The organism is Rhabdothermincola sediminis (assembly GCF_014805525.1).
GTDB classification, from domain to species: domain Bacteria; phylum Actinomycetota; class Acidimicrobiia; order Acidimicrobiales; family Acidimicrobilacustridaceae; genus Rhabdothermincola; species Rhabdothermincola sediminis.
The window spans coordinates 1-56,275 of record NZ_JACFSZ010000009.1 but is presented as its reverse complement, the minus strand read 5'-3'; the positions used below and the strand labels follow the sequence as shown (position 1 = coordinate 56,275).

54 protein-coding genes and 2 tRNA genes (1 of these 56 cut by a window edge) are annotated in these 56,275 nt (G+C 70.8%); 31 read left to right on the top strand and 25 right to left on the bottom strand.

Annotation, left to right across the window (positions count from 1 at the left end):
* Positions 1-291: the beginning of an HNH endonuclease gene (locus HZF19_RS08915; protein WP_208028418.1), read on the bottom strand. Its footprint begins 792 nt before the window's first position; the window shows 291 of its 1,083 coding nt (coding positions 1-291); its start codon is at positions 289-291; its stop codon lies off the left edge, out of view.
* Between the two features lie 269 nt (positions 292-560).
* Here HZF19_RS08915 and HZF19_RS08910 point away from each other — a divergent pair, with 269 nt between their 5' ends.
* Positions 561-977 (top strand): hypothetical protein, encoded by a 417-nt coding sequence (locus HZF19_RS08910; protein WP_208028417.1) that lies wholly within the window; start codon positions 561-563, stop codon positions 975-977.
* A gap of 56 nt (positions 978-1,033) precedes the next feature.
* Here the strand turns inward: HZF19_RS08910 and HZF19_RS08905 are convergent, their stop codons facing one another.
* Both HZF19_RS08905 and imuA' read right to left on the bottom strand, forming a co-directional pair.
* Positions 1,034-2,605: a DNA polymerase Y family protein gene (locus tag HZF19_RS08905; RefSeq protein WP_443706298.1), complete on the bottom strand. Its 1,572-nt coding sequence runs from the start codon at positions 2,603-2,605 to the stop codon at positions 1,034-1,036.
* Positions 2,602-3,324: a DnaE2-dependent mutagenesis accessory factor ImuA' gene (gene imuA' / locus HZF19_RS08900; RefSeq protein ID WP_208028415.1), complete on the bottom strand. Its 723-nt coding sequence runs from the start codon at positions 3,322-3,324 to the stop codon at positions 2,602-2,604. The genes HZF19_RS08905 and imuA' overlap by 4 nt, the downstream gene beginning before the upstream one ends.
* 188 nt (positions 3,325-3,512) lie before the next feature.
* Between imuA' and HZF19_RS08895 the strand changes: the two genes are divergently transcribed.
* The 5 genes from HZF19_RS08895 to HZF19_RS08875 all read left to right on the top strand — a co-directional run bounded on the left by HZF19_RS08895 (position 3,513) and on the right by HZF19_RS08875 (position 7,633).
* A complete protein-coding gene (locus tag HZF19_RS08895; protein ID WP_208028414.1) occupies positions 3,513-3,920 on the top strand; it encodes a hypothetical protein in 408 nt (135 codons plus the stop codon).
* A 13-nt stretch (positions 3,921-3,933) separates the two neighbouring features.
* Entirely contained in the window at positions 3,934-4,257 is a 324-nt protein-coding gene (locus HZF19_RS08890) for a NifU N-terminal domain-containing protein (protein WP_208028413.1), read from the top strand.
* A gap of 80 nt (positions 4,258-4,337) precedes the next feature.
* Positions 4,338-5,111, top strand: a complete 774-nt coding sequence (locus tag HZF19_RS08885) for an LLM class F420-dependent oxidoreductase (RefSeq protein WP_208028412.1) — start codon at positions 4,338-4,340, stop codon at positions 5,109-5,111.
* A gap of 84 nt (positions 5,112-5,195) precedes the next feature.
* Positions 5,196-6,302, top strand: coding sequence for a fatty acid desaturase (locus HZF19_RS08880; RefSeq protein WP_208028411.1), 1,107 nt, complete (start codon positions 5,196-5,198; stop codon positions 6,300-6,302).
* 59 nt (positions 6,303-6,361) lie between these two features.
* Complete coding sequence (locus tag HZF19_RS08875) at positions 6,362-7,633, top strand: acyl-CoA dehydrogenase family protein (protein WP_208028410.1); 1,272 nt, start codon at positions 6,362-6,364, stop codon at positions 7,631-7,633.
* A 10-nt stretch (positions 7,634-7,643) separates the two neighbouring features.
* Here the strand turns inward: HZF19_RS08875 and rnhB are convergent, their stop codons facing one another.
* Both rnhB and HZF19_RS08865 read right to left on the bottom strand, forming a co-directional pair.
* Positions 7,644-8,363 (bottom strand): ribonuclease HII, encoded by a 720-nt coding sequence (rnhB, locus tag HZF19_RS08870; protein WP_208028409.1) that lies wholly within the window; start codon positions 8,361-8,363, stop codon positions 7,644-7,646.
* Positions 8,364-8,440: 77 nt separating this feature from the next.
* On the bottom strand, positions 8,441-10,141 hold the full coding sequence (locus HZF19_RS08865) for an ABC transporter substrate-binding protein (RefSeq protein WP_208028408.1): 1,701 nt from the start codon (positions 10,139-10,141) through the stop codon (positions 8,441-8,443).
* A 150-nt stretch (positions 10,142-10,291) separates the two neighbouring features.
* Here HZF19_RS08865 and HZF19_RS08860 point away from each other — a divergent pair, with 150 nt between their 5' ends.
* Entirely contained in the window at positions 10,292-10,534 is a 243-nt protein-coding gene (locus HZF19_RS08860) for a hypothetical protein (protein WP_208028407.1), read from the top strand.
* A gap of 22 nt (positions 10,535-10,556) precedes the next feature.
* Here HZF19_RS08860 and HZF19_RS08855 read toward each other — a convergent pair whose 3' ends face one another.
* Together HZF19_RS08855 and HZF19_RS08850 are read right to left on the bottom strand one after the other, a co-directional pair.
* On the bottom strand, positions 10,557-10,868 hold the full coding sequence (locus HZF19_RS08855; protein ID WP_208028406.1) for a GYD domain-containing protein: 312 nt from the start codon (positions 10,866-10,868) through the stop codon (positions 10,557-10,559).
* Positions 10,869-10,872: 4 nt separating this feature from the next.
* Entirely contained in the window at positions 10,873-11,301 is a 429-nt protein-coding gene (locus tag HZF19_RS08850; RefSeq protein WP_208028405.1) for an RpiB/LacA/LacB family sugar-phosphate isomerase, read from the bottom strand.
* 24 nt (positions 11,302-11,325) lie between these two features.
* Here HZF19_RS08850 and HZF19_RS08845 point away from each other — a divergent pair, with 24 nt between their 5' ends.
* Complete coding sequence (locus HZF19_RS08845; RefSeq protein ID WP_208028404.1) at positions 11,326-13,968, top strand: glycoside hydrolase family 38 N-terminal domain-containing protein; 2,643 nt, start codon at positions 11,326-11,328, stop codon at positions 13,966-13,968.
* A gap of 49 nt (positions 13,969-14,017) precedes the next feature.
* Here HZF19_RS08845 and HZF19_RS08840 read toward each other — a convergent pair whose 3' ends face one another.
* The 3 genes from HZF19_RS08840 to HZF19_RS08830 all read right to left on the bottom strand — a co-directional run bounded on the left by HZF19_RS08840 (position 14,018) and on the right by HZF19_RS08830 (position 18,908).
* Positions 14,018-15,721, bottom strand: a complete 1,704-nt coding sequence (locus tag HZF19_RS08840) for an adenylate/guanylate cyclase domain-containing protein (protein ID WP_208028403.1) — start codon at positions 15,719-15,721, stop codon at positions 14,018-14,020.
* A gap of 25 nt (positions 15,722-15,746) precedes the next feature.
* On the bottom strand, positions 15,747-17,810 hold the full coding sequence (locus HZF19_RS08835; protein WP_208028402.1) for a hypothetical protein: 2,064 nt from the start codon (positions 17,808-17,810) through the stop codon (positions 15,747-15,749).
* 93 nt (positions 17,811-17,903) lie between these two features.
* The gene (locus HZF19_RS08830; RefSeq protein ID WP_208028401.1) at positions 17,904-18,908 is read right to left on the bottom strand and encodes an NAD(P)H-dependent glycerol-3-phosphate dehydrogenase; all 1,005 of its coding nucleotides are present in this window, start codon (positions 18,906-18,908) and stop codon (positions 17,904-17,906) included.
* Between the two features lie 25 nt (positions 18,909-18,933).
* Between HZF19_RS08830 and cofC the strand changes: the two genes are divergently transcribed.
* Both cofC and HZF19_RS08820 read left to right on the top strand, forming a co-directional pair.
* Positions 18,934-19,572 (top strand): 2-phospho-L-lactate guanylyltransferase, encoded by a 639-nt coding sequence (gene cofC, locus HZF19_RS08825; RefSeq protein WP_208028400.1) that lies wholly within the window; start codon positions 18,934-18,936, stop codon positions 19,570-19,572.
* Complete coding sequence (locus HZF19_RS08820) at positions 19,533-20,294, top strand: PIG-L deacetylase family protein (RefSeq protein WP_307781180.1); 762 nt, start codon at positions 19,533-19,535, stop codon at positions 20,292-20,294. Before cofC ends, HZF19_RS08820 begins: the two co-directional genes overlap by 40 nt.
* 40 nt (positions 20,295-20,334) lie before the next feature.
* Here HZF19_RS08820 and HZF19_RS08815 read toward each other — a convergent pair whose 3' ends face one another.
* Positions 20,335-20,646, bottom strand: coding sequence for a hypothetical protein (locus HZF19_RS08815; protein WP_208028399.1), 312 nt, complete (start codon positions 20,644-20,646; stop codon positions 20,335-20,337).
* A gap of 4 nt (positions 20,647-20,650) precedes the next feature.
* Between HZF19_RS08815 and HZF19_RS08810 the strand changes: the two genes are divergently transcribed.
* On the top strand, positions 20,651-20,884 hold the full coding sequence (locus HZF19_RS08810) for a hypothetical protein (protein ID WP_208028398.1): 234 nt from the start codon (positions 20,651-20,653) through the stop codon (positions 20,882-20,884).
* Between the two features lie 200 nt (positions 20,885-21,084).
* Positions 21,085-22,491, top strand: a complete 1,407-nt coding sequence (locus tag HZF19_RS08805; protein WP_208028397.1) for a WS/DGAT/MGAT family O-acyltransferase — start codon at positions 21,085-21,087, stop codon at positions 22,489-22,491.
* Positions 22,492-22,519: 28 nt separating this feature from the next.
* On the opposite strand, the gene HZF19_RS08800 is transcribed toward HZF19_RS08805, so the two are convergent.
* Entirely contained in the window at positions 22,520-22,969 is a 450-nt protein-coding gene (locus HZF19_RS08800) for an HIT family protein (protein WP_208028502.1), read from the bottom strand.
* A gap of 175 nt (positions 22,970-23,144) precedes the next feature.
* Here HZF19_RS08800 and phoH2 point away from each other — a divergent pair, with 175 nt between their 5' ends.
* The 4 genes from phoH2 to HZF19_RS08780 all read left to right on the top strand — a co-directional run bounded on the left by phoH2 (position 23,145) and on the right by HZF19_RS08780 (position 27,739).
* On the top strand, positions 23,145-24,476 hold the full coding sequence (gene phoH2 / locus HZF19_RS08795) for an RNA 5'-3' helicase PhoH2 (RefSeq protein WP_307781179.1): 1,332 nt from the start codon (positions 23,145-23,147) through the stop codon (positions 24,474-24,476).
* Positions 24,477-24,542: 66 nt separating this feature from the next.
* Entirely contained in the window at positions 24,543-25,217 is a 675-nt protein-coding gene (locus HZF19_RS08790; RefSeq protein ID WP_208028395.1) for a 3'-5' exonuclease, read from the top strand.
* Positions 25,218-25,222: 5 nt separating this feature from the next.
* Positions 25,223-26,698: a DNA-methyltransferase gene (locus HZF19_RS08785; RefSeq protein ID WP_307781178.1), complete on the top strand. Its 1,476-nt coding sequence runs from the start codon at positions 25,223-25,225 to the stop codon at positions 26,696-26,698.
* Between the two features lie 6 nt (positions 26,699-26,704).
* Positions 26,705-27,739, top strand: coding sequence for a hypothetical protein (locus HZF19_RS08780; RefSeq protein WP_208028394.1), 1,035 nt, complete (start codon positions 26,705-26,707; stop codon positions 27,737-27,739).
* Positions 27,740-28,077: 338 nt separating this feature from the next.
* Here HZF19_RS08780 and HZF19_RS08775 read toward each other — a convergent pair whose 3' ends face one another.
* On the bottom strand, positions 28,078-28,830 hold the full coding sequence (locus HZF19_RS08775) for a hypothetical protein (protein WP_208028393.1): 753 nt from the start codon (positions 28,828-28,830) through the stop codon (positions 28,078-28,080).
* Positions 28,831-28,928: 98 nt separating this feature from the next.
* On the opposite strand from HZF19_RS08775, the gene HZF19_RS08770 reads away from it, so the two are divergent.
* From HZF19_RS08770 to HZF19_RS08730, 9 genes are all read left to right on the top strand, one after another.
* Positions 28,929-30,569, top strand: a complete 1,641-nt coding sequence (locus HZF19_RS08770) for an ABC transporter substrate-binding protein (protein WP_208028392.1) — start codon at positions 28,929-28,931, stop codon at positions 30,567-30,569.
* Between the two features lie 160 nt (positions 30,570-30,729).
* Positions 30,730-31,704 carry a hypothetical protein gene (locus HZF19_RS08765; RefSeq protein WP_208028391.1) on the top strand — a complete coding sequence of 325 codons (975 nt, stop codon included), beginning with the start codon at positions 30,730-30,732 and terminating at the stop codon, positions 31,702-31,704.
* Between the two features lie 7 nt (positions 31,705-31,711).
* Positions 31,712-32,824: an ABC transporter ATP-binding protein gene (locus HZF19_RS08760; RefSeq protein ID WP_208028390.1), complete on the top strand. Its 1,113-nt coding sequence runs from the start codon at positions 31,712-31,714 to the stop codon at positions 32,822-32,824.
* The gene (locus HZF19_RS08755; protein ID WP_208028389.1) at positions 32,821-33,756 is read left to right on the top strand and encodes a carbohydrate ABC transporter permease; all 936 of its coding nucleotides are present in this window, start codon (positions 32,821-32,823) and stop codon (positions 33,754-33,756) included. Before HZF19_RS08760 ends, HZF19_RS08755 begins: the two co-directional genes overlap by 4 nt.
* Complete coding sequence (locus tag HZF19_RS08750) at positions 33,746-34,582, top strand: carbohydrate ABC transporter permease (protein WP_208028388.1); 837 nt, start codon at positions 33,746-33,748, stop codon at positions 34,580-34,582. Before HZF19_RS08755 ends, HZF19_RS08750 begins: the two co-directional genes overlap by 11 nt.
* A gap of 23 nt (positions 34,583-34,605) precedes the next feature.
* Positions 34,606-36,081 (top strand): extracellular solute-binding protein, encoded by a 1,476-nt coding sequence (locus tag HZF19_RS08745; RefSeq protein WP_208028387.1) that lies wholly within the window; start codon positions 34,606-34,608, stop codon positions 36,079-36,081.
* Positions 36,082-36,088: 7 nt separating this feature from the next.
* Positions 36,089-37,561 (top strand): extracellular solute-binding protein, encoded by a 1,473-nt coding sequence (locus HZF19_RS08740; protein WP_208028386.1) that lies wholly within the window; start codon positions 36,089-36,091, stop codon positions 37,559-37,561.
* Position 37,562: 1 nt separating this feature from the next.
* Entirely contained in the window at positions 37,563-39,023 is a 1,461-nt protein-coding gene (locus HZF19_RS08735) for an extracellular solute-binding protein (protein ID WP_208028385.1), read from the top strand.
* Between the two features lie 51 nt (positions 39,024-39,074).
* Positions 39,075-40,655: an amidohydrolase family protein gene (locus HZF19_RS08730; RefSeq protein ID WP_208028384.1), complete on the top strand. Its 1,581-nt coding sequence runs from the start codon at positions 39,075-39,077 to the stop codon at positions 40,653-40,655.
* A 13-nt stretch (positions 40,656-40,668) separates the two neighbouring features.
* Here the strand turns inward: HZF19_RS08730 and HZF19_RS08725 are convergent, their stop codons facing one another.
* The 5 genes from HZF19_RS08725 to gltX form a co-directional block, all read right to left on the bottom strand.
* A complete protein-coding gene (locus HZF19_RS08725; protein WP_208028383.1) occupies positions 40,669-41,040 on the bottom strand; it encodes a hypothetical protein in 372 nt (123 codons plus the stop codon).
* A gap of 106 nt (positions 41,041-41,146) precedes the next feature.
* A tRNA-Glu gene (locus HZF19_RS08720) sits at positions 41,147-41,219 on the bottom strand.
* Positions 41,220-41,405: 186 nt separating this feature from the next.
* Positions 41,406-41,477: transfer RNA gene (locus HZF19_RS08715), tRNA-Gln, on the bottom strand.
* A 75-nt stretch (positions 41,478-41,552) separates the two neighbouring features.
* Positions 41,553-42,146 carry a YdcF family protein gene (locus tag HZF19_RS08710; RefSeq protein WP_208028382.1) on the bottom strand — a complete coding sequence of 198 codons (594 nt, stop codon included), beginning with the start codon at positions 42,144-42,146 and terminating at the stop codon, positions 41,553-41,555.
* A gap of 14 nt (positions 42,147-42,160) precedes the next feature.
* On the bottom strand, positions 42,161-43,573 hold the full coding sequence (gene gltX, locus HZF19_RS08705; protein ID WP_208028381.1) for a glutamate--tRNA ligase: 1,413 nt from the start codon (positions 43,571-43,573) through the stop codon (positions 42,161-42,163).
* 43 nt (positions 43,574-43,616) lie between these two features.
* Between gltX and HZF19_RS17120 the strand changes: the two genes are divergently transcribed.
* On the top strand, positions 43,617-44,465 hold the full coding sequence (locus HZF19_RS17120; protein WP_208028380.1) for a L,D-transpeptidase: 849 nt from the start codon (positions 43,617-43,619) through the stop codon (positions 44,463-44,465).
* A gap of 16 nt (positions 44,466-44,481) precedes the next feature.
* Here HZF19_RS17120 and HZF19_RS08695 read toward each other — a convergent pair whose 3' ends face one another.
* Genes HZF19_RS08695 through HZF19_RS08675 form a run of 5 tightly spaced genes read right to left on the bottom strand, consistent with a single transcriptional unit; the run spans position 44,482 to position 49,278 of the window.
* A complete protein-coding gene (locus HZF19_RS08695) occupies positions 44,482-45,033 on the bottom strand; it encodes a hypothetical protein (RefSeq protein ID WP_208028379.1) in 552 nt (183 codons plus the stop codon).
* A gap of 9 nt (positions 45,034-45,042) precedes the next feature.
* Entirely contained in the window at positions 45,043-45,711 is a 669-nt protein-coding gene (locus tag HZF19_RS08690) for a hypothetical protein (protein ID WP_208028378.1), read from the bottom strand.
* Positions 45,712-45,731: 20 nt separating this feature from the next.
* Positions 45,732-47,375: a citramalate synthase gene (gene cimA / locus HZF19_RS08685; protein WP_208028377.1), complete on the bottom strand. Its 1,644-nt coding sequence runs from the start codon at positions 47,373-47,375 to the stop codon at positions 45,732-45,734.
* Positions 47,368-48,282, bottom strand: a complete 915-nt coding sequence (locus HZF19_RS08680) for a branched-chain amino acid transaminase (RefSeq protein WP_208028376.1) — start codon at positions 48,280-48,282, stop codon at positions 47,368-47,370. The genes cimA and HZF19_RS08680 overlap by 8 nt, the downstream gene beginning before the upstream one ends.
* Before the next feature lie 15 nt (positions 48,283-48,297).
* Positions 48,298-49,278 (bottom strand): 3-isopropylmalate dehydrogenase, encoded by a 981-nt coding sequence (locus HZF19_RS08675; protein ID WP_208028375.1) that lies wholly within the window; start codon positions 49,276-49,278, stop codon positions 48,298-48,300.
* Between the two features lie 263 nt (positions 49,279-49,541).
* On the opposite strand from HZF19_RS08675, the gene HZF19_RS08670 reads away from it, so the two are divergent.
* The 3 genes from HZF19_RS08670 (at position 49,542) to HZF19_RS08660 (ending at position 51,800) form a co-directional block, all read left to right on the top strand.
* A complete protein-coding gene (locus tag HZF19_RS08670) occupies positions 49,542-50,270 on the top strand; it encodes a hypothetical protein (protein ID WP_208028374.1) in 729 nt (242 codons plus the stop codon).
* 90 nt (positions 50,271-50,360) lie between these two features.
* On the top strand, positions 50,361-50,831 hold the full coding sequence (locus HZF19_RS08665) for a GreA/GreB family elongation factor (RefSeq protein WP_208028373.1): 471 nt from the start codon (positions 50,361-50,363) through the stop codon (positions 50,829-50,831).
* A 27-nt stretch (positions 50,832-50,858) separates the two neighbouring features.
* Positions 50,859-51,800, top strand: a complete 942-nt coding sequence (locus HZF19_RS08660; protein WP_208028372.1) for an alpha/beta fold hydrolase — start codon at positions 50,859-50,861, stop codon at positions 51,798-51,800.
* On the opposite strand, the gene HZF19_RS08655 is transcribed toward HZF19_RS08660, so the two are convergent.
* Positions 51,700-53,271 (bottom strand): Ppx/GppA phosphatase family protein, encoded by a 1,572-nt coding sequence (locus HZF19_RS08655; protein ID WP_208028371.1) that lies wholly within the window; start codon positions 53,269-53,271, stop codon positions 51,700-51,702. The two genes, HZF19_RS08660 and HZF19_RS08655, sit on opposite strands and share 101 nt — an antisense overlap.
* A gap of 15 nt (positions 53,272-53,286) precedes the next feature.
* The gene (locus HZF19_RS08650; RefSeq protein ID WP_307781177.1) at positions 53,287-53,922 is read right to left on the bottom strand and encodes an IclR family transcriptional regulator; all 636 of its coding nucleotides are present in this window, start codon (positions 53,920-53,922) and stop codon (positions 53,287-53,289) included.
* A gap of 106 nt (positions 53,923-54,028) precedes the next feature.
* Here HZF19_RS08650 and leuC point away from each other — a divergent pair, with 106 nt between their 5' ends.
* Both leuC and leuD read left to right on the top strand, forming a co-directional pair.
* Entirely contained in the window at positions 54,029-55,435 is a 1,407-nt protein-coding gene (gene leuC, locus HZF19_RS08645; protein ID WP_208028369.1) for a 3-isopropylmalate dehydratase large subunit, read from the top strand.
* A gap of 30 nt (positions 55,436-55,465) precedes the next feature.
* Positions 55,466-56,065, top strand: a complete 600-nt coding sequence (gene leuD, locus HZF19_RS08640) for a 3-isopropylmalate dehydratase small subunit (protein ID WP_208028368.1) — start codon at positions 55,466-55,468, stop codon at positions 56,063-56,065.
* Positions 56,066-56,275: the final 210 nt, after the last annotated feature.

Sequence of the window (56,275 nt, the reverse complement as noted above, 5' to 3'; positions counted from 1 at the left end):
GCGCACCTTGGCGTACGACAGCTCGTTGGCGTCGAACTGCTGCTTGGTCACGGGCAGCTCGCGCAACGCTCGCGCCACCCGCACGTGTTCACGGGCGGTGGACAGCTCGATGTCGAGCAGCTCCGCGAGCCAGTGCGCGCACGAGCGTGCTCCGTTGGCGACCCAACCACCAGCAGCATCGAACTCGCCCACCAGCGCCAGCAGCTGAGCCCGTGAGGCCGCCAGTGACGCGGCGATGGCACAGATCTCGGCTTCGAGCGCCACCAGCGTGGGTACATCGGTCCCGGCCATGGCATCCCGCCTCCTCCTCTCGACCACACTATCGAACTGGTGTTCGATACCGTACCCGCGAGGTCGGACAACAACACCTCCCGCACCCACCACCCCGCACCGATCAAGCAGCACGCCAGACAGCTAGCTGTGCGCCCGAAGCAACCGAACGAGCCGTCCGCGGTCGACCAGCCGCGATGCACCCGAGTATCACCACGCACGCATCGTGGCTGCACGCTCGCGTACCATGGGCTTCTCGATTTCAGCTGCCGACGGGGAGGTGCGCTGCCATGTCGCTGCGAACACGGACTGCCGCCGTTCTCGGTGCTGGCGCGCTGATCCTCGCGTCAGGTGCCGGCATCGCTCTGGCCCAGGCCAACGATGGCACCGCGCCGCCGGACACCACCTTCGTCGAACCTGAAGCCACCACGACGACCACCGGCCTGCCCGAGCAGGAGTCGGCCACGACCACGACGACGACCACCACTCAGCTCGAGACAGACGCACCTGTCGAGGCCGGTGATGATGATCCGGGCGAGCGCTCCGGTGAGCCGGGCAATCGGTGGTTCCGAGATTGCCTGGCCGAGCACGGGGTCGCCTGGCCGCCGGGCGTGGGCCACCACAAGCCCGAACGCAAAGGCCCACCGAGCGAGGAACTGCGCCAGCAGATCCGAGCCGCGAAGGAGGCCTGCACCCGAGGCCGGTAGGTGATCGCCGCGACGCAGAGCGGCCGACCGACCACGGCCGACCCGGTCAGCAGCCATCAGTCGTAGAGCGCTTCCACCCACCATCGGCCACCTTCCACAGCGAACAAGCCGGCTCGCCCCGCGGCGATGATCTGCCACCGGGCCCGCCGGCGGTGGGTCTCGGGATCCCACCAGCGTTCGTCAGCAGGCCACGGCCCGGCCCAGGCCTCCACCGGCTGCCATGGTCCCGCACCGATCCGCACCTCATGGGGTTCGGCGGTGGCCAGGCCACGTGCGCTGACCCCCACTGGGTGGCCCGCCGCATCCCGGACCTCTGCGGGGATGGGATCGGCAGGCACTGTGGCTGGTGACGGGGCGGGGATGCGGCCCGGCCACGGCGCACTCACGGCCCTCGGCGGCACCACCGATCGGGGCGCCGCCAGGTCGATACCCGCGGCAGGCGCCAACCCGTAACGTTCCCCCGGCCCTCGACCTCCCCGCCACTCGGGCACGCTGGCCGCTCCGGAACCGAGCAGCCCTTGCACCCGGGCCACTGCCCGAGCCACGCGGTCGGCCGCCGCGGTCTCGCCGCCCCAGAACCCGAGTTGGCGGCCCGTCGCGGCCACCACGCCGTCGGGCACCAGCACCAATCGAGTGATCCCAGCGGTGGGGCGGGTGGCGGCTGACCCGTTGAGCCAACCGTCGAGCTGCCAGCGGACCCGGTCGGCCACCCCTCCGGCACTGAGCGCGCCCTCGTGTCGCCAGCACCGCTCGAGCCGTTCACCGTGGCCGGTCTCGGCGATGATGCGCACCCGGGTGCAGGCCAACCCGAGCGCGCCCAGCCGTGCGTGCAGCTCGTCGGCGAGCGTCTTGGCCACGAAGGCCGCGGTATCGACCCGGTCAGCCGGTGGGTCGAGTTCGTGCACCACCTCCAGATCAGGGGGCGGGGGGGTACTGGCCGGTGGGAGCTCGTCGAGCCCGCGTGCCAGCCGATGGGCGCCGAGCCCCTCTGCCCCGAAGCGCGCCACCACGTCTGCCGCATCCAGAGCCGCGAACTGCCCGAGGGTGTGCAGACCGAGACGCTCGAGGACATCGACCAGCTCGGGTCGTTCGAGGGCGGCGATGGGCAACGGCGCGAGGAAGGCCGCGCTCTCCCCTGGCGGCACGACCGTGACCGGCTCTGCGGTCCGGGCCGCCCATCTGGCGGCGAAGGGATTGTCTGCCACCCCGACCCGCACGTACGCGTCCCAGCCCGGTTCGAGCTGTCGCCGTACGGCGGCGTGCACCTGGTGGACGAGCGATTCGTCGCCACCGAAGTAGCGAGACGGGCCACGAACGGCGAACGCGCAGGTGCCGGGACGGCTCACCTCGAGGCGCGGGGTGAACCGCTCGAGGGCCTGCACGACCGGCTCGAAGCGGCGAGCATCGCGAGCGTCGTCGCGCTCGACCACCTGGACGGCCGGCGATCGGCCTTGCGCCTCCCGGCGACGCTGCCCCCGGCGCACCCCGTCACGGCGCGCCGCCGGCGAGCAGGCCAAGACCCGGTTGGCGTGCAGGACGATGGCCGGGGCAGTGGGAGCCAGGCCGGCAGCGATCACCGGCCAGTCAGGGCACCAGACGACCAGCGTCCGTACCGGCACGGCGGTCAGCCGGCCTCGCTCCGGGCAAGGGACCGCGGAGCGGCCGCAGGAGCCGCGATCGGATGGTCCATGACGGCGATCGCCCCATCCGGCCCGGGGAGCCACAACGTCAGCCGCCGGGGACGGGCCGCACGGCGCCGCCCGCTCGCCTCCACGGTGACCCGGCGAGCACGGAGGTGACCGTGACCCCTCCCGAGCCCCTCCCAGCGCACCGACCCGGAACGGAGACGCAGGTCCGTCTCGAGCGCACCTTCCGGGCCGGTCCCGAGGATCACGAGCACGGAGCCCCGCTCACGCGACCGGGCGATCAACCGGCGGGCCTCGGCGGCACGCACCCGACGCGCAGTCCCCAGCAGGATTACATCGAACCCGTCGACGAGAGCGGCCATCACCGAACCCCACGAGGCTCGTGGCGGCTCCGCCACCAGCACCAACCGCTCCAGCGCCATGCCGGTCTCGGCCGCGGCGGCGAGCCCCAGGGCAGGCAGTCCCACACCGGCCACCCAGGAACCGGCCGCCGAGGGGCCGGCGGCCAGTGACAGGGCGAGCGTCGTGGCCGCCTCACCGCCCACCGAGACGACGGTGCCACGCGGCAACGCACCATCGGGCAGGAGCCCGGCCAACGCCGGCAGCACCGGCAGGGTCTGTTCGCGGGCCAGGACCACCGGACGGACCCGGTCGGCCAGGCTCGCCAACCTCGCGAAGTCGGATCGAGCTGGCCTCGTCATCCTGACATCCGGCGCTGCCACCCCTCGGTGACCCATCTTGCCAGTGTCGAACATGTGTTCGACACTGGCAAGTGTCCCCGCCAGTTCGGGTATGACAGGCCATGCCGGGCCATGACAGGCCCCTCGAGCGCAGACGATGCACGGGGCCGGCCCGAGGGGGCGGCCCGGTGGCCACTAGCGTGGATCCCATGCCTTCCTCCACCCGCCGATGGCTGGTCGTCCTCGCAGCCTGGACGGCGTTCGTGTGGATCAACCGGATCGTCAACGCCTGGGGGAGCACCACCGAGACGGCGGTGGCCAAGGGTGTCTCCATCGTGCTGGCGACCGTGTTCCTGGCCTTCGCCGCTGCGACCGCTCGGATCGCGTGGCGGGCGCGCCGCGAGCCGCTGGACCGGGTGAGCGCTCTCGTTCTGCGGGCCTTCGCCGGGTGGGCGGTGTCGGTCTGGCTGGTCCGGGCACTCGCCATCGTCCTCGCCGACCACTCCGCCGGGTTCAAGGCCGTGCACGTCGCCTTGGCGGTGATCTCGATCGGGCTGTCTCTCCCCGCCTGGGCTGCGGGGAGCCGGAGATGGTCCCTGCAGGTGACCCCGGGGTAGCCTCGCAGCCGCCATGGGACAGCCAGTCACCGTCATCGAGAAGCAGTCGACCCGCCCCGGTGTGGTGCGTTACGAGATCAACCGGGCCATCACCGGCACCGGCCACGAGTACTACCGCTCCATCGACGACGCCCAGGGTGACAAGCCCGCCGACCGGCTGGCCCGGATGCTCTTCGAGCGGGGTGGGGTCACGGCCGTGCACGTCAACGCCAACGTCATCACCGTGCACCTGGCCGACGGCTCACCCCCCAGCGGGATCAAGCCGATGATCGAGGACCTGTTCCTCTACTACCGCGACGGGGTCGTCCCCGAGGTTCCCAGCGGGACCGTGGGCTGACCGGCCGTCGCGGCGTCCGGCTCGCGGTCGGGGCGGTCGAGACGGTCGAGGAGTTCGAACCGGTCGAGGAGGTGTCGGGGATGGCACGGTTCAGGGTCGGTCTGCAACTCCACCCGCAACACACCTCGGTCGACGCTCTGCGGGCCGCATGGCGGGCGGCCGACCAGATGGGGGTGGACTCCTTGTGGGTCTGGGACCACTTCTTCCCCATCTACGGCCCACCCGACGGTGCGCACTTCGAGGGGTGGACCCTCCTGTCGGCGATGGCGGTGGAGACCTCCAACGCCATGGTCGGGGTGATGGTCACCTGCAACAGCTACCGCAACCCCGAACTGCTGGCCGACATGGCCCGCACGGTCGATCACCTGAGTGGTGGGCGGGCCTACCTGGGCATCGGTGCCGGCTGGTTCGAGCGTGACTACCGCGAGTACGGCTACGAGTTCGGCACCGCATCCCGCCGGTTGCACGACCTGCAGACCGGACTGGAGCGGATCAAGGCCCGGATGGCCAAGCTCGACCCGCAGCCGATCGGCCGGCTGCCGATCTTCATCGGCGGCGGGGGCGAGCAGGTCACCCTCCGGCTGGTGGCGGAGTACGCCGACGCCTGGAACGGCTTCGGCCCTCCCGACGTCTACGGGCGCAAGAATCGGGTGCTCGACGACTGGTGCAGCCGTGTGGGTCGCGACCCCGCGGAGATCGAGCGCACGGTAGGGCTCATGGATCCCGGCGAGATCGACCGGGTCGAGGAGTACCTGGAGGCTGGTGCCACCCATCTCATCCTCGGGGTGGGCACTGTCACCGACCGCTTCGATCTCTCGAACCTCGAGCGGCTGCTCGCCCGCTCGCGGGCCTGATCACCGTCGGCCCGCGGGCCGACGGTGATCAGCTCTGAGATCGGAACCTCGACTGTCTACCGACCGGTCGGTAGGCTGTCTGCCATGACGCTCCTGGACGCTCCCCCCACCTCCGCCGGTGAGGCCGGCGACGGCAAGCCCGGTTCCCTCATGCCGGTCATCCGGCAGATCCCCGCCAAGGCCTACGACAACCCCACGTGGAAGGGACTCCACTACTTCGTCCGCGACCTGGTCCTGTACGGGCTGGTGGTGTGGGGCCTGATCGCCCTCGACCACCCGTTGGCCGTCGCCGCCATGTGGGTGCTCTCTGGGGTGGTCATCTCAGGTCTGTTCGTCGTGGCACATGATGCCGCCCACGGCTCGCTGTTCAGGAGCGCCCGGCTGAACTCCTGGATCGGGCACCTGGCCATGCTGCCGAGCTGGCACGTCTACGAGGGTTGGGTGCTGGGGCACAACCGCATCCATCACGCCTACACCGTGCGCGAGGGCTTCGATTTCGTGTGGCACCCGTACACACCGGCGCAGTACGCCGCCATGTCGCGCCTGCAGCGGCTCCGCCACCGGTTCGAGTGGTCGTGGCTCGGTGCGGGCGCGTACTACCTACGCGAGGTGTGGTGGAACAAGATGATCGTCGGCACGCCACCGGCCCGTTGGCGGCGGGTCATCCGCCGTGACCGCCTCATCGTGGCGGCGTTCGTGGTCTCCGCGTCGGTGGCCCTGGGCTGGCTGGGCTGGACGCAGAGCGGCACGGCGCTCGGTGCAGCCTGGATGGTGCTGAAGGTCCTGGTCGTGCCGTTCCTGGTCTTCAGCTACGTCATCGGCTCGTTCGTACACGTCCACCATGTCCAGCCCGGCATCCGCTGGTGGCCCCGGAGGGAGTGGACGAAGTTCAAGGGGCAGGTGGAGGGCACCACCATCCTCCGGGTGCCGAAGGGGGCGAACTTCTTCCTCCACTGGATCATGGTGCACGTGCCCCATCACGTCGACATGCGCATTCCGATGTACCACCTCGAGCTGGCCGCCGACGCCATCAAGGCCGCCTATCCCGACGTCGTGCACGACGAGAAGTTGCGCTTCCGCGACTTCATGGCCAACACCCGCCGATGCAAGCTCTACGACTTCGAGCAGGGGCGGTGGCTGACCTATGCCGAGGCCGCTACGTGGGAGACCGGCGGGGCTCGGGTCCGCTGACGGTGCTATCTTGACCGTACAGTCAAGTTTCTGATCGTCGTACCGGAAGGACCCCACCGATGGCCGACATCCCGACCCTCGACGAGTTCCGTGAGGAGTGCCTTGCGTTCCTCGACGCCAACGCCGAGCTGAAGGAAGAGCAGAAGCAGTTCGTCTGGGGTGAGGGCAGCGACGACGTCGCCCTCTTCGAGGAGGTCGACCGGGAGAAGGAGCGGGCTGCGCTGGCCAAGGCCAAGGAGTGGCGTGCCAAGCGGTACGACGCGGGCCTGGGGTGGATCAGCGGCCCGGCCGAGTACGGCGGTCGGGAGCTGCCACGCTCCTACGAGCAGCTCTACCAATCACTCGAGGCTCGCTACCGGGTGCCCGAACAGGGGTTCTTCGGCATCGGTCTCGGCATGGTGGCCCCCACCATCCTCGCTCACGCCATTCCCGAGGTGAGAGCCGAGTACCTGCCCAAGCTCTACCGGGGTGACATCGTCGGCTGCCAGCTCTTCAGCGAGCCCGGTGCCGGTTCGGATCTCGCCAGCCTGCAGACCAAGGCGGTACGCGACGGCGATGAGTGGGTGATCACCGGCCAGAAGGTGTGGACCTCCGGTGCGCACTACAGCGACATCGGCGAGATCATCTGCCGCACCGACCCGGACCTCCCCAAGCACAAGGGGCTCACCGGGTTCGTGGTCGACATGAAGGCCCCGGGCGTGGAAATCCGCCCGCTGCGGCAGATGACCGGTGGCGCCAACTTCAACGAGGTGTTCTTCACCGAGGTGCGGGTGCCCGACAGCCACCGCCTCGGTGACGTCAACCAAGGCTGGACGGTGGCGCTGACCACGCTGATGAACGAGCGGGCGTCGATCGGTGCCGGTGGCGCCGGTGGCATGGGGATGGCCAGCCTCACCCGGCTGGCCGAGCTCGTCCGCCATTTCGAGGTGGCCGACGATCCGCTGGTCCGCCAGCAGCTCATGGACGTCTACATCCACTTCCAGGTGGCCAAGTACACCAACCAGCGGGCGATGGCGAAGATCAAGGCCGGACAGATGCCCGGTCCCGAGATGTCGATCGCCAAGCTGTCACTCACCAACAACCTGTGGCGGACCGCCAACTTCGTGGCGCACGTGCTCGGCCCGCGGATCCAGGCGAACACCGGTGAGTGGGGAACCTACGCCTGGTCCCAGCTGCTGCTCGGGATCCCCGGCATGAAGGTGGCCGGGGGCACCGACGAGGTGATGAAGAACATCGTCGGTGAGCGGGTGCTCGGCCTGCCGAAGGACCCCGGCATCGACGCCAAGACGCCCTTCAAGGACCTCCTCGTCGGCACCCAGACCGCCGGCTGAGCCTGCCGCGTCAGCGCGATCCGCCGAACAGCGAGAGCTGCGGGTGGTGCACGGTTGGTCTGACCCGCGCCACGCCGGTCCAGGGCAGGGAATCCATGAAGGCCCAGCTCCGACGGTGGATGGAGGTGGGCCCCATCCCGGCGAGCGCCATCCGGTGCCGCGGGCAGGGGTAGCCCTTGTTGGAATCGAAGTCGTACCCCGGGAAGCTGGCCGCCAACGAGCGCATCAGCCGGTCCCGCCACACCTTGGCGACGATGGACGCGGCGGCGATCGAGAGGCAGGTGGCGTCCCCTTTCACGATCCGGTGGGTGTTCGGCCCGCCGACGAAATCCCACTTGCCGTCCAGCAGGATCTGGTCGGGCACCACCCCGAGACGATCGAGCGCCCGGCGCGCCGCTAACCGCTGCGCCGCCGACATGCCCAGCTGGTCGCACTCCTGCTGTGAGGCCACCCCGACCGCCCAGGCCACTGCCCAGCTCGTGATGCGATCGAAGAGCGCTTCGCGCTCGCGCTCGGTCAGCAGCTTGGAGTCGCGGATCTTGTAGACCCGCCGCTCCCGGGGCACCACGACCGCGCCGATCACCAACGGGCCAGCCCAGGCGCCACGACCCACCTCGTCCAGACCGGCCACAAGGTCATGCCCGGCGGCCCACAGCTCCCGCTCCACGGCGAGGCTGGGCGCGTGTCGCTTGAGCGCCTTGCGGAGCGGCGGCGCGGAGCTGGGGGCCACGGCGGGGGACCCTACCCCGGCCCTTGCAGGCAAGGCAGGGCCCGCGGACTCCTGAGTGGGCCTGGTCGGCCGGAGCCCTAGCGATCGAGCCAGGTCATGGTGAGGCGGCTGGAGCCCGACTGGAAGGCCATGGAGGGGATGTCGGCCACCCCTTGCTCGTTCGGCAGGGCGACGTTGCCCAGGTTCCGCACGTCGTTCTCCGCCGCGATCAGCCAGGTCGTTGTGTTCAGCCAGACGTAGGGCACTTGATCGGCCCAGATCCGCTGGACGATGGCGTACTGCTCCTTGCGGACCTCGGGGTCGTTGGACGCCCGAGCCTTGTCCAGCGCCTCGCTCAGCTCACGGTTCTTGAACCGGGCGATGTTGAGCGAGATCGGATCGGTGACGTTGGACTCGTGCCACCACAGGTAGTCCCCGTCGGGATCCGGCGATCCGAACTGGCGCCAGAGGTTCGCCTGGTAGTTCCCGGTGACCGCGTCGCTGATGTACTTGCCCTGCTCGACGGCTTGCACCGAGACCTGCATGCCGACCGCCTCGCAGAACCCGGCGAGCAGAGTGGCCGCCTGCTGGTTCACCGGCACCGGGGTCGTGCCGATTGTGAAGCTCAGCTTCTGGCCTGTCTGTGCTTCATACTCCGCCACGAACTGGCGTGCCCGCTCCGGGTCGTAGGTCGGGAAGCCGGAGTCGACGTGATACGGCGAGTTCTTCCCGAACGCGCTGTCGGCGGCCAGGCTGGGCGGGATCTGGAAGGTGCTCAGGTACGTGTCGTAGTTGACCGCGTACGCCACGGCGCGCCTCGCCAGCACGTTGTCGAACGGGGGCTTGCTGGTGTTGAACATGATGAACGTCTCTTCGTTCTCACCCCGGTCCTCCACCGCTTGGATCTGACCGGCCTCCGCTTGGAGCTTCAGGTCCGCGATGGTCAACGGATCGGTGGTGTGGATCATGCTCACGTCCCCGGTCTGGAGGGCGCTCACCCTGGTCTGCACGTCGGGGATCGGCCGGAACTCCACCTCGCTCAGATAGGGCAATTGCCGGCCCTCGCTGTCGCGCATCCAGTAGTTCTCGTTGCGGGAGGCCACGAACCGGTTGTCGGGGATCCACTGCTTGAACACGAACGGGCCGGTGCCGATCGGCTGCCGGGACTTGGCCTCGCCGGTCGCGTTGAGCTGCTCCGGCGCCGGCACCACCCCGGCCTGCCCCACCAGCACCGCCGGGAACGACGCCCACGGGTTTCGCATGGTGACCACCACGGACATGGGGTCACCGGAGGGGACCTCGACGTTCGTCACGTTGCGCAGCGCTCCACCGGCGAGAACGGACTCTCGGATCGCGTTGAGCGCCCCCGCGACCGCGGCTCCGTTGAGCGGCGTGCCGTTGTGGAACGTGATGTTCGGGCGAACCTTGATGGTCCAGCGCGTGAAGTCGTCGTTCGGGGTGAACGACTCGGCCAGGTAGGGCCGCAGGTTGCCGTCCGCGTCGTAGGCCGCCAGTGGATCGAAGATGGCGAAGGCGATCAGGTTGCCCGAGATCGCCCACCGGTCGGTGGTGGGATCGAACCCGGACGTCTCGGCCTCGATGCCGTACACCAGCTTGCCGCCGGTCCGCACGTCGCCGGCCGGCGCCACGGTCACGTCCGGTGCCAACGTGTTCGAGGTCGCACCAGTCTGATCGTTGCCGCCGCCACCTCCACACGCCGCCGCGAGGACCGCCATCGCGAGCAGCACCGCCACGGCGAAGCTCCGTGCCCGGCCGTGCAGATCATGCGCCGTGGTCATCCCTCCACCCCCTGGTTGGCTTGCCCCGTGGTGCGTAGTGTACGCGACGACCGCCCGCGACCTGGCGCAACCGGCGTCCGAGCCTGCCGCCGCAGGTTCCGGACGAGATGGTGGACGTGATCGGACCCGAGCGGGAGAATGAGGCCGGCCGTGGAACCCGTCGATCACGTTCGCAGCGAGCAGCTGGAGGGCACGGCAGAGCCGTTGATGCCCGGGGCGCGGGTCGAGGTGCGCAACCGTCTCGATGGTCGCTGGGCTCGGGGGTTCGAGGTGATCGGGCACAGTCCGGGCGGGTATCGGTTGCGGCGGCTCTCCGACGGGATGGAACTGCCCCTGCCGTTCGCGGAGGCCGACGTGCGCCGCGAGCGGCGGCGAGGCATGTGGTGGTACTGAGCAGCTGGTAGGCCGTGGCGCCCTAGTGCGGCGGGGCTTCGCCCACCCCTTCGCCCAGCAGGGCGATGAACTCGTCGACCGGGATGGCGGTCAGGGTGCGGGTCTTGAGGGTGCCCCGAGCGGCGAGCGTGGTGGCGATGCGAGCCATGACGCCCTCGTTGGGCGCCTCGATGATCGTGATGAAGTCCCACTGGCCCAACAACGCGTACTGGTCCTTGACCTTCGCCCCCATCGCCTCGACCTCGGCATTGACCTCCTTGATGCGGCGCGGGTTGGTGCGCAAGGTGGCGGAGCCGTCGGGACCGAGGACGGAGAGCATCACGAACGTCGGCATCGTCTCACAACCTACCCGGTCCGGGCTGTTCGAGCCGGGCGATGGCGGCGCGCTCGTCGTCGTCCACGTCGGTGGTGAGGAAGGCGTCGAGCATCTCGCCTGCCACCTCCTCCGAGGTCAGCCGCAACCCGAGGGCGAGCACGTTGGCGTCGTTCCACCGGCGTGCCCCCCGAGCCGTCTCGGCGTCGGTGCACAGCGCCGCCCGCACTCCGGGCACCTTGTTCGCGGCGATCGACACCCCGGTGCCCGTCCAGCAGCAGACGACCCCCCGCTCGGCACGGCCGCCCGCGACCGCCTCGCCGACCCGCCGGCCGACCTCGGGCCAGGGGTCGCCCTCGCCGACCACCACCACCTCGTGGCCCGCCTCCCGCAGCCGGCGCTGCACGGCGTCGGTGAGCGGGGTGCTCTCGTCGGTACCGAAAGCGATCCGCATCGTTGCCGAGCGTAGGCTCCCCACATGACTCGCGAGGTGGCCGTCGTGCCCCACACCCACTGGGACCGGGAATGGTACGAGGCGTACCAGTCCTTCCGGTTGCAGCTCGTCGACCTGGTCGACGAGCTGCTCCCGCTCCTCGAGCGCGACCCGGGGTTCGCGCACTTCATGCTCGACGGGCAGATGGCCGTCGTCGACGACTACCTGGAGGTCCGCCCCGAGCACACCGAGCGGCTCCGGGGCCTGGCGGCCAGCGGGCGGCTGGGGGTGGGCCCGTGGTACGTCCTCATGGACGAGTTCCTCGTGTCCGGTGAGACGGTGGTCCGCGACCTCCAGCTGGGCTGGGAGCGGGCGGCCGCCTTCGGCGGGGCGATGGAGGTCGGGTACCTGCCTGACATGTTCGGGCACGTGGCCCAGATGCCACAGATCCTCCGCCAGTTCGGGCTGTCCCATGCGGTCGTGTGGCGCGGGGTTCCCTCGGCCGTCGATCGCAGCGCGTTCTGGTGGTCGGCACCCGACGGCTCCACCGTGCGGGCCGAGTACCTGCTCGAGGGCTACGGCAACGGCGCCGCACTGCCCGACGATGCCAAGGAGCTGGTCGGCATGGTGGAGCGCTTCGAGCGCGACCATGCGAGCTTCCTCCTCGAGGGGCCGATCCTGTGGATGAACGGCACCGACCACCTGCGACCGAAGCCATACCTGAGCCGGGTGCTGGCGGAGGCCAACCAGCTCCAGGACGGCTACCGGTTCCAGGTCACCACTCTCGCGGACTACCTGGACCGGGCGGCGACCGAGGGACTCCCCACCTGGCTCGGGGAGCTGCGCTCGGGGGCGCGGGCCAACCTGCTGATGGGGGTCGCCTCGAACCGGGTCGACGTCAAGCAGGCCGCCGCGGTGGCCGAGCGGGTGCTGGAGCGGGTGGCCGAGCCGCTGAGCGCGCTGTACCTGCCGGCCGATCGCTGGCCCGAGCGAGCGCTCGAGCTGGCCTGGCTGGAGATGATCCGCAACGCGGCACACGACTCGAGCTGTGCGTGCTCCATCGACGAGGTGAACGCCGCGGTCCGGCACCGCTACACGGAAGCGCGCCAGATCGGCGAGGGGTTGGCGGAGCGGGCCGTGGCCGCACTGGCCAGCTCCATCGGTGTGCCCGGGCCACTGGCCGTCAACTCCTCGGCCCGCACCCGTAGCGGGGTGGTCGAGCTGGTGTTGGCCGGCACCGAGCCGATCGACGGGACGCAGGTGCTCTCGGTCAACGACGGCGTGGCCGGCACCGGCGGGCTGACCCGGACCGACGTGGTCACCCTGGTGCACGCGGCGGTCGACGGCATGCACGAGCTGCGCGACGTCGAGATCGAGGTCGAGGAGACCGGGGTGCTCGACGTGCGACTGGTCTGCTCCAGCGACGGGAGCGGCGAGCGCTACGCCGGTCCGGCGAAGAGCCTCGTGAGCGAGGCCGCGGCCGATCTGCCCGAGGGCCCGGCCCGGATCGCGCTGGTCACCCCACCTTCGCAGCGGGTGCTCACCTGGGCGGCCGATGTCCCGGCCCTCGGCTGGAAGGTCCTCGAGCCCGGCGCAGATCGCGTGGCCCCGGTGACCGTCGAGGGCGCTGGCGCGCCGGTGATCGCCAACGGCTTGGTGACCGTGGAGGTCGACCCCGCCACCGGCACGTTCTCCCTCGACGGGGTGGCGGGCATGGCCCGGCTCGTCGACGACGGCGACGCGGGTGACACCTACAACTACTCCCCGCCCGCGACCGACACCGTGGTGGACACCCCGGCGTCGGTGTCGGTTCGGGTGGTCGAGCGTGGCCCGCTAAGGGCCCGGTTGGCGATCGAGCGCACCTACTCCTGGCCCGAGCGAGTGACCTTCGGAGCCCGTGCGGGTTCCGTCGAGGTGACGACCACGACGACGATCGAGGTGCACGCGGGCAGCCCGCTGGTGCGGGTGGCCGTCGAGTTCCACAACCCGTGCCGTGACCACCGGCTCCGGGCCTGGTTCCCGCTGCCCGATCCGGCCCGCGAGTCCCACGCGGAGTGCGCGTTCGCGGTGGTGTCCCGGGGCCTGGAGGCCGAGGGTGGACCGCACGAGCTGCCCCTGCCGACCTATCCCTCGCGCCGGTTCGTCTGCGCGGGTGGGCTGACGGTGGTACACGAGGGGCTGCTCGAGTACGAGCTGGTCGACGTGCGCGATGGCGCGGCCCACGCCCTGGCCCTCACCCTCTTGCGCTGCACCGGACTGCTGTCCAACGCGCCGATGGCGTATCGCCCGCTGCCGGCGGGGCCGTTCATCCACACCGAGGGCTCCCAGATGATCGGGCCCCACACGTTGCGGTTCGCGCTGGCGGCGGGTGGCGATCCCACCGCGGCGTTCGGGCTGGTCGACGACGCGTTCCTCCCGATGCGGGTGACGTCATCGAGCGGTGAGGGTGACGGCCCGGCGACCGGCACCGGGCTGGACGTCGGCGGAGCCGAGGTGTCGGCCGTGCGGCGGGAGCGCGGTCAGCTGGTGGTGCGGGTGTTCAACCCTTCACCGGAGCCGACCGTCGTGCACATCCCCGGGCGGCGGGGGTGGCTGGTCGACCTGCGCGGCCGGCCGCTCGAGCCTTTCGAAGGCTCCTTCGAGCTGGCGCCGTGGCGCATCGCCACCGCGCAGCTCGCGAACGGCTGAGCCGCACCCCGACACCGCCCCCGGGAGCCGCGCACCCCCCTCCCCCGGCTTACGTGTCGTTCTCGTCCTTCTTGTGGTTGCGCGTGCCCTTCTTGCCGTTCCGGGCGTCCCGGTCGCGCGAGCGGCGCTTGGCCTTGCGCTGCGCCTCGACCTTGGCCTCCTTCGCTGCCCGCTCCGCCTTGCGCTCGGCTTCGATGGCGACCCGTTCGACCTTGCGGCTGGCTTCCTCGTTGGCCCGCCGGGACTTCTCCTCCGCCTCGGCGAGGGCCCGCTCGATCTTGAGTCGGGCCTCACGCTCGATGTGCTCGATCCGCTGGCGCGCCTCCCGCTCGATCTCCTCCAGGCGACGCTCGGCCTCCTCGTCGGCTTCGGCTGCCTTCGCCTGCGCCTCCTCTTCCAGGCGCCGTAGCCGCTGGGCCACCTCGAGGTCGGCCAGCAGCTCCACCTGGATCTGCGGTTGCAGGTCCGCTTCGAGGACCGCGTCGGTGAGGGCCTCGAACTGTCCGGTGGTCGGCTCCGTCTGGTTCGGGCCACCGCGCGCGATCTCGCGGCGCAAGAGCTCCGGCAGGTCGGACAGCTCGGCGCTGCGAGCCCGGACCTCCTCGCGCAACATCGCCCACTGCTCTCGCAGGAACTCCCGCGCCGCCCGGCGCTCCCGGGCATCCCGGTAGGGCGCCTCGGGGGACTCCGCGCTGCGCCGCAGCACCCACAGCGGGACCTTTCCGATGTCCTTGAGGTAGTGGGAGCGCAGCGATCGGAAGTAGAGGTCGTCGTGGTCGGCCAGCGCGTCGTGCACCTCCTCGGACACCACCACCGACCCCGGGTAGGCGATGGACACGATGCGGTTGGCCAGGTTGACCACCTGCCCGTAGACGTCACCGTCGCGCTCGAGCACCGGTCCACAGGCCAGCCCGACCCGCACGTCGGAGAGCGCGGGGTCGTCGCCGAAGCGCTCCGCCAGCGCCAGCGCCAGCTCAGCTCCGGCGCGCACCTCGTCGTGGAGGAACATGACCTCGTCGCCGATCATCTTGACCACCCGTCCACCGTGGCTGTTCACCACGTCGTACGCGACGGTCTCGAAGCGGTCCACCACCTCGGCCAGCTCGTGGTCCTCGAGCTGCTGGGTCTTGGCGGTGAATCCCACCATGTCGGCGAATCCCACCACCACGGTGTCGGCTCCTCCGTCGCTGGCGGCGCGCATCATGCGCCGGCGGGCCGCGTGGGCGACCTGGCGGCGCCACACCAGCTCCATCACCCGGGGCATGAGCGAGAGCAGCTCCGCGGTGTTCCGGGCGGCCCCCGCGGTCACGGTGCCGCCCGCGGCCTCCTGGCTCTCCCGGGCGTCACGTCTGAGCTGCAACGAATCGACCTGGGCGGTGGCGATGCGGTCCATGGCCGAGCCCACCACCCGGGCCATCTGGAGCGCCAGGTCCGGCTCGAGCGTGCCCTCGGCGATGAACGACACCACGGCGCTCAACATCTCGACGTCGCGCTCGGTGAAGAGCTTCTCGCCGGGTCGGGGGTCGGGGAAGCCGAGCGCCCGCCAGTAGGACCGGATCTCCTCCGGGGAGACACCCGAGAGCGCCGCCACCTCGGCGAGGTCGAACGTGGGCGGCTCGAGCCAGACGACCCGCTCGAGGGCCAGCAGCTCGAGGGTGCCGTCGGCTTCGGCCCGCTCGACCTCGTCGAGCGGAACGCCGAGATCCATCAGCACCGAGCGCAGATCGACCTGCTCCGCGTCCTGCTCGCTCATCTCCGACCTCGCTGCCTCGCCTGCCTCAGCTGAACGATGATGACCCAGTCTCGCCATCGGGCTCCGGCGCAGGGGGCCCGGCAGGCTCGGCGATGACCGTGGCAGATGTCACCGGAGCGAGCAGCGCCTCCCCCCGGGGCTCACTGCTCGACCACGACGGATCGAGCCCCGGCGCCACCAGGGTGATCTCGCCGACCCCGGGGTGGGGGTCCAGCTCCCACAGCAGCGCGGGGCGCTCGCCGTGCCAGCGGACGGCGAAGCCCAACCGGCCGAAAGCCGTCGGGGCGTCGTGCACCTCGACTCCCTGGCCGAGCCACCCCGGTGGGTACATCGCGCACAGCCGGAGCCCGGAACGGTCCTCGTCGACCAGCAGACGGCGGAAGAACGAGCAGGCCTGCGCCGTGACCACCCCGTCGTGGCCGTCGCCGGCGGAGCCGCCCCGGGTCCGGGGGTGGACAGCGCTGGGCCAGGTCACCGTGGCCGATGCATGGTCGAGCAGCCAGCCCAGACGATCGAGTGCCCGCTCGTCACCCAGGCGGAGCTCGATGGTGGCCAGCGCGAGGGTGAGGGACGGGTCGAGGCCGCGGTCGGCGGGGTCGACCAGCGCCGGTCCCACCTCCCAGCGTTCGCGAGCCAGCGCAGCCACCGCCGCCATCCGCTCCCCGGGTTCGGGCAGCGCACCGAGCGAGGCAACACGGAGGTGCGCGGCCTCGGGCTCGCCCCCGGCGAGGACGGCCACGATCTGCTCGGCGAAGCGGTCCAGGTCTTCGGCGAGCTCCGGTTGGCCGACGCCGGCCATCGCGCCGGCCACATCCCGCAGGCCCCGCGCGCACCAGCCGAGGTCCTCGAGCCCGGGCCCGGGAAACGAGCCCCGCCGGGCCCGTCCCCGTACCTGCCCGGCTGCCCATCGCTTGCCGATCCAGTGACCGGCCTTGGCCACCGGACCGACCAGCTCCTCGGTGGTGAGCTCGTCGCGAGTCAGGCGCCAGTGCTCCCCCACCGCGTGCAGCGCCGCCCCGTTGGCTGCCCACCCCTCCTCGCTCGCGCCGACGAAGCCGTCGAGCCCCTGGCGGTCCGGAAGCGTGGCCACGAGCTGGCTCGCCTCTTCGTGGAACCCGTACTGGTCGAGGGCCACCACCACCGCGGCCGTCTCCCGCCAACCTGCGGCCCGCAACGGCCAGGTGGACACGTCCTCGCCGGCGTGGAGGCCGAGCAGGTGCCGGCGGGCGGCCTCGATCACCCCGGCCAGCCGGTCGTCGGGGAGCTGCACCCGCAGCGCTCTCGCCACCTGCCGGTCCCAGCCCTTGCGCACCTGCTCGGCGGTGGTGGCCGAGCTCACCACTCGGATCGTTCCGGCGTGGCGTCGCCGGCGGGGCGAGGGCAGCGGGGGCCGCAGCGGCAGCGCCGCCCTGAGGGTGGCGGTGTGGGGCAGCGGGTATACGAAGGCCGCATTCGCCCGGCCCCGCTCGCAGCGCACGGGCCCCGGCCAGGACGCCGTCGCCGCGCCGGTGATCACGTCGTGGACCGCGTCGCCGTCGGAGGCGGTGCCCACCGCGATCCGCGCCGGCGGCCTCGGGAGCACGAGGGCCAGCTCGCCGTCAGCGAGCACCGCCGTGCCGTCGAGCTCGACAGTGGTGATCACGCCTGGGCCGGCGGGGGTATCGGGTCGCAGCGCGAGCGCGACCGCGAAGGGGACAGGAGTGCCGTTCTCGATCTCGATGACCACCTCCGGTCCGTCCCGGCCGGCCAACGCGAACGCCCGGTGCCGCGCGTCACCGCCGGGAATCCGCATGGCGGTCTCGACCACGGGGGCGTGACCCACCAGGCGCTGGCGGACGGCCACCTCCCGGCTGGGGAGGTGCCAGCGGTCCTCGGCGCCGATCCACCAGTCGATCGACCAGCGGGCGGAGGGACCGCCCACCAGCCCCCGGGGGTCGATGGCGGCCCGCTCCGGGCCCGTGAGGGTGCCCAGCCGGGTCCAGGTCCGGTGGGTGAGGTTCTCCCGCCCACCGCCGGGGATGAACTCGGCGCTCTCGGGGTCGGTCTGGCGCTCGAACCACCACGGCCCGAGCCACTGGCCGGGGCGCATCACGGTGCCGGGGGCGCCAGCCGCGGGCGGCCGGCGCGCCGGTCACCGCCGGTGGGGGTGCTCCGGACGGCACGCCCGACGGTCGCTCGGGGCTCAGTCGAGGCCATGCATCTCCCTCACCCGCCGGCGGCGGAGCAGCCCACGGTAGGCCTCCTCGGCCGGGCGGCCGCGGTGCACCACGTTGAACACCTGCTCGGCGATGGGCATCTCCACTCCGTAGCGTTCGGCAAGCTCCATCACCACCGGCGCGGTCTTCACCCCTTCGGCGACCATGTGCATCTCTTCGATGATCTCCTCGATGCGCCGACCTCGGCCGAGCTGCTCGCCGACGTGGCGGTTGCGGCTCTGGGGGCTGATGCAGGTCGCGAGCAGGTCCCCCATGCCGGCCAGACCCGCGAAGGTCATGGGCTTGCCGCCCATCGCCATGCCAAGCCGGGTCAGCTCGGCGAGTCCCCGGGTGATCACCGCGGCCCGGGTGTTGTCGCCGGTACCCAGCCCGTCGGCCATCCCGGACGCGATGGCCATGACGTTCTTCAATGCCCCGCCGAGCTCGCAGCCGATGACGTCGTCGTTGGTGTAGACGCGGAACGGCTCGGTAGCGAACACGTCCTGGAGGCGGGTGGCGATGGTGGCGTCGCTCATGGCCAGCACGGAGGCCGCGGCGTGGCCGGCGAGGATCTCCTTCGCCAGGTTGGGGCCGGTGAGCACCCCGTAGGGATGGCCAGGCAGCACCTCCTGGATGATCTCCGTCATGCGCTTGTTCGTGCCCTGCTCGAGACCTTTGGCCAGGCTCACCACGGGGACCCAGGCGCGGATGCAGGGGCTGACGGCCTCGAGGGTGTCGCGGAACCCGTGGGAGGGCACGCCCATCACCAGGAGGTCTGCGCTGCAGACCGCCTCTTCCAGGTCCGCGGTGGCCGCCAGCCTGGCGTCGAGGGAGAAGCCGGGCAGATACCGCTCGTTGCGATGGGTGGTGCTGATCTGCTCGGCGAGCCCGGCTTCGCGGGCCCACAGGATCGTGGGCACGTTCTGGACCAGGAGGTTGGCGACGGTCGTCCCCCACGACCCGGCACCGATGACGGCCGCCTTGATCCGCATGACCTCACCCTAGACTCGGGGCTCGATGAGCGCCCCGGCCGCCGGCCATGAGTTCGCTGACCGACCGGGCGTCTCCGGTGTCGCGGTGCTCGTGCCGGTGAAGGCCTTCCACGCGGCGAAGCGGCGGCTCTCCCCCGCACTCGACGACCGTGCCCGACAGGAGCTGTCGCGCCGGATGGCCACCGCGGTGGTGCGCGCCGCTGGTGAGCTGCCGGTGTCGGTGGTCTGCGATGACCATGAGGTCGCCGCGTGGGCGGCGGAGATGGGCGCAGAGGTGATCTGGCGCCCGGGGCGGGGGCTCGACGGCGCGGTGGCCGACGGGGTGGCCCAGCTCGCGGCCCGGGGAGTCGAGCGGGTGATCGTGGCCCACGCGGACTTACCGCACGCGCGGGACCTGGCCTGGGTGGCAGCCGGCGACGGGGTGACCCTGGTGCCGGATCGGCGCGATGACGGCACCAACGTGGCGTGCGTACCGGCCCGGGCGGGCTTCCGGTTCTCCTACGGGCCGGGGTCGTTCCACCGGCACCAGACCGAGGCGCACCGGTTGGGGCTGCCGCTGCGTGTGGTGCGCGAAGCCCGGCTGGGTTGGGACGTGGATCTCCCGGGCGATCTGGAGCCACCGGCGTGGCTGGCGCTGACCCGGCCGGCGAGCGAGCAGGGATGAACCTCGACCTGCCGGTCCCTGGCCGGGCGCTGGCCGTCGGCGCCCACCCCGATGACATCGAGTTCGGGTGCGGAGCTACCCTGGCCAAGTGGGCGGCCGCCGGCTGTGTGGTGCACCACCTGGTGCTGACCGACGGCTCGAAGGGCTCGTGGGATCCGACGACCGATCTGGCCGAGCTGGTGCACCAGCGCGAGCAGGAGCAGCGAGCGGCGGCCCGGCGGCTGGGGGCCACCGGCGAAGTGGTGATGCTCGGCCAGATCGACGGGGAGCTCGAGTCGTCGCTGGCACTGCGGGCCCAGGTGGCCTACTGGATCCGCCGGCTACAGCCCGACGTGGTGCTCGGTCACGACCCGTGGAAGCGGTACCGCCTCCACCCGGATCACCGCCACGCCGGCTGGCTGACGGTGGACGGGGTGGTCGCGGCCCGGGACCCACACTTCCATCGCGACCACGACGTGGCGCACCACCGACCCTCGGCGCTGCTGCTGTTCGAAGCCGACGAGCCGAACCATGCCGAAGACGTCACCGGACACGGCGAGACGAAGGTGGCGGCGCTGCTCGAGCACCGCAGCCAGTGGCGTTCGACGATGCACATCGATCCCGGCGACGACGGCACCCAGCTCGAGGCGTTCCGGGCCCGGGTGCTGGGCCGCTTGCGTGACCACGGCGCCGAGGTGGGTGTCCCCGAAGCCGAGCTGTTCCTCGCCATCGTCGATCTGTGACCCCAGCGGCCGGCGTGGGGGTGCACGCCCAGGAGCGCGCTCACGCCCCGTCGGGGCAAGGGGTGGCGGCGAGATGCGGCGGCACCATGGCGTCGTAGGCCCATCTCGCCCGGTAGCAGTCGCCAGGGTTGAAGCCGATCGATTCGGGGATCTCCGGGGAGTAGGCCCAGCAGTCACGCTGGCCCGAGCCGAGCTCGACGGCGCAGACCCCGTGCTCGCCCACCGAGTCGATCCGCACCGTGGCCGTGCGCGCCGGGTGAGCTGAGACCGCCGTGGCGATCACCACGGCCACGAGCACCACCCCGATCACCGCAGCCGTTCTGCGCATTGCCAGGAATCGTGCCACGCTCACGGCCATGATCCCCGACGGGACCTACGACGTGTTCGTGGTCGATGCCACGCCCGAGCCGGGCGAGCAGGGTGGCCCGCCGGTGTGGCACCTGGAGTTGACCATCCTTGCCGGTGAGCACCGCAGCGAGGTGGTGGCGGTGCGAGCGGCCGGATTGCGGGGCAGCGAGTTCGACCTCATCGGCATGCCCGGCACCCTCACGGTCGAGGGCGGCGAGCCCCGCTTCCGCCTCGACGGCTGAGGTCGCCCACCGCCATTGCCCGAACCCGGTGACGCGGGCGCCGTTCCGTGGGAGCATGCCCCCAGACGCCGAACTGTTCACCGTGGCGCGGTCGGAGGCCGCGTCCCGATGAACAGCTCGGGTGGGAGCGGGGGGTCCGCGCACCTCCGAGCAACGGCGAGCACGGGCGAGCACAGGCGACCAGGGGAAGGAGACGGGCGATGCAGCGACTGACCGGGCTCGATGCGGGGTTCCTCTACATGGAGACCTCCACGTCGTTCATGCACGTGGCCAGCCTCATGGTGCTCGACCCGTCTACCGCGCCTCACGGCTTCTCGTTCCAGAGCCTGCGGGAGCTGTACGCCGAGCGGCTGGATCAGGCCCCACCGTTCCGGCGGCGCCTGGTCGAGGTGCCGCTCGGGTTGCACCACCCGATCTGGATCGAGGATCCCGACTTCGACCTGGACTGGCACCTGCGCCACATCGCGGTGCCGGCGCCCGGGGGGATGAAGGAGCTCACGGAGCTGGCCGGGCACCTCGCGGCGATCCCGCTGGACCGCTCCCACCCGCTGTGGGAGGCGTGGCTCATCGACGGCCTCGAGGGGGGCAACGTGGCGTTGCTCACCAAGGTGCACCACGCCGCCATCGACGGGGCGTCCGGCGAGGAGCTGATGGTGGCCATCTTGGACCTGAGCCCGGAGATCGAGCGGAAGCCGCCGCCGGCGAAGCCCTGGGAGCCGGAGCGGGTGCCGAGCGACACGGAGCTGGTGGCCCACGCCTTGGCCTCGCTGGCCCAGCAGCCGGTGCGGGCGATCAAGACCGTGCGCCGCACGGTGGAGGCCGCGCTGCAGATCCGGGAGACCAACCGGCGCCAGCCCGACCAGAAGCCACCGCCGTCGCCGTTCAGCGCGCCGCGCACCTCGTTCAACGCCACCCTCACGCCGCACCGGGCCTTCGCCACCGCGTCGTTGCCGCTGCCCGAGGTCAAGATGATCAAGAACGCTCGGGGCACCACGGTCAACGACGTGGTGCTCACGATCTGTGCGGGGGCGCTGCGCCGATACCTCGACTCGCGCGACGAGCACCCCGACGGGGCGCTGGTGGCGATGGTGCCGGTGTCGGTGCGCACCGAGGACCAGAAGGGCACCCACGGAAACCGGGTCTCCTCGATGCTGTGCACCCTCGCCACCGACCTGGATGATCCGCTCGAACGGCTGGACGCCATCCACGCCTGCATGGCCGCGGCCAAAGAACAACAAAACGCCATCGGGGCCGACACGTTGCAGAACTGGGTGGAGTTCGCGGCCCCCGCGGTGGCGGCACAGGCGGCCCGGCTGTACTCCCGGATGAAGATCGCCGACCGCCACCGCCCGTTGTTCAACGTGACCATCTCCAACGTGCCCGGCCCGCCCTTCCCGCTCTACATCGCCGGGGCCCGCATGCTGGCCACCTACCCGATGGGGCCGATCTTCGACGGAGGTGGCATCAACATCACGGTGATGAGCTACCTCGACAGCCTGGATTTCGGGGTACTGGTGTGCCCCGAGCTGATCCCCGACCCGTGGGCGATCGCCGATGGCCTCCACGATGCACTGGAGGAGCTGGCCAAGGCGGTCGACGCGGGCTGACGCTCGGGCCGGCTCACCCCACCGTGGCTCACCCAACCTGGGGCTCGCGCGGCGCGGGCGGCATCGCCGATCGCAAGCGCTGCGCGTACGCGACCATCTCGTCCTCGCCGGTGTAGGAGGTGCGGGGCCAGAAGAAGCCTCGCAACCCGTCCTTGCGATTGCGGGGCACGACGTGCACGTGCAGGTGGGACACGCTCTGGCTGACCCGGTTGTTCAGGGCCACGAACGAGCCGGCGGCGCCGAGCGCGGATTCCATGGCCGCCGAGAGCAGCTGTGCGACATGGAAGAACGGCCCGACGTCGTCGAGGGGCAGGTCGGCCAGCACCGCCACATGCCGGCGAGGCACCAGCAAGGTGTGGCCCTTGAACAGCGGGCGGCGGTCGAGGAACGCCACCGACCTGCGGTCCTCGTACACCCGGTACGCTTCCGTGCGGCCGGCCACGATCGAGCAGAACACGCATCCCGAAGCAGCCGACATGTGGGCCATCCTCGCTCATCCTCAGCTCGCGGCGCGCCCGGCGAGGTCGGCACAGGCATCCACCCTTCGGTCTCCGCCCGGGTGTTTCATGGGCGACGGTGACCTGTCCCGCACCCGGTTCGAGCCACCCGCCGACGTCGTGGGGCTCGGGGGTGCCCGTCGAGGTAGGAGTCCCGTGACCGATCCCGTCGTCGCCGCGCGCCCGTCCGGCTGCCTGCCCCGCAAGACCTACGTGGTGGACACCTCGGTGCTGCTGGCGGATCCGCAAGCCATGTTCCGTTTCGAGGAGCACGAGGTGGTGCTGCCGCTGGTGGTGCTGTCCGAGCTGGAGGCCAAGCGCCATCACCCCGAGCTCGGGTGGGCCGCTCGGCAGGCGCTACGGCAGCTCGAGCGGCTGCGCCGGGCGCATCGCACGCTCACCAACCCGGTGCCGGTGACCGAAGTGGGGGGCACACTGCGGGTGGAGGTGAACCACCAGGACACCGCAGGCCTGCCCGAGACCCTCACCCTCGACACCAACGACCATCGCATCCTGGCCGTGGCCCGCAACCTGGCGACCGAGGGCCACGACGTCACCCTCGTCACCAAGGACCTGCCGCTGCGACTCAAGGCCAGCGTGGTGGGCCTGGCCGCCGAGGAGTATCGCAACGAGCTGGCCGAGGACACCTCCTGGACCGGTTTCGTCGCCCTCGACGTGCCGAGCACGGTGATCGACGAGCTGTTCGACCAGCGGGTAGTCGACCTCGACGAAGCTCGGCAACTTCCCTGCCACACCGGCGTGGCGCTGGTGTCGGGCTCGCAGTCGGCGCTGGGGCGGGTGCACCCGGACAAGCGGGTACGGCTGGTGTGCGCGGACCGTGAGCTGTTCGGGGTGCGGGGCCGCTCCGCCGAGCAGCGCATCGCCTTGGACCTGCTGGCCGACGACGAGATCGGCATCGTGTCGATCGGCGGCAACGCGGGGACGGGCAAGAGCGTGCTGGCGCTGGCCGCCGGCCTGGAGGCGGTGCTCGAGCAGCGGTCCCACAAGCGGGTCACGGTGTTCCGGCCGATCTACGCGGTGGGTGGCCAGGAGCTCGGGTACCTGCCGGGCAGCGCGGACGAGAAGATGTCGCCGTGGGCGCTGGCGGTGACCGACGCGCTGGAGTCGATCGTGGGCCCGGAGGTCCTCGAGGAGGTGACGGCCCGCAACCTGCTGGAGGTGCTTCCCCTCACGCACATCCGGGGCCGCTCGCTGTCGGACGCGTTCGTGATCATCGACGAAGCGCAGAACCTGGAGCGCTCGGTGCTGCTGACGGCGCTGTCCCGGCTGGGGGTGCGGTCGCGAGTGGTGCTCACCCACGACGTGGCCCAGCGGGACAACCTGCGGGTGGGCCGCTACGACGGGGTGGTGTCGGTGATCGATGCGTTGAAGGGCCACCCCCTGTTCGCGCACATCACTCTGCAGCGCTCGGAGCGCTCGGCGGTGGCTGCGCTGGTCACCGACCTGCTCGACGGCCCCGGTTTCTGATCGGGTTCGCGCGTTCGTGGGGGGCATGGTCACCTGGGTGTCAGACCTCCTCGTTACGGTTCGTCCATGACGTCTGATCCCACGGTCTACGGGCTCGACATCGAGACCGACACGGCGACCGACGGGCTCGACCCTCGGGTCGGGCGGGTGCTCGCCGCCGCGGTAGCCGGTCCCGGCGGGGAGGTGGTCCTCGCCCACCACGACGAAGCCGCGCTGCTGCGGGAGCTCGACCGGTGGCTCGCCGAGCTCACGCCTGGCGTGCTGGTCACCTGGAACGGCGCGGCGTTCGATCTGCCCTACCTCGCCACCCGGGCCGAGATCAACGAGGTGGACCTGGGCCTGCGCCTCGTGCCCGACCCGTCACTGCGCCTGCGGGGCCGTCCACTGCCCGGCCACCAGGGCGCCTACCGGGCCCGCTGGCACGGTCATCGCCACCTCGATGCGTTCCGGGTGTTCCATGCCGACGTGGGCCGCACCTTCGGCCTGCCGTGCGGGCTCAAGGCCCTGGCGAGCCTGGCCGGGTTGGCTCCCGTCGACGCCGACGCGGCCCGAGTGCACGAGCTCGACCCGGCGGCGATGCACGCCTACGTCGCCAGCGACGCCCGCTGCGCCCGCGCGCTGGCCCTCGGGCGCTGGCCCACTGCCGCGGCCAGCATCGATCGACTCGGCACGCCCGCGGCCGGCCAGCCGGCGCCGGCCATCGACGCTCACTCGGCGCTCGCCGGGAGCCTCCTACGATGAGCGCCGTGCCAGCGCGACGGAAGCGGGCGACGTCTACCTCCAACTTCGGGGTGGGCAAGCGGGAGAGCCACGACTCCTCCGAGTTCTACGCCCGCTTCGCCGCCCCGACGATCTCCAACGACGCCACCGTCAACCGCCAGCCCATCGTCGACTGGATCCAGTGCCTCGACGCCCGAGACATGGCGCAGGGCACCCCACGGTTGGAGCCGAACTCGGTCGCGCTGGTGGTGACCTCCCCGCCCTACTTCGCCGGCAAGGCCTACGAGGAAGCGCTCGGCGAGGGCCACATCCCCGCCTCCTACGTCGAGTACCTCGAGATGCTCACCGACGTCTTCGCCGCTTGTGTCGAGGTGCTCGAGCCCGGAGGGCGCCTGGCGGTCAACGTCGCCAACCTCGGCCGCAAGCCGTTCCGGTCACTCGCTGCGGACGTGGTCGGCATCCTTCAGGACCGGCTCAAGCTCCTGCTACGGGGCGAGATCATCTGGCGCAAGGCGGAAGGCGCCTCGGGCAACTGTGCCTGGGGGTCGTTCCAGAGCGCTTCCAACCCGGTGCTGCGCGACCTCACCGAGCGGGTGATCGTCGCCTCCAAGGGCCGCTTCGACCGGGCGATCCCGAAACCCGACCGGGCCGAGCGGGGCCTCCCCCACCAAGACACCATCGCCAAAGAAGACTTCATGACCTGGACCACCGACGTGTGGGAGATCCCCACCGAGAGCGCCACCCGCCTCGGCCACCCCGCCCCGTTCCCGGTGGAGCTCCCGCAACGGCTCATCGAGCTCTACACCTACCGGGGCGACCTGGTGCTCGACCCGTTCATGGGATCGGGCAGCACCGCGGTGGCGGCGATCAACACCCATCGGCACTTCGTCGGCTACGACACCGATCCCGCCTACGTCGCCGCCGCCACCGAGCGGGCCGAGCGCGCTCTGGAGGCACGGGAGGAGCGGGAGCGCTCCAGGGCCGATCATCGCTGGTGGTACGTCCCACCCCCCCCGACCGGTGACGACGACCTCGACGACTTCCAGAGCCGAGCGGTGCGCGAAGGGCGCATGGCGAAGGAGCTCGCCCACGAAATCCTCGAACAGGCGGGGTTCACCGACATCACGATGAACCGCAAGGTCACCGCGGGGGTGGAGGTCAACTTCACCGGCAAGGACGCGCTCGGCAACAACTGGTACTTCGACGTGTCCGGGGCGTTCAGCCGGGGGAACAGCCGCGCCGGGCTCCGCCGCACCGACACCCTCTGGAAGGCGCTCGGCAAGGCCGCGGTCATCCGGGCCTCCGGCCACGAGGCCTACCGGCTGGTGCTGCTCACCACTAACCTCCCACCCCGCCACAGCGCGGGCGGCAAGGCGCTGCACGCCGCGCTCGGGCCCGACAACCTCGTCTTCGACGCCATCGAGATGCTCTCGGTCGAAGGCCAGCGGCGCCTCGCGGCCTACGCACAGCAAGGCCCCGAACCGGTCCCCGCGGGCGGCTGAGCGTCGGTGGCCAGCAGCAAGACCCACCTCACCGAGCTGGGCACGGCCCTCGGGCTGGTGTACGACCCCACAGGATGCTGGCCCGCCGACCTCGAAGCCGTCGAGCTGCCCGGCATCGACCGGTCGGTGTGGCAGCCCGCCATCCTTCCTGAAGCGCGCCAGGGTGGCCCCAACGGGGACCTGCTCCTGCGGGCGATAGCCAACGGCCAGGCGTTCCGCCACCACGTGCTGCGAGGCCGCCGTCCCGAGCTCATCGAGTGGTCGGGAGGCGCGCGATCGGTGTGGACCTCTGACGTGCCCCGCGACCTCACCGTTGAGGGGGTCTGGTTCATCCAAGCCAAGTACGACTCCCGCTGCGTGCTCAACACTTCACCGGGTTCCCTGGTCGACGAGCTGCTCGCCGACCACACGATCGAGTCGAGGATGTCGTGGTTCGAGGAGGTGGCCCTCAACGAGCTGCAAGCCTTCTACGAGCAGGCCCGCGCCCAGCTACCACTCAGCTCGCTCCCCGACGACGTGCGCGACCTCGACACGCAGGCCAGGGCCCAGTTGAAAGCCTCGATGCGCGCTCGGTCACCTTCCCCGGGCGAGGAGGCCGCCTACGCCGAGCTCTGCCGAGCGGTGTCGATCGAGACCACCCTGCGGTGGCGGCGCCGCATCGAGGGAGCCACCCTCCCCCAGCGCACCCAGATGCTGTTCCGCATGCTGCGCATCGCCGGCGGGCCCTACTGGTTGCTCGGCACGAAAGGGCGGTCCCCAGTGCGGCTCCGGGTCTGCGACACCCGCAGCTGGCGCGACCGCTACGAGCTGCGACGTTTCGCGGTGCTCGACGCGCACGCCGGCCAACCGCAGGTCGACTGGCGAGCGCAGATCACCGACAAGGCCACCAAGGCCACCACGATCGTGGAGGGCTACTGCGAGATCCGGTGGTCGCACGGCAAGCTGCAGGGCAACCCGGAGTGCAAGGTGCAGGTCACCACCCCGCTCGAACGGATCCCCGGCTACGAGCCGATGGAGCCCACCGTCTACCGGCACCACTGAGCAGCCGCGGTGCGACGGTGCGGCGGTGTGGTGGTCACCCGCCGAGATGTCTCGGTTCCCGCGACACCGACACCGGTGCGGCCTCGCGCGTCGCTCGCAACCGGCCTCGCCCCGCCGCAGCCGCGGCTCTGGCACCCTCGGGCACCGGCAGCGAGAACCCGGTGTAGAGCACCCGGCGTTCGCGCTCCACGGGGGCTGGGCCATGTGCAGCATGCACGACAGGTGGACGGTGACGTCGCCGGTGGCGGTCGGCAGGTCGATCTCTTGCAGGTCGTTGCCTTCGCGCACGAACGCCGGCCACCAGCGCCCTGTGAGCCCGCCAGCACCCGCAGCTGACCCTACCGGGCGTCGGCCCCCGTCACCGAGATGCCCACGGTCAAGCTGCAGCACTCGTAGCCGTGGCAGCCGAGGCGGCAGTCTTTGTGCCAGGGCACGTCCGAGATGCCCTCCACCACCCCGATCGGCTTGAACAACGCTTCGACCCGGTTGCCCGCCCACCGAGCCCCGAACACGTGCCCGTCACCGGGCAGCTGCCCGAAGGCGAGGAACCGGCGGTCCTCGACCAGCTCAGCGGTGGCAGGCGAGAGCGAGTCGAAGCCCTGCATGCGCACCACCCGCCGCTCACCCGATGACGTGGTGGCCCACCACGACCGGCCGTCGCCAGGCCGGAAGGCTGGGGCGGCGCGGTCCATGTCGGCCGACACCGCGGCCATCTCCGCCTCGGTGAACACCCCGCGCAGGTACAGGGAACCGGCCTGCTCCAGGAACCAGTGCATCTCATCGGGGTCGTCGGCGAGGGTGAACGAGCGGCACAGGTTGAGGGGGCGACCGTCTCGGTCCTCGAAGCGCACCGCGCCCGGAGTGTGGATCGGCGTGCCGTCGAGCCCGGCCCGCAGCACCAGCCACCAGTCGAGCAGGTCACCGAGCTTGCCCTCGGATTGGTCGAGGCGCCCGGAGGAGAACAGGCCCATGAACGAGACTCGGTCGCGCACCACGTCCGCGAGCTGCTCGTGAGTCAGGCGCACCCGCGCCCGGCAGTCTCCGCCTCCCGCGTTCGCCTCGCCCGGTCGCACCTGTACCCGTCCCGCCATGGCTCCGGATCGTCGGTCGGGCCGGCGATCCGGCCGGGGCGGACCTAAGGTTGTGCCGGCTCGCGCCGCGGGGGCCCGGGGCGAGCGAGGGGGTCGGTGTGAAGGGGACACACCACTGCCCCGGTACCGGGACAGTGCGGGGATCGTGGATCACGGCGCTGGTGGCCGTGGCGTTCACGGTGCTGATCAGCGCCTGCACGGGAGCGGGCGGCACCGCCGACCGATCGGCACCGGATGACACCGCCGTGGAGCCGGTTCACGGTGGCGGGCTGGTGGTGGGCACCAGCAGCGAGGTCGACGGCTTCAACCCGCTCACCAGCCAGTGGTCCGCACCCGGCTTCGAGATCGCCCGCGCCGTGCTCGACCCGCTGGTGGTCATGGACCACGACGGCAACTGGCAGCCCTACCTGGCGAAGGCGTTCGTTCCCAACGAGGACTTCACCACCTGGACCATCGAGCTGCGTCCCGGGGTCAAGTTCCACAACGGCGAGCCGCTCGACGCGGACGCGCTGATCGTCTACCTCGACGGGGTGGTGGCCAGCCCGCTGGCGTCGGTGTCGCTGCCCGAGCGGCCCACCATCACCAAACTCGACGGCCTCACCGTGCAGGTGGGCTTCACCCGGCCGTGGTCGTCGATGCCACTCACCTTCGCCGACCAACCCGGCTACGTCATCGCCCCCGAACAGGTGCGCTCGGGCGACACGAGACACCCCATCGGCACCGGCCCGTTCGTCTTCCAGGAGTGGGTACCCGACCGGTCGTTCAAGGCGGTGCGCAACCCGGACTACTGGCGGGAGGGGCTTCCCTACGTCGACCGCATCGAGTTCCGCCCCATGCCCGACCCCAGCACCCGCTTCAACGCCCTGCGCACCGGTGAGATCCAGGTCGCCGAAGCCAACGGCACGGGCGCCCGCGACCTCGCCGCGCTGGCCGCCGACGGCCTACGGGTGATCGACGACGTGGACCTCACCGGCACCCATGTCCTGCTCATGAACCTCGACACGCCGCCCACCAGCGACCGGCGGGTTCGACAGGCGATCGTCGAGGGCATCGACCGGGAGGCGTTCCGTGCCGTGCTGTTCGACGAGTCGTTCCCGATCGTGTCCGAGCCCTACCCGGAAGGCAACCGCTGGTACGTGGACAACGGCTACCCCGCCTTCGACCCGGACCACGGTCGCGAGCTGGTCGCCTCCTACGAGGCCGAACACGGGCCGCTGCGGGTCCAGATCCTCTCCATCGCCGCGGGCAGCGCGCTGCGGCCGGTGGAGTACCTGAAAGAAGTGCTGGCCGGGGTGGGCATCGAGGTCGAGATCGTGGGGCTGGAGACGGTCAGCTTCGTGCAGCGCTTCGTCGGCGGCGACTACCAGGCGGTCTACCTCGGTGGGTTCTTCGGGTACGCCGACCCCGACGGGATGTACCACTTCCTGGTGTCCTACAACGCGGACCGGGACAAGCCCATCAAGCTCAACTTCGCCCGCCACCGCAGCGAGGTGGTCGACCAGGCGCTGGCGGCGCAGCGCCGAACCGACGACGACACCCTCCGGGTGCAGGAGTGGGCCAAGGTCTGGCAGGCCTTCGCCACCGACCTGCCCTACGCCTTCTTGGTCCAGGACCGGTCCGCGTACGTGACCGCGGCGAACGTCCACGGCTTCACCGGCTTCACCGCCCCCGAAGGCGCGCCGCTGCCCGCGATCAACCGCTGGACCCCGTTCTTCACCTCGGCCTTCATCGCCCGCTGACCGTTTCCTGTCACACCTCCTGCTCATACTGCCGGTGGGCTCGCGATCCCCCGCCGGTGCCGCTTCGGAGCGTGCCACGGGTCGCCGGATGACCACGTAGCCGCACGGCGGACATGGTCCAAGCATCGACTGGGCGGCTCGTCACTGAAGGGATCGCACCATGGCCACCCCACTCACCGACGCCCGCCTCCATCACCTGGCGAGCACTCTTCTCGCCGCCACCTCCCCCGGCGATCCGCCGATCGCCGTCGGGGTCTCGTGGTCCTCGGGTGAGGTGGAGCTCCACCTCCATGACCTCGCTGACGACGATCCCGCTGCCGAGCTGAGAGGCTTCCGAGCACCCGAGTCGTGGTGGGCGTTCGGCGTCATCGCACACGTGCGGACCCGCTGCCTCGACACCGGCGCGGTCCTCGCCGAACACCAGCCCTTCGTGCACCTGGTCGCTCGCTCCGGGGAACAGGTCACCTTGCTCGACAGCGGAGGGGTCGATCCCCTGCCCGTGAGCAGCGCCGGCGGACCGCACGGACGTCTGTCCGACGCCTGCTCCCGGGCGCTAGCCCTGCCGACACCGCCACCGCCGGCCGACCCCGGCCTACTGCTCGCAACCCTCTGGCTCGACGCGATCGCCCGGCGCGCTCAGGCCGAGCCGGGCGGCCCGCCCTCCTGGCCCGAGGTCGTCGCCCTGCTCCCCCTCAGCTCCTGCGTCGCGCACGGCGACCCGGCCGAGCCCGGGGACGTCGTCAGCGCACTCGGCCCAGTGTTCGCCCGCACCTGGCCGTGGGACCGGCTGCGGTCGTCGTGTGCTGAGGGCACGGGTCCGCTCGGCGCGATCGACGCCACCATCGCGGCGTGGGCAGACGAAGGCACCTTCGCCCGGCTCGCTCTGGAACCGTTCCCCGACCTGCCCGACCTGGTCGCCCTGCTCGACGCGCTGCTGGCACCACCGGTCGCCCGGCGCATCCACGAGACGCTCACCGCCTGGGGGCTGTCCCAGTTGCCGGATCCGGATGGCCTCGGCGGCGGCGGCGGCCACGGTACGGTGGTGAGGCCACACCACTCCGCTGTCGGCGACACGATGGGGCCACATCTCGGGACGTACGCCCCTGGAGCCGACCGCAACCGGCTCGGAGGATGAGCCCACCATGAGCGAGGTCGTCTTCGAGGGGATCACCAAGCGCTTCGGCGAGGTCACCGCCGTCGACCGCCTCACCCTCGAAGTTCGCAACGAAGAGTTCATGGTGCTGCTCGGTCCGTCGGGCTGTGGCAAGACCACCGCCCTGCGCATGGTGGCCGGCCTCGAGACCATCACCGAGGGCACACTGCGCATCGGCGACCGGGTGGTCAACGACGTCGAGGCGAAAGACCGCAACGTCTCGATGGTGTTCCAGAGCTACGCGCTCTACCCGCACATGACGGTGGCGAGGAACATCGAGTCGCCGCTGGTGGCCCGGAAGTTCGCGGTCAACGGCGGCCCACCCCGCAAGCTGCACAAGGCCGAGCGCCAGGCGCGCATCGACGAGGCAGCCCGCACGCTCGGGCTCACCGAGCTGCTGGGCCGCAAGCCGGCCGCGCTGTCGGGCGGTCAGCGCCAGCGGGTGGCGCTGGCTCGAGCGATCGTGAGCCGGCCGGCCGCGTTCCTGATGGACGAACCGCTGTCGAACCTCGACGCGAAGCTGCGGGCCCAGACCCGCCTCGAGCTGGTCGACCTCCACGAGCGCCTCGCCACCACCTTCCTCTACGTCACCCACGACCAGGTCGAGGCCATGACCATGGCCACCCGCATCGCCATCCTCAACGACGGTCGGCTCCAGCAGGTCGGGCCACCGCAAGCGGTCTACGAGCGCCCGCACAACCTCTTCGTGGCCCGCTTCATCGGGAGTCCCCCGATGAACACCATCGAGGGCACGTTCGTCATCGACGCGGGCGAGGCGTTCGTCGATCTGGGTGCGGGCCGGTTCCGCGTCGCCGATGTGGGGGGCGAGCCGGTGGCCCACGACACCCGGGTGGTCGTCGGCGTGCGGCCCGAGCACCTGGTGATCGGCGGCGGTGCCGGCGCGGTCGAGGCCACCGTGGTGGCGGTGGAATGGCTGGGGCACGAGCGCCACGTGGTCTGCGAGCTCGCCGGCTCCCACGTCACCATCCGCGAACCCTCGGAGGGCGCGGGGCCGAAGGCCGGGGAACGGGTGCGACTCGGCGTCGAAGGTGCGAACGCGGTGCATCTCTTCGACCCCGCCACGACGGAGCGCCTCAATTGACCATCGAGGCCGAGCCGGTCGCGCGGCCTGCCCGGGGCAGTGTCGAGGCGGCACCGCCGCACGAGGTCCGCCACCTGACCCGCAAGGTGAAGGACAACCTCCTGGCCGTGGCGTTCCTGGCCCCCTCGGCAGTCATCTTCGGTTGGTTCTTCTTCTATCCCCTCTACCGCCTCTTCTACCTCGGGCTGCACCAGCAGAATCGCTTCGGCACCGCCGAGCGGTACGTGGGCTGGTCGCAGTTCTCCGACGTGCTCGGGGGCGACAACTTCCGGTCCGGGCTCGAGATCAGCGGCCGATACGTGCTCTACACCGTGCCCCTGGGCCTGGTGCTCGGGGTCCTGCTAGCGGTGGCGGCCAACCGGCACCTGCGGGGCATCAAGGTCTTCCAGACGATCTTCGCTTCGACCGTGGCCAGCTCCGTGGCCGTGGCCTCTGTCGTTTTCTTCGTGCTGATCAACCCGCAAGCGGGGTACTTCCGCGACGTCGGCTTCCTCAGCTTGTCCAACCCCGACACGGCGCTTCGAGGGGTCGCGCTGTCCTCGGTGTGGCAGAACCTCGGGTTGACGTTCATCATCGTGCTGGCCGGGTTGCAAGCCGTGCCCGAGGAGATCTACGAAGCCGCCACCCTCGACGGCTACGGGCCGGTGCGCCGCTTCTTCCGGGTGACCCTGCCGCTGATCTCGCCCACGCTGATGTTCCTGGTCGTGGTGCTGGTGATCTTCGCCTTCCAAGCCTTCGCCCAGATCGACATCCTCACCGCAGGCGGTCCGGCCGGCTCGACGGAGACGCTGGTGTTCAAGATCTTCAACAGCCAGCAGCCGCTCAGCCAGGGCGAGGGCGCAGTGATGGCGATCGGGCTGTTCGTGGTCACCCTGTTCGTGTCCCTGGCCCAGTTCCTCATCCTCGAGAAGCGGGTGCACTATGGGAGTTGACGCTAACCAAGCCACCTGGAAGAAGGCGCTGTGGTACGTCGTGCTCACGGCCCTGTCGGTGGTGGTGCTCTTCCCGGTGTGGATGACGCTGGTGCGGGCGCTGTCCACGCCTGCGGTCTACGTGCGCGAGGGGCTGCCGCTGTACCCGGTGGCCATCCAGTGGGACGTGTTCTCCCGGGCCTGGAGCCTCGGTGACCTCGGCGCCAAGATGCGGATCAGCGCCGTGGTGACCGCGATCATCGTCATCGCGCAGCTCGCCACGTCGGTCCTGGCCGCCTACGCGTTCTCGTTCCTCCGGTTCCCGTTGCGACGAGTGCTGTTCCTGGTGTTCATGGCCACCCTGATGCTGCCCATCGAGGTCACCCTCATCCCCAACGTGCAAACCATCCGTGGGCTGGGCTGGCTCAACTCCTATCCAGGTCTGGTTGCCCCGTTCCTCGCCACGGCCTTCGGCACCTTCCTCATCCGGCAAGGCTTCCTGGGGATCCCCCGCGACCTGCGCGACGCGGCCCAACTCGACGGCTATGGCCACTTCGCCTTCCTGTGGCGGGTGGCGATCCCGGTGACCCGGCCGGTGATCGCGTCGTTCGCGGTGATCTCGTTCCTCGCGGCGTGGAACCAGTACACCTGGCCCCGGGCGGTCGTCACCGAGGGCCGCTGGGAGACGATCCAGATCGGCTTGAAATCCCTGTCGGCCAGCACGGTCGAGCAGGGCAACGTCGGGCTCGCAGCCGCGATCCTCGCTGCATTGCCCGTCTTGGCGCTTCTCATCTTCCTGCAACGCCAACTCATCCGTGGCCTGACCGCCGGCGCGGTGAAGGGCTGAGGAGAGCACGACGAGGAGGTCCCATGCGCACCCGTCCACCCCGCCGGATCACCGCACTCGCCTCGCTGGCGGCGACGATGCTGGTGCTCGGCGCGTGCAGCAGCAACGGCGGCAGCGGCGGCTCGCCGGCCAGCCCGGGCGCGCAAGCCCGAGGTGAACTGCCCGACTGTCCGGTCGGCGCGCTCGACGGCGCGACCCAGCCGGTGGAGGTCGTGCTCTGGTACGCGCTCAGCGCCAAGACCGAAGCCACGCTGCAAGCCCAGGTCCAGGCGTACAACGGCTCCCAGTCCCGGGTGCGGGTACGAGCGGAGAACCAGGGGCCCTCCTACGAGGAGCTGCTCCGCAAGTTCGAAGCGACGCTGCCCACACCTCGGGACCTGCCAGACATCATCGTGAGCGAGGAGACCACGACCCGGTTCATGATCGACAGCGGCACGGTGCTCCCCGCCCAGTCGTGCCTCGATGCCGAGGGCCTCAGCACCGACCCGTTCGTGAAGCCCGCGGTCGACTACTTCTCGGTCGACGGCATCCTCTACCCGGCCTCGGCCAGCCTCTCGGACATCCTCACCTACTACAACAAGAACCACTTCCGCCGTGCCGGTCTCGACCCGGACAAGCCGCCGGCCACGCTGGCCGAGGTGCGGGAGTACGCCGAGAAGATCAAGGCGGCAGGCGTGGTCGACCGCCCGGTGGTCCTCAAGCTCGACTCGTGGTTCCTGGAGACCCAACTGACCGGGAGTGGCGTGCCGCTGGTCAACAACGACAACGGTCGTGGCGGCGGGGAGACGACGGAGGCCGCGTTCGCCGGTCCCGAGGCGCTCGCCGTGCTCCAATGGGTCAAGGACCTCAACGACGCCGGGCTCCTCCAGGGCGTGACCGCCACTCCCGGGCAGGTGAACCACTACCTGGCCATGGCTCAGCAGAACGGCTCGATCCTGGTCGAGACCTCCACGGCGGCCACGTCGGTGAAGGCGTTCCTAGGTGGCGACACCAGCGTTGCCGCCGGGGTCGACGCCGGCAACGTCGACCTGGCCGCACTCGACATCGGCGCCGGGCCGGTCTACGGCGTCGACGAGGCCGGCAAGGCGCAGGTCGGCGGCAATGCGTTCTTCATGCTCAAGACCTCCTCTCCCGCTGAGCAGGCCGGCGCCTGGGACTTCATGAAATGGTGGAACCAGCTCGACCAGCAGGTCATCTGGCACCTCGAGGGCTCGTACCTTCCGTGGCTGCGAGCCGCCGCCGACGATCCCCGGATCCGGGCCTTCTGGAGGGACGACCTGGCGGGCCGCTGGCTCGCCATCGCCTACGACGAGATGGTCACGGGGATCGACCCGGACTTTCCCGGCCCGCTCATCGGCCCCTACGACCGGTTCCGGGCGGCGATCCGCAAAGCCTTCGACTCGGTGGTGCTCTCGCGCACCGAACCCCAGACCGCGATGGACACCGCGGTGTCGGAGATCAACGCCGCCCTCGCGCAGTACAACGACACGGACTTCTGAGCACACCATGGCCCGCACCACCCGCAAACGGGCTCCCCTCCTCGTCGTTGCCTTGTTGCTCGCGTCCTGCGGGGGCGGGGGCGGCGGGGCTGAAGACAACGGCGCTGGCACGGACGGCGACGAGCGGGGCGCCACATCAACGCTCCCAGCCTGCCCGGTGGGCGCGCTCGACCAAGCCACCGAGCCGGTCGAAGTGGTGGTGTGGACCTTCCTGCAAGCCAAGACCGGCGAGACCCTGCGGGCCCTTGCCGACCGGTACAACGCTGCGCAGAGCAAGGTCCGGGTGCGCATCGAAAGCCAGGGAACCAACAACGACGAGGTATGGCGTAAGTACCAGGCGGGCATCGGTACTCGCGACCTACCCGCCATCGCCATCCTCGACGACACCGTCACCGTCGCCATCGCGGACAGTGGCACGGTGCTCCCCGCGCAGTCCTGCATCGACGCCACCGGCTACGACACCAGCGACTTCCTCGGAGCGGGCATCGACTACTACACGATCGACGGCGCGCTCTACCCCGCCTCGCTCAACCTCTCCAGTGCGCTGCTCTACTACAACCGCAACCACTTCCGGCGGGCGAACCTCGATGTGAACGACACTCCGGCCACGCTGGCCGAGCTCCGGGACACCGCGCGGCACATCAAGGACGCCGGGGTCGTCGCCACCCCGGTGGTGCTCAACCTCGGGCCACCCCTGATCGAGATGTGGCTGACCGGTGCCGGAGTGCCGATCGTCGACAACGACAACGGCCGGGGCGACGGCACCACCACCCGAGCAGCCTTCGACACCGACACCACGGTCGAGCTGTACACGTGGATCCGGGACATGGTGCGCGACGGCCTGCTCCGAGTGGTGCCCAACACCCCCGGCCAGATCGACCACTACCTCGCCATGGCCCAGCAGAACGCCTCGATGACCATCGAGACCTCCACCGCCGCCACCTCGATCGAGGCGTTCCTCAGCGGCGACCTGCGAGTCCCCGGGGGCGGCGATCCGGCGGACATCGACCTGCAGGCCCTCGACATCGGCGCCGCCGCCGTCCCGGGCATCCGCCAGCCCGGTCGCCTGCAGATGGGCGGGGGCGCCTGGTACATCACCAACACAACCGCACCGGCGGTGCAAGCCGCCGCCTGGGACTTCATCACCTTCGTCAACTCCGTGCCGAGCCAGGTTCGCTGGAACCTCGAGGGCGGCTACCTACCTTTCAACGTGGCCGCAACCCGCGACCCGGCGCTGATCGAGCGGTGGTCCACCACCCCCTCGGGCCGCTGGCTCGCCCTCGCGTACGACGAGCTGCTGAACGGGGTCGACCCGCGCTTCCCAGGTCCACTGATCGGTCCCTATGACGAGTTCCGAGCGGCGATCCGAAACTCGATCGATTCGGTGGTCTTCGCGGGCGCCGCGCCCGCGGACGCGGTCCGTGTCGCAGCATCAGCGACCACTACGGCCCTTGAGCGCTACCAGGAGGAGGGCTTCTGACATGAGCACGCCAAGACGGTGGATCGCGATCCTGGCGCTCGCGGCGCTGGTGGCGTCCGGGTGCGGCGGCGGCGGCGGCAACAACACCAGCCAGGGGTCCGCCAGCGACGGGCTGCCCCCCTGCCCGGTCGAGGCGCTCGACACGGCCACCGGCCCGGTCGAGGTGGTGGTGTGGCACACCCAGCAGGCCCGGCCCCTCGACGCGCTGCAGCAGCTCGTCCAGCGCTACAACACCTCGCAGAACAAGGTGCGGGTCCGGCTCGAGAACCAGGGCACGAGCTACGAGGAGATCCAGCGCAAGTTCGCCGCCGCGGTGCCGTCGCGCCAGCTCCCCGCGCTGATCATGGTCGACGACACCTTCACCCAGTCGATGGCCGACAGCGGCGTCGTGCTGCCAGCGCAGTCCTGCATCGATGCCGAGGGCTATGACACCGGCGGCTTCGTGGAGACGGCCAAGAGCTACTACACGATCGACGGCGTTCTCTGGCCGGCGTCGGCGAACCTCGGCAACGTCTTGTTCTTCTACAACCGCGACCATTTCCGGGCCGCGGGACTCGACCCGGACCGCACCCCCTCGACGCTGGCCGAGGTCCGCGAGTACGCGCAGAAGATCAAGGCCGCGGGGGTGGTCGACCGACCCCTGGTACACGAGTTCTCATCGTGGAAGACGGAGTTCTGGCTCACCGGAGCTCGTTCCGCCGTGGTCGACAACGACAACGGCCGCGGCGGGGGCGAGACCACCGCGGGCACCCTGGCCGGCAACCCGCAGGCCCTCGAGCTGTACACCTGGTTCCAGCAGATGAACGCCGACGGGCTGCTCAACCCGGTGCCGTCGGTCGCCGGCCAGATCGACCAGTACCTGGCGATGGCGAACCGCCAGGCGTCGATGATGGTGGAGAGCTCCTCCGCGGCCACCTCGGTGGAAGCATTCCTCGGCGGCAACCTCGATCCGTCCCGGATCGGCGCGGACGGGTTCGACCCCAGCCAGCTCAGCGGGCTGGACATCGGCGCGGGGGCACTCCCCGCACTCGATGCCGGTGCTGTCGGCAAGACCCAGATGGGTGGCGCGGCCTGGTACCTCATCGCCACCGTGCCCGATCCGGTCAAGGCGGCAGCGTGGGACTTCATGAAGTTCATGAACACCCCCGAGTCACAGGCCGTGATGCTCACCGCCGGGTCCTACCTGCCCTACGTGAAAGCCGCGAACGACCTCCCCGAGGTCCGCTCGTTCTACTCGGGCAGCCTGTCGGGGCGCTGGTTGAAGATCGCCAACGACGAGATCGCCGACATCGATCCCAGCTTCCCCGGGCCGCTGATCGGCCCGTACTACGAGTTCCGGGAAGCGGTCCGCAAGAGCCAGGACGCGCTCATCTTCGGCGGCCGTTCACCGCAGCAGTCGCTCGACCAGGCTCAGCAGGAGATCGACGCCGCGATCACCCGGTACAACGACACGGCCTTCTGACCACGACCTCCGGGTCCGCCTGCCGCAGCCGCCCCGCTAGATTCGCTCGACGTGCCCGACCCGCCGCCGGAACACCCGGCGCAGCCGGCCGACCCGACTCGGCGCAAGCTCCTGTTGGTGGGCGGGTTCGCGGCCGCGAACGTGGTGCTACTGCGAGGCTTGCCCGGGGGCGGGGGACCCGGCAGCGACCGGGTCCGGTTGGAGGTCACCGGGGAACACACACCGCCCGACCCCCCGGCGATCGACGGAGCCGACCCGCCGCCCCCACCGGGGCACACCTTCGCCCTCGTCATCTCCGGCGGGCGGGTGGTCGATCCCGCGAGTGGCTTCGACGCCGTGGCCGACGTCGGCATCGACGGCGACCGCATCCGAGCCATCTCCACCGAGCCACTGGTCGGCACCGAGGTACTCGACGCCACGGGGCTGGTGGTCGCACCGGGCTTCATCGACGTGTTGAGCTACGAGCCGAACCCGTACGGGGTCTGGAACAAGGTGGCCGACGGGGTGACCACCAACCTCGGCATGCACGGCATCAACAACACCGCGAAGGGCTTCTTCGAGTTCTACGGGAGGGACAGCCAGCGGCCCCCGGTGCACTACGGCGGCGCGTTCGACAACCCGCACATGCGTGACGTCGAAGCGAAGCTCCCCACGAAAGCGGCTACTCCGGCACAGATCCAGCTTCTGGAACGAGCGCTGGCGGAGGGCTTCGCCGACGGCTGGATCGGGCTCGACGTGGAGCCCGAGTACACTCCGTGGGTCACCACCGAGGAGATCGCCGCACTGGCGGGGGTGGCCGCGGAGCACGGCATGCCGGTGTTCTCCCACATCCGCTACTCCTGGCCCGGCACCCCCCAGGAGGGCAGCCTGGCGGCGATCGACGAGCTGCTGGCCGTCGCGGAGCGCACCGGCGCCGCGGTGCACGTCGACCACATCACGTCCATGACCACCCACGTCATGGAGGAAGCCCTGGCCCGCCTCGACGAGGCTCGCTCCCGAGGCGTCGACGTCTCCGCCTGCGTGTACCCCTACGACTTCTGGGCCACGACCCTCGCCTCCGCCCGGTTCGCGGACGGCTGGCAGGAGCGCTTCCGCATCAGCTACGGCGATCTCGAACTGCCCGGCACCGGTGAGCGCCTGACGGAGGACAGCTTCCGCCGCTACCGGGCGGAGAACAGGCTGGTGGCCGCGCACGCCATCCCCGAGTCGGACCTGCGCCTGGCGCTCGCCACCCCCTGGGTGATGATCGGCAGCGACGCGATCCTCGAGGAGGGCGACAACAACCATCCTCGCTGCTCGGGGGCCTTCAGCCGTACGCTCGGCCGCTACGCGCGCGACGAGGCTGTGCTCACCCTCACCGACGCCCTGGCCAAGATGACCATCCTCCCCGCTCGGCGACTCGAGACCCGTGTGCCGGCGATGCGGCGCAAGGGCCGGTTGCAGATCGGGGCGGATGCGGATGTCACGGTGTTCGATCCGGCCACCGTCGCCGACCGGGCGACCATCGACGATCCCGCGAAGCCCTCAGTGGGCATCGAGTACGTGATCGTCGCCGGTCAGGTGGTCAAGGACCGCGCAGGGCTCCGCAAGGATGTCCGCCCGGGCCGGCCGATCACCGCGCAGTCGACCTGAGCGGGCGGGACCGCTACGGGCGCCGGGCGGCGTTCACCCGGGGGTGATCAGGGAAGAGCAGCCGCGACAGCTCCTCGCTGTCGGTGCCGTCCGTGTGAGCGACCGTCTGGACCGCGGGCCACATCGACAGCAGGTCGCCGAGCTCCACCGGCTTGCTCGCCACGTCGGCGATCATGCCTGGCGCCGAGACGCGACCCTGGCACGACTCGAGGCCGGCACCTTGTTCCCGCTCCGCCGGCTCCGCGACCGGCACGGGGACGGCGAGTGGCCCGGTCGATCCCACTGGCTCGGTCGGCGAGCGGGGCGGGGCGAGGAACCCGTCATCGGGGGGTCCCGGCGTGAGGCGCCAACCGCGCCGGCGGGCGTGCCAACTGGCGATTCCCATCACAGCGACGATAGCAGTGACGCCTGCCACAGTCGCTGGGAGCAGGCCAGTGTGGTGATCCACCGCCGAGCCCACCGCCAGAAGCGTTCGAGGTCGATGCCGAGAGCACCCCGTACGGGATTCGAACCCGTGTTGCCGGCGTGAGAGGCCGGTGTCCTAGGCCGCTAGACGAACGGGGCGGGAACCGGCCCACTCTAGCGGTCGCCGGCGAGGGCCCCCAAAGCCCATCCACCCCCGGAGCCCCATCCGCCCATGTTCCGTTCATGGATCCGCGGCCTCCGACCGCGGATCCATGAACAGACGCGAGACGGGAGAAGCGAGGAGCCCCAGGCAGGTGACCTGGGGCTCCGCTCATCACCAGCTTGCTCGGGGGGGAGGACTCGAACCCCCAATGACAGGGCCAGAACCTGTTGTGTTGCCGATTACACCACCCCCGAAGGGCGAGCGGTCATCGTACCGGTTCCCGGTCGGTGGGCCGAATCCTCCGCGCCCGAGGCCGCACCCCGCCCCCATCACCCCAGGTTGGACAGCCGGCGGTACCCGATGAGCCGGCCGATCGACACCGCCACGGTCTCCCGGCCGAGGGCCGACATGGACGACGGTGAGGCGGTGGGCGACACCGCGGCCTCGAGGCCCACCTCGTGCGCGATCTGGCTGGCCCGCAGCGCGTGGTAGGGGTCGGTCACCACCAGCACCTCCGGCTCCAGCCCGGCGGAGCGGACGATCGCTGCGGAAGCCGACAGCTCCTGGTAGGAGTCCCGACCCTCGACCTCGACCTTCAACACCTCCTCGGGCACCCCCTTGCCCCGCAGGTAGTCGTAGCCGGCGAACCCCTGGGTGACCCGATCGCCCTGCTGCTTTCCCCCGGTGACGATGATGTGCCCGGCCAGACCCTGCTCCCACAGCTCGGCCGCATGGTCGAGCCGGGCTCGCAGCACCGGTGAGGGACGGCCGTCCCACTGCGCGGCACCCATCACGATGATGGCGCTCGATGGGCGCCGGTGGTCCTGGCGCGACGCCCACCACACCTGACCGAACGTCACCCCGACGTAGACCACGAGCGCGGCCAGCAGGCCGAGGGCGATGCGCACCGTCCAGCGCAGCACGGGCCGCACCCTGCTCAGAGCCGGTCGCGGGCCGCTCTCAGTCGGCGGAGGGTCTCGTCCCGTCCGAGCACCTCCAGGATGAGCCCGAGCGGGAGGCCCACCGTGCGCCCGGTGAGCGCCACCCGCACCGGGGCCTGCCACTGCTTCTTCGGCAAACCCAGCCGGCTGCCGTGATCCGCGATGGCGGCCATGAGTGCTTCCGCTTCCCAGGGCAGATCGGCGTACGCGCCGATGACGGCATCCAGCATTGCAGCCGCCTGCTCGGGGTTCTTCGCCATCGCCTTCTGCCAGGAGTCCTCGTCGAAGGGCGGGGTGTCCACGAACGCGAACGCCACATAGGACGGGACCTCGTCGAGCTTGGTGACCCGGGTCTGCACCTCGGGCGCCAGCCGCTCGAACACCGATGCGTCGAACCGCTCCGCGGGCCATGCCGCCCGCCCACCGGTGACCCAGTGGGTCGAGCGGTTGACGAACTCGGTGGTGGTCAACGCCCGGATGTACTCCCCGTTGAAGTGGTCGAGCTTCTTCAGGTCGAAGAAGGCGCTGGCCTTGTTCACGCTGGCCAGGTCGAACAGCTCGATGATCTCCACCATCGGGCGGATCTCGACCCCGTCGGGCGGGCCCCACCCGAGGGTGGCCAGGTAGTTCGCCATCGCCTCGGGGAGGTATCCCCGCTCGATGTAGTCACCCACCGAAACGTCGTCGCGACGCTTGGAGAGCTTCTGGCGGCGCTCGTTGACGATCAGCGGAAGATGGGCGAACACCGGCACCTCGCCGATACCGAGCGCCTGCCGCAGCAACAGCACCTTGGGGGTCACGTTGATCAGGTCCTCGCCCCGGATGACGTGGGTGATGCCCATCTCCGCGTCGTCGACCGCGTTGGCCACCAGGAACATCGGCACACCGTTGGAGCGCACGATCACGAAGTCCTCGAGATCGTGGTTCTCGAAAGAGATGTGCCCCCTGATCACGTCGTCGAAGGCGGTCGTTCCCTCGTCGGGGGTGCGGAACCGCACGACGTGCCGCGACCCCGGGCCCAGCCCGCGGTCGCGGCAGTGGCCGTCGTAGCCGGGCTTGCCACCGCGCGCCTCGGCTCTGGCCTTCACCTCCTCGGGTGTGCAGCTGCACCAGTACGCGTGGCCGCTCGCCAGCAGCTTCTCGGTGGCCTCCCGGTACAGCTCGGCCCGATCGGACTGGTGGACCGGCTCGCCGTCCCAGTCGATGCCGAGCCACTCCAGCGCCCGGTAGATGATCTCGATCAGCTCCCGCTTGCTGCGCTCCGCGTCGGTGTCCTCGATGCGCAGCTTCAGCTCACCACCTTGCTGGCGGGCGAACAGCCAGTTGAACAGCGCGGTGCGAGCGCCGCCGATGTGGAGGTAGCCGGTGGGCGCGGGCGCGAATCGGACACGGACGGGAGCACGGGTCACCCTGCCGATGCTACCGGCCACCCTCTCGGTACGATGAGCGGCCGTGCGCGAACCGACCCTGCGATCGAGGGCGCTCGCCGTGGCGATCGCGCTGCTGCTCGTCTCGGCCTGCAGCTCGTCCCGGGCCGCCGAGGAGCCCACCCCGCCCCCGCCCGAATCGTCGACGACCACCACCGCGCCGGCGCCCAGCTATCGCACCCAGACCGCCACCGCGCAGGTGCCCGAGCTGGAGGTCTTCGCCGACTGGCCCGGCGATCCGAGCGCTGCGCCCCCGCCACCGCCGCCGCCCGCCGTCGAGCCGGCCGGTGTGCGGCCCATTCCCCGTCCGGGCTTCAACTCTGCCGGCGCCCGCAAGACCGCGAGCGGGTGGGCGTTCACCAACCCCACCTTCTACGGCAACCCCCTCACCATGGTGGTCACCGAGAACCGCGGCGACTGGCTGAGGGTCATGATCCCGACCCGACCCAACGGGCAGCAGGGATGGGTCCGGGCCTCGGACGTCACCTTGGGCGAGCACGAGTTCCACGGCACCCTGACGCTGTCCGACTTCACCCTGAAGGTGTGGAACGGCGAGGAGCTGATCGCTCAGACCCAGGTGGTGATCGGGCGGGACACCAGCCCCACTCCGGTGGGGCGGGTGTACATCGGCGAGAAGATCCCCCAACGCAACGCCGGCGGTGCGTACGGCCCGTGGATCCTGGCCACCAACGCCTACTCCGAGCGGCTCGACCTCTTCGACGGTGGGCTGCCGGTGATCGCCTTCCACGGCACCAACCAACCCCAGCTGATCGGGTCGAAGGCATCGAACGGGTGTGTCCGCGTGCCGAACGACGTCATCGACCTGCTGGCGCAGGTGCTGCCCCCGGGCACGCCGATCGACATCATGGCGTGACCCGCAGCCGCCACGGTCAGGCCGCGTCCGCCTCGCCCGTCGGCCGGCGGCGCAGCAGCTTCTCCCGCCGGGGGTCGCTCTCGGCGATGCGCCGCAGCTCGTCGGGCGGCAGCAGCAGCGTGCTCGCCGGCACCACGTCGGCGACGCGCCGCCGTTCGCTGTAGTGGTGTGGCTGGGCGATGCCCTCGAAGTACCGCTTGCGTAGCCGCACCAGCTCGGGGTCGGCCTCCTCCAGGAACCCCCAGATGGTGAAGGCCACGGTGAGGTCGTGGATCACCGGTGCCCGGCCGAGCAGCGATGCCCGCTTGGTGGCGATCGCTACGCACCCGGCGATGGCGTCGGCTTCGTCCTCCCCGGGGGTGAGCACCAGCTTGCCCTCGAAGCGGCGGGCCAGCTTCAGGGCGTAGCCCTGATCGGGTCCCTGGTAGCCGAGGCGGGGGCCCTTCGGCTGGGGACCGTGGAGTTCGGCCGGGCGGTCGGCCAGCCACGGCTCGGCCCGCCACGGGGGCGACTCGTAGCTGCGGGGCTTCTCGTCCTTGCGCTTGGGCACGTACTCGGGGGCGGCCATGCACCGAGCCTAGGTCGGACACCCGGGCGCTCCCGAACCCGCCCTGGCGCGCTCGACCACCGCCTCCACGAGCACCGGCGCCACCGCCTCCAACCGGGCCCGCCGGGCCTGCAGCCGCTCCACCAGCGGATCCAGGCGTGCCTGCTCGAGAGCGAGGCGCGGCCGGCGGGCCAGGACCCACCGCAGCCGATGGGCCACACCCTCGGGTGTCGAGTACGAGTCGGTGAGCCGGCGGGAATCCCGCAGCCGGCGGAACAGATCCTCCCACCGATCGGGCTCGCCACCGGCTCCCGCCCCGAGACGCTCGGCGGCCAGCGCGTCGAGCGCCACCCCGACCGACTCGGCGACCGAGCGCTCCTCGAGCAGCAGCCCGTCGAGCAGCAACTCGAACCCGACGTGCGCGCACGCTCGGGCCGCGCCCCGGGGCAAGCCCGCCTCCTGCAACGCCTGCCGGTCGACAGTGACGGCGTGCACGAACCAGGGCTGGCCGTGGAAGGCGGCGTCGGTCAGATGGTGGAGTCGGACCCCCTCGGCCACCGCTGCCGGCAGGCCCGACCGGTCGGCGCGCAGCCCGGCCATCGACCCGAGATCCGGCAGCATGACTCCGAGGGCCACGTCGTGGGCGGGCCCCACCCCGGCGAGCCGCAGACCGACCACCAGGTGGCCGATGAGGTTCACGGCTCAGCGGCCACCGCTGATCAGCCGTCGTGGGCCCGGGTGTGCAGCAACCCGTACACGATCGAGTCCACCAGCGCCTGCCAGGACGCCTCGATGATGTTCTCCGACACGCCGACCGTGGTCCAGCTCTGATCGCCGTCGGTGGAGTCGATCAGCACCCGCACCACCGAGCCGGTGGCGGCCACGCCGTCGAGCACCCGGACCTTGAAGTCCGTGAGGTGGATGCGCTCGAGCGCCGGGTAGCGCCCGTCGAGCGCCTGGCGCAATGCCACGTCGAGGGCGTTGACCGGCCCGTTGCCCTCCCCCACCGCAGCGATGCGCTCGTCGCCCACCCACAGCTTGATGGTGGCCTCCACGCTGACCTCCACCCCACCTTCGGGCTTCGCGGGGCCTTCCCGGTGGTAGCTCGAGACCCGGTACGCCTCGACCCGGAAGAAGTCCTGCGTCCAGCCTGCGGCCCGCAGCATCAGCAGCTTCAGGGACGCGTCCGCGGCCTCGAACAGCCAGCCGCGTGACTCGAGCTGCTTGAGCTGGTCGCTGAGGACCGCCACCGCCTGATCGTCGAGCTCCACGCCCAACTCCTTGGCCTTGATGGCCATACCCGCCCGGCCGCCGAGGTCGGACACCAGCACCCGGGTGTGGTTGCCGACCAGCTCGGGGTCGACGTGCTCGTAGGTCGCCCCACCCGCCCGGCCCAGCGCGGAGGTGTGCAGGCCACCCTTGTGCGCGAACGCGGAGGCACCGACGAACGGGTCGGCCGGCTGCGGCGGCAGGTTCACCAGCTCCGCCACGTGATGGCTGACCAGTGTCAGTCGCTCGAGACGGCCCGGCGGCAACGTCTCGATACCCAGCTTGAGGGTGAGATCCGGGATGACCGTCATCAGGTTCGCGTTGCCCGTGCGCTCCCCGTAGCCGTTCACCGTGCCCTGCACCTGCACGGCTCCGCCGATGACCGCGGCGATCGAGTTCGCCACCGCGCAACCGCTGTCGTTCTGGGTGTGGATGCCGATCGGCACGTCCCCGAAGTGCGACACCACCTCGGCCGTCACCTGCTGGACCTCGTGCGGGAGCGACCCGCCATTCGTGTCGCACAGCACCAGGCAGTCGGCATCCGCGGTGGCGGCCGCCTCGAGCACCCGTAGCGCGTACTCGGGATTGTGCCGGTAGCCGTCGAAGAAGTGCTCGGCATCGAAGAAGACCCGCAGCCCCGCGGCCTTCAGGAACGCCACCGACTCGCGGACCATGGCCACGCCCTCGTCGAGGGTGGTTCGCAACGCCTCGGTGACGTGGAAGTCCCAGCTCTTGCCCACGATGCACACGGTCTCGGTGCCCGCCGCCACCAGGGCCTCGAGCGTCGGGTCCCGGTCGACCTTGCCCGCCGGCCGGCGGGTCGAGCCGAACGCCACCAACTCGGCGACCTCGAGGTGGAGCTCGGTCGGTGCCCGGCGGAAGAACTCGGCGTCCTTGGGGTTCGCCTGCGGGTAGCCGCCCTCGATCCAGCGCACCCCCAGCCAGTCGAGCTGCTCGGCGATGCGCAGCTTGTCCTCGACGGTGAGCGAGATGCCCTCGAACTGCGCGCCGTCCCGGAGGGTGGTGTCGAAGATGTCGACCTTGGTCGGGGTGCCGGGTGGCCGCCGTGCGTCGCCGTCTGCCGTGTCAGACATGTTCCAGCCAGTCCTTGTAGCGATCGACCTTGCCTCGCACCGTGCGGGCGTACTCGTCCGCGATGGCCGTGGTCATCGGCCCCGGGCAAGGGATCGGCCGGTCGTCCACGGAGTTCACCGCGCTCACCTCGGCTGCCGTGCCGCACACGAACAGCTCCTCGGCCACGTAGAGGTCGCTGCGGGAGACGTCGTCCACCCGGACCTCGAAGCCGAGGTCCGCGGCGATGGTCATGACCGAATCCTGGGTGATGCCCCGCAGGGCGCCCGCGGAGGTGGGCGGGGTGATGAGCACCCCACCTCGCCCGACGAAGATGTTCTCGCCGGTGCACTCGCTCACGAAGCCCAGCGGGTTCAGCATGATCGCCTCGTCGTAGCCGGCCTTCAGCGCCTCCACCTTGGCCAGTGACGAGTTGACGTAGTTGCCGGTGGTCTTGGCCAGCGGCGGCATCGAGTTGTGGTCGTGACGGGTCCACGACGAGACCTTCATCCGCACACCCTTGGTGACCGCGTCGTCGCCCAGGTAGGCGCCCCAGGGCCAGCAGGCGATCGCCACATCCACCGAACACGGCAGGGTGTTGAGACCCATCTCGCCGTAGCCGTAGAACGCGATCGGGCGGATGTAGCACGACGGCAGCCCGGACGCCCGGACGGTGAGCTTGGTGGCTTCGACCAGCTCATCGACCGAGTAGGGGAGCTGCATCATCATGATCTTGGCCGAGTCGTGGAGCCGCTCCATGTGCTCGGTCAGCCGGAACACCGCAGGGCCCCGGTCGGTCTCGTAAGCCCGGATGCCCTCGAACACCCCCATGCCGTAGTGCAGCGAGTGGGTCAGCACGTGGATGCGCGCCTCGTCCCAGGGGATGAGCGCGCCGTTGAACCAGATCTTGTCGGTGGGGGTGATGGGCATGGTGGGTCTCCCTGTTCAGACTCGGCTGGCGACCGCGTCGCCGATCTCCGAGGTGGACGCGTCGAGCGCCGAGACATCGGCGCAGGCTTTGCGGATCCGGGTCGCGGCGTCGGCCTCGCCCAGGAACTCGAGCATCATCGCCGCCGACAGGATGGCGGCGATGGGATTGGCCTTCTGCTGGCCGGCGATGTCGGGCGCGGAACCGTGTACGGGCTCGAACATCGACGGGCCGGTGCGATCGGGGTTGAGGTTGCCTGACGCGGCGAAGCCGATGCCACCCGACACCGCCCCACCCAGGTCGGTGAGGATGTCACCGAAGAGGTTGTCGGTGACGATCACGTCGTAGCGCTCCGGCGACTCGACGAAGTAGATGCAGGCCGCGTCCACGTGGTTGTAGGCCGTGGTGACCTCGGGGTGCTCGGCGGCCACTTCGTTGAAGGTGCGCTCCCACAGGTCGCCGGCGAAGGTGAGCACGTTGGTCTTGTGCACCAGGGTCAGGTGCTTGCGCTCCCGGGTGGCTGCCAGCTCGAACGCGTACCGCACACAGCGCTCCACCCCGAAGCGGGTGTTGACCGACCCCTGGGTGGCGATCTCGTGCGGGGTGCCCTTGCGCAGGAAGCCGCCCTCACCCGCGTAGGTGCCCTCGGTGTTCTCACGGATCACCACGAAATCGTGGGAGCCATCGGGCGCGGTGAACGGCCGCTGGTTCACGTAGAGATCGAGCTCGAAGCGCATCTTGAGCAGCAGCCCCCGCTCGATGACCCCGGGTGGCACGTCGGGGGTGCCCACCGCACCGAGCAACAGCGCGTCGAGGTCCCGCCACTCCTCGATCACCTCGTCGGGGAGGATGACGCCGTCGGTGAGGTAGCGGGCGCCACCCAGCTGGTAGTCGACCGTGTCGAGCTTGACCCCCGCGGCGGCGACGACCTTCAACGCCTCCGCGATCACTTCCGGCCCGATGCCGTCGCCGCCGATGACCCCGATGGTGTGGCTCACGAGTTCTCCTGCCGTCCGCTGCGATACGAATGCGATACGAAGTTGCCCCAGAACGAGAAAACCGCCCACCGAAGTGGACGGTCGACGCGCACACCGCGAGGCGGCGTGCGCTACTCGATGATGATTACGGCGTTCTGTCGGGCTGACACTGGGCACCAGTGTGCTGGGCGTCGGCACCATCGTCAACCCGGATGACCCCGTGACCCAACGCCGCGCGGGGTCGTTGCTAGGCTCGCTCGGTGGTCCACCGGCGGCGAGCCCCCATGCGAAGATGGTTCGGTCGGGCCGGTGCCGCCACCCTGGTGGCGGCGGCGCTCACCGTGGCCGGCTGCACGAACGACCCCGCGGAGCCCGTTGCCGCCCGCTCGCCGGCCACCACCGCGCCCACCCAGGGTGGGCTGCTCACGGTCGGCGACTGGCGCACCCCTGATGGCCGGTACGCCCGCACGATGCTGATCGGCGGGCGGGAGCTGGCGATCGAGGTGTCCGACTGGCCCTTCGGCACCACCCCCACCCCGGAGCAGAAAGCCGCCGCGGACGCATTCGTGGCCGAAACCCGGGCCGCCAACGCCCACCTGGTGAACGAGGCGGACGTCCTGGCCGCGGGCTACGTGCCCTGGGAGCAGCTCGGCCACCTGGTGAACGTGGCGTACGTCGAGGACGGGGCGGTGCTCGACCCGGCCAAGCCCGAGATGATCATGCTCGACCGGGAGGGCAAGGTGGCGGCGCTGATGTTCCTCGCCGCGGACAACACCGCCAAAGGGCCGCAGATCGGCGGGCCGGCCACCGTGTGGCACTTCCATCCCTGGCCGGACGGGCGCGAGCAGTGCATGTACCCGAACGGGCTGCTGCCCTACTACCCCGCCGACGGGGTGTGCCCCGACGGCTTCCTCATGACGGACCGGACCCCGGAGATGATCCACGTCTGGATGCGCGAGCACCCCGACGGGCCGTTCGCCACCGACATGGCGGTGATCGACCATGAGCACTGAGCACCGCTGGCGGTGATCGACCACGAGCACTTGGCGCCGCGGCCGGACGCGCCCGACCGGGTTCGCCGGGCGATCGCTACCATCTCCCTCGTGCCAGAGACGCATCACCTCTCGCAAGCCACCTTCGAGCGGCTCACCGCCGAGCTGGAGGAGCTGACCACCCACGGCCGTACCGAGATCGCCCGCAAGATCCAAGCGGCACGCGAGCTCGGCGACCTCTCCGAGAACGGCGACTACCACGCCGCCAAGGAGGAGCAAGGCAAGATGGAGGCCCGCATCCGCCACCTCCAGGCGCTGCTCGAACATGCCGAGATCGTGGAGGCAGGCGCATCGGACGTCGTGCGGGCCGGGTCGATCGTGTCGATCTGCTACGAGGGCGACGATGAGCCCGAGCGTTACCTCCTCGGGTCCATCGAGGAGCGCCACGACGAGGTCGAGCACGTCATCTCGCCGGGCTCGCCGCTCGGGCAGGCCCTCATCGGCGCCAGCGTCGGTGACGTGGTCGACTTCGAGGCACCCGGCGGGCGGCTCAAGGTCGAGGTCGTCGACATCGAGGGCTGACCCCCTCGACGGCCACGCCCCGAACCCGTGAGTCCGTTCCCTCCCGGCGACCTCCCCGGCGGCCGGTACATCGACCTCGAGGGCCGTGGCACCACGTTCTACCGGCGGGTCGAAGGGCCGGGGGGATCGCCCACGGTTCTGTTGCTCCACGGCTGGACGGCCACCTCCGCGCTGAACTGGTACTCGTCGTTCGGTCCCATCGGCGAGCGCTACGGCGTGGTGGCCATCGATCACCGGGGCCATGGCCACGGCATCCGTAGCGACGAGCCCTTCACCCTCGAGGACTGCGCCGACGACGCCGCCGCGCTGTTGAAGGCACTCGGGCTCGGGCCGGTGATCGCCGTCGGCTACTCGATGGGCGGGCCCATCGCCCAGCTCCTGTGGCGGCGGCACCGCGAGCTGGTGTCAGGCCTGGTGCTGTGTGCCACCGGGCGCAACTTCGTCGGAGTAGGTGCCGGGGACCGAGCGTTCCGCGGGGTGGTCACCGGGCTGTCTTTCGTGGCCCGGGCCGCGCCGGCCCGGCTGCACCGCCGGGTCACCGACCGGGTGCTCGTCAGCCGCTACGACGACTCCGAGCTCGGCCGCTGGGCGCGCCGGGAAGCTCGGCACAACAGCCTGCGCCACCTCGTGGAAGCGGGCCGGGCCATCGGGCAGTTCAGCTCCCGGGCGTGGATCGGTGAGGTCGACGTGCCCACGGCGGTGGTGCTCACCGAGCACGACCTGGTGGTGCCGCCAGTGCGCCAGCGCAAGCTCGCCGCCGCCATCCCCGGGGCCACGGTGCACCCGGTGGACGGTGGCCACGACGTGTGCGCCACCGCCCCGGAGCGCTTCGTCCCGGCCCTGCTCGACGCGCTCGACAGCGTGGCCGTCAGGCTGACAGGGAGGCGGCCGGGGGCCGCTCCGGCGCCGTCACCCGCACCGGGCGACCCAGCACCTCGGCCAGGAGAGGCGCCCGCTCGCCAGCGGTGAACAGCTCGAGCGTGAGGTCCGCCGAGTCTGTGGGCCGGGCCTCGATCACGATCTCGTCGCCATCCTCGCGGACCTCGACCGCCTCCACCAGGCCCGAGCGGGTCCGGTCCAGCGCGATGCCCACCCGACTGAGCGCCGCCGCCACCCGCACCAGCCCCTGGTCGCTGGGACGCAGCGCGGCGAACTCCCGGTGCTTGGCTTTGGGAGCGCTCTTGCGGTGGTAGCGGGCGATCAGGGCGATGAGCTCGATCTCATGGTCGGTGAACCCCGAGAGATGATCGGAGTTCCGGATGACGTAGTAGCTGTGTTTGTGGTGCCCGCTGTGGGAGACGAACAGGCCCACGTTGGCGAGCAGCGTGCCCGCCTCGAGCAGCTCACGGGCCGCGTCACCGAGCCCGTGCCAGCGGCGCGTCTGGTCGAACAGCGAGAGAGCCAGCCGCGCGGCGCGGCGGGAGTGCTCGGGGTCGTCGTCCATCAGCTCCAGGAGATGCATCACACTGCGGCGGCGGAGGTCTTGGAGGTGATGGAGGGCGCCGCCTCGCTCACGGGCCAGCGCGTCGAGCAGCACCCCTTCCCGCAGCGCGTAGTCGGAGACGGTCAACCGCTCGATGCCCAGTTCGCCGGTCACCTGCTCGAGGATGATGGCACCGGCGAGGAGGATGTCGGCTCGGGCCGGGTCCACGCCCGCCAGGCGGCGGCGCTGCCCGACCGTGTCGGCGGCGATGAGGGCTTCCACCGCGGCGACGACCTCGCTGCGCCCCAGCTCGAAGCCGTTGAAGGTCCTGGGGGCCGGCTCCCCGCGCGCCGCGTTGGCCATCGCCGCCACGGTCTGGATCGTCCCGGAACTGCCCACCGCGAGCTCGAAGCCCAGCCGCCTCACCTCCCGGGCCACGGGGACCAGGTTGGAGCGGACGTAGCGCCGGCAGGAGTCGACCGCGCCAGGGTGCAGGCGCTCGGTCCGGAAGAACCGCCGGGTCAGCCGGATCGCGCCCAGCTTCAGGCTGGCGGCCGTGAGCGTCTCGCCCCGCTCGCCGACCAGCACCTCGGTGCTGCCGCCGCCGATGTCGATCAGGACCAGCCGCCGGTCGTAGACGGCCAAGGCCTGCAGGACCCCCAGGTGGATGAGCCTCGCCTCCTCCACACCCGAGACGATCTCGACCTCGATGCCGGCCTCCTGCCGGGCCCGATCCAGGAAGACGTGCGCGTTGTGCGCCTCGCGCACCGCGCTGGTGGCCACCGCGTACACCTTCGCCCCGGAGATGTCGGCGATCCGACGGAAGCGGCGCAGCGTCTCGATGCCCCGCTCGATCGAGTCCGGCTGGAGCTGCTTCAGGTCCCCCGGCCCGGACCCGAGGCGCACCATCTCCTTCTCCCGGGCGACCACCTCGAACTGGGTGCCCTCCCCGAACCGGGCCACCACGAGGTGGATCGAGTTGGTTCCGATGTCGATGGCCGCCAGGTGCTGGGTCACCGTGCGCCAGGGTAGCTAGGCCAACCCGGCCGACCGCTCGATCCGCCTGGCGGCCGCGGCGACCGCGTCCCCGTACTTGCGACCCGGGCGGCGGGTGGTGCGCTCGATCGGGCCTGACACGCTCACCGCCGCGACCACCCGCCCGTCGAGATCGCGCACCGCCGCGCTCACCGAGGCCACGCCCGCCTCCCGCTCGCCGACGCTAGCCACCCAGGGCTTGGCACCTTCCCGTTCATCCGCGAGCACCCGCCCCGCGGACCCCACCCCGAGGGGGAGCGACGCCCCCATGGGGACGATGGTCCGCAACCCGTGGGGTGACTCGAGGGCCGCGATGCAGACCCGGCGGTCACCTTCCCGCACGTAGAGCTGCACGCTCTCACCGGTGCGATCCCGTAACTCGCTCAGCGCGGGGCCCGCCGCCCGAGCGAGGGGGATGGCTTCCGCCGCGGCCCGGCCGAGGGACACCAGGCGCACCCCGAGCGCGAACCGGCCCTCCTCGTCGCGTCGCACCAGCCCGTGCACCTCCAAGGCGACGGCGAGGCGGTGGGCGGTGGCGCGGGGCAGGCCGCTGGCCTCCACCAGGCCGGTGAGCGAGCGGGGGCCGCTCTCGAGGGCGGCGAGCACCGCCACCGCCTTGTCGATGACACCCACGCCGCTTAGACTGGCTTCCACATTACGAGATTAGCGTCTCATATCCTGAGATACTTGGAGATGTCCGGCAGCACGCCACCAGACATCCGAGCCCGGAGGGGAGCGCATGGCCACACCCCGCACGTTGAGCGACAAGATCTGGGACCAGCACGTGGTCCGCCGGGCCGAGGGGGAGCCCGACCTCCTCTACATCGACCTGCACCTGGTGCACGAAGTCACCTCTCCCCAAGCCTTCGACGGCCTGCGTCTGGCGGGCCGCCGGGTCCGCCGCCCCGACCTCACGGTGGCCACCGAGGACCACAACGTCCCCACCGCCGACATCGACCGGCCGATCGCCGACCCGGTGTCGCGCAAGCAGGTCGAGGTGCTTCGGGCCAACTGCGCCGAGTTCGGCATCACCGAGTACCCGATGGGCGACCCCGGCCAGGGCATCGTCCACGTCATCGGCCCCGAGCAGGGCCTCACGCAGCCGGGCATGACCATCGTCTGCGGGGACAGCCACACCTCGACCCACGGCGCCTTCGGAGCCCTGGCCTTCGGCATCGGCACCAGCGAGGTAGAGCACGTGCTGGCCACCCAGACCCTCCCCCAGCTCCGGCCGGGCACCATGAGCGTCACCGTCGACGGCGAGCTGCCCCCGGGGGTCACGGCCAAGGACATCATCCTGGCCATCATCGGGCGCATCGGCACCCACGGTGGCATCGGCTCGATCATCGAGTACCGCGGCTCGGCGATCCGGGGCCTGTCGATGGAGGGACGGATGACGGTGTGCAACATGTCGATCGAGGCCGGTGCCCGAGCGGGGCTGGTCGCCCCGGACGACACCACCTTCGCCTACCTCGAGGGCCGCCGGTTCGCCCCGCGGGGCAAGCAGTGGGAGGCCGCGCTCGACCACTGGCGCAGCCTGCCCACCGACGAGGGCGCGACGTTCGACAAGACCGTGGAGCTCGACGCCTCGTCGCTGGTGCCGTTCGTCTCGTGGGGCACCAACCCCTCGCAGGTGGTGGAGATCACGGCCACGGTGCCCGATCCCGACAGCTTCACCGAGCCCAGCCAGCGCGAAGCCGCCAACCGGGCCCTCGACTACATGGGGCTCACCCCGGGCACGCCCATGCGGGAGATCCCGGTCGACACGGTCTTCATCGGCTCGTGCACCAACAGCCGGATCGAGGACCTGCGCGCCGCGGCCGCGGTCGTGGAGGGGCGGCGGGTCCGGGACGGCCTGCGGGCCATGGTCGTGCCCGGGTCGTTCGCGGTGAAGCACCAGGCCGAGCGGGAGGGCCTGCACGAGATCTTCCGGGCCGCGGGATTCGACTGGCGCGAGCCCGGCTGCTCCATGTGCCTGGCGATGAACCCCGACAAGCTCGCGCCCGGCGAACGAGCCGCCTCCACCAGCAACCGCAACTTCGAAGGGCGGCAGGGTCGGGGCGGGCGGACCCATCTGGTGTCCCCGGCGGTCGCGGCGGCCACGGCGATCGCCGGCACCATCGCCACCCCGGACGACCTGGACTGAGCCGAGAACCGGACCGAAAGGAACGCACCGATGGAACCCGTCACCGTCGTCACCGGCACCGCGGTGCCACTTGATCGCTCCGACGTCGACACCGATCAGATCATCCCGAGCGACTGGCTCAAGCGGGTGGAGCGCACCGGTTTCGGCGCCGGCCTGTTCTCCGAGTGGCGCGACGACCCGGATTTCGTGTTGAACCAACCGCACCACGCGGGGGCCAGCATCCTGCTGGCCGGCCCCAACTTCGGCACCGGCTCCTCCCGGGAGCACGCGGTGTGGGCGATCATGGACTACGGCTTCCGGGCCGTGGTCTCCCCCCGCTTCGCCGATATCTTCCGCAACAACTGCACCAAGAACGGCCTCGTCCCCGTGCAGGTCGACGCGGAGGTGGCCGACCAGCTGATGCGGGCCGTGCAGGCCGACCCCGCGCTGGAGATCACCATCGACGTCGCTGCCAGGACCATCGCCGCTCCCGAGGCCGGCATCGAGGCCACCTTTCCCCTCGACCACGCCACCCGGGACCGCTTCCTGCGAGGCCTCGACGACATCGGGATCACCCTCCAGCACGAGGCGGACATCGCGGCCTTCGAAGCCGCACGCCCGAGCTGGCTCCCGTCCGTCGCCGGCCGGTGAGGCCGGCAGGAGCTAGCTCGTCCTGTCCGGGGGTTGAGTTGACACCGCCCTCGTTGGTGTGGGGGTGGTGATGGACCCGTGGTTCGTTCCACTGACCCAGAGGAGTCCATCACCATGACCCCGACAGAGATCATCTATCAGCGGCGCCGGCGTGTGCTCGAGCTGGCTGAGGAGCTCGGTAACGTGTCCGAGGCGTGCCGGATGGTGGGT

What these genes read in the sequence shown, in the direction of transcription:
- HZF19_RS08910 (WP_208028417.1), top strand. Translation starts at nt 561, where the DNA reads ATGTCGCTGCGAACACGGACTGCCGCCGTTCTCGGTGCTGGCGCGCTG.
- imuA' (WP_208028415.1), bottom strand. Translation starts at nt 3,324, where the DNA reads ATGACGAGGCCAGCTCGATCCGACTTCGCGAGGTTGGCGAGCCTGGCC.
- HZF19_RS08895 (WP_208028414.1), top strand. Translation starts at nt 3,513, where the DNA reads ATGCCTTCCTCCACCCGCCGATGGCTGGTCGTCCTCGCAGCCTGGACG.
- HZF19_RS08890 (WP_208028413.1), top strand. Translation starts at nt 3,934, where the DNA reads ATGGGACAGCCAGTCACCGTCATCGAGAAGCAGTCGACCCGCCCCGGT.
- HZF19_RS08885 (WP_208028412.1), top strand. Translation starts at nt 4,338, where the DNA reads ATGGCACGGTTCAGGGTCGGTCTGCAACTCCACCCGCAACACACCTCG.
- HZF19_RS08880 (WP_208028411.1), top strand. Translation starts at nt 5,196, where the DNA reads ATGACGCTCCTGGACGCTCCCCCCACCTCCGCCGGTGAGGCCGGCGAC.
- HZF19_RS08875 (WP_208028410.1), top strand. Translation starts at nt 6,362, where the DNA reads ATGGCCGACATCCCGACCCTCGACGAGTTCCGTGAGGAGTGCCTTGCG.
- HZF19_RS08865 (WP_208028408.1), bottom strand. Translation starts at nt 10,141, where the DNA reads ATGACCACGGCGCATGATCTGCACGGCCGGGCACGGAGCTTCGCCGTG.
- HZF19_RS08855 (WP_208028406.1), bottom strand. Translation starts at nt 10,868, where the DNA reads ATGCCGACGTTCGTGATGCTCTCCGTCCTCGGTCCCGACGGCTCCGCC.
- HZF19_RS08850 (WP_208028405.1), bottom strand. Translation starts at nt 11,301, where the DNA reads ATGCGGATCGCTTTCGGTACCGACGAGAGCACCCCGCTCACCGACGCC.
- HZF19_RS08845 (WP_208028404.1), top strand. Translation starts at nt 11,326, where the DNA reads ATGACTCGCGAGGTGGCCGTCGTGCCCCACACCCACTGGGACCGGGAA.
- HZF19_RS08840 (WP_208028403.1), bottom strand. Translation starts at nt 15,721, where the DNA reads ATGAGCGAGCAGGACGCGGAGCAGGTCGATCTGCGCTCGGTGCTGATG.
- HZF19_RS08835 (WP_208028402.1), bottom strand. Translation starts at nt 17,810, where the DNA reads ATGCGCCCCGGCCAGTGGCTCGGGCCGTGGTGGTTCGAGCGCCAGACC.
- HZF19_RS08830 (WP_208028401.1), bottom strand. Translation starts at nt 18,908, where the DNA reads ATGCGGATCAAGGCGGCCGTCATCGGTGCCGGGTCGTGGGGGACGACC.
- cofC (WP_208028400.1), top strand. Translation starts at nt 18,934, where the DNA reads ATGAGCGCCCCGGCCGCCGGCCATGAGTTCGCTGACCGACCGGGCGTC.
- HZF19_RS08810 (WP_208028398.1), top strand. Translation starts at nt 20,651, where the DNA reads ATGATCCCCGACGGGACCTACGACGTGTTCGTGGTCGATGCCACGCCC.
- HZF19_RS08805 (WP_208028397.1), top strand. Translation starts at nt 21,085, where the DNA reads ATGCAGCGACTGACCGGGCTCGATGCGGGGTTCCTCTACATGGAGACC.
- HZF19_RS08800 (WP_208028502.1), bottom strand. Translation starts at nt 22,969, where the DNA reads ATGTCGGCTGCTTCGGGATGCGTGTTCTGCTCGATCGTGGCCGGCCGC.
- HZF19_RS08790 (WP_208028395.1), top strand. Translation starts at nt 24,543, where the DNA reads ATGACGTCTGATCCCACGGTCTACGGGCTCGACATCGAGACCGACACG.
- HZF19_RS08775 (WP_208028393.1), bottom strand. Translation starts at nt 28,830, where the DNA reads ATGGCGGGACGGGTACAGGTGCGACCGGGCGAGGCGAACGCGGGAGGC.
- HZF19_RS08765 (WP_208028391.1), top strand. Translation starts at nt 30,730, where the DNA reads ATGGCCACCCCACTCACCGACGCCCGCCTCCATCACCTGGCGAGCACT.
- HZF19_RS08760 (WP_208028390.1), top strand. Translation starts at nt 31,712, where the DNA reads ATGAGCGAGGTCGTCTTCGAGGGGATCACCAAGCGCTTCGGCGAGGTC.
- HZF19_RS08750 (WP_208028388.1), top strand. Translation starts at nt 33,746, where the DNA reads ATGGGAGTTGACGCTAACCAAGCCACCTGGAAGAAGGCGCTGTGGTAC.
- HZF19_RS08745 (WP_208028387.1), top strand. Translation starts at nt 34,606, where the DNA reads ATGCGCACCCGTCCACCCCGCCGGATCACCGCACTCGCCTCGCTGGCG.
- HZF19_RS08740 (WP_208028386.1), top strand. Translation starts at nt 36,089, where the DNA reads ATGGCCCGCACCACCCGCAAACGGGCTCCCCTCCTCGTCGTTGCCTTG.
- HZF19_RS08735 (WP_208028385.1), top strand. Translation starts at nt 37,563, where the DNA reads ATGAGCACGCCAAGACGGTGGATCGCGATCCTGGCGCTCGCGGCGCTG.
- HZF19_RS08725 (WP_208028383.1), bottom strand. Translation starts at nt 41,040, where the DNA reads ATGGGAATCGCCAGTTGGCACGCCCGCCGGCGCGGTTGGCGCCTCACG.
- HZF19_RS08695 (WP_208028379.1), bottom strand. Translation starts at nt 45,033, where the DNA reads ATGGCCGCCCCCGAGTACGTGCCCAAGCGCAAGGACGAGAAGCCCCGC.
- cimA (WP_208028377.1), bottom strand. Translation starts at nt 47,375, where the DNA reads ATGTCTGACACGGCAGACGGCGACGCACGGCGGCCACCCGGCACCCCG.
- HZF19_RS08680 (WP_208028376.1), bottom strand. Translation starts at nt 48,282, where the DNA reads ATGCCCATCACCCCCACCGACAAGATCTGGTTCAACGGCGCGCTCATC.
- HZF19_RS08670 (WP_208028374.1), top strand. Translation starts at nt 49,542, where the DNA reads ATGCGAAGATGGTTCGGTCGGGCCGGTGCCGCCACCCTGGTGGCGGCG.
- leuC (WP_208028369.1), top strand. Translation starts at nt 54,029, where the DNA reads ATGGCCACACCCCGCACGTTGAGCGACAAGATCTGGGACCAGCACGTG.
- leuD (WP_208028368.1), top strand. Translation starts at nt 55,466, where the DNA reads ATGGAACCCGTCACCGTCGTCACCGGCACCGCGGTGCCACTTGATCGC.